Source organism: Pseudomonas sp. G11-1, from assembly GCF_024031555.1.
GTDB classification, from domain to species: Bacteria; Pseudomonadota; Gammaproteobacteria; order Pseudomonadales; family Pseudomonadaceae; genus Halopseudomonas; species Halopseudomonas bauzanensis.
The window spans coordinates 115,344-162,703 of record NZ_QEYQ01000006.1 but is presented as its reverse complement, the minus strand read 5'-3'; the positions used below and the strand labels follow the sequence as shown (position 1 = coordinate 162,703).

The 47,360-nt window shown below is 60.3% G+C and carries 37 protein-coding genes and 2 pseudogenes (1 of these 39 only partly in view); 24 read left to right on the top strand and 15 right to left on the bottom strand.

Going from position 1 to position 47,360, the window contains the following annotated elements; translation table 11 throughout:
• Positions 1–112, top strand: a pseudogene (locus DHB74_RS15495) (electron transfer flavoprotein subunit alpha/FixB family protein); the annotation flags it as partial.
• A gap of 98 nt (positions 113–210) precedes the next feature.
• Here the strand turns inward: DHB74_RS15495 and DHB74_RS15490 are convergent.
• Positions 211–933: a UDP-2,3-diacylglucosamine diphosphatase gene (locus DHB74_RS15490; RefSeq protein ID WP_499161923.1), complete on the bottom strand. Its 723-nt coding sequence runs from the start codon at positions 931–933 to the stop codon at positions 211–213.
• A gap of 9 nt (positions 934–942) precedes the next feature.
• Positions 943–1,437, bottom strand: coding sequence for a peptidylprolyl isomerase (locus DHB74_RS15485; protein ID WP_036989747.1), 495 nt, complete (start codon positions 1,435–1,437; stop codon positions 943–945).
• Between the two features lie 231 nt (positions 1,438–1,668).
• Between DHB74_RS15485 and DHB74_RS15480 the strand changes: the two genes are divergently transcribed.
• Both DHB74_RS15480 and cysS read left to right on the top strand, forming a co-directional pair.
• A complete protein-coding gene (locus DHB74_RS15480) occupies positions 1,669–3,336 on the top strand; it encodes a glutamine--tRNA ligase/YqeY domain fusion protein (protein WP_136869458.1) in 1,668 nt (555 codons plus the stop codon).
• A 3-nt stretch (positions 3,337–3,339) separates the two neighbouring features.
• Positions 3,340–4,725, top strand: coding sequence for a cysteine--tRNA ligase (gene cysS / locus DHB74_RS15475; RefSeq protein WP_499161920.1), 1,386 nt, complete (start codon positions 3,340–3,342; stop codon positions 4,723–4,725).
• A 60-nt stretch (positions 4,726–4,785) separates the two neighbouring features.
• On the opposite strand, the gene DHB74_RS15470 is transcribed toward cysS, so the two are convergent.
• Positions 4,786–6,198, bottom strand: coding sequence for an alanine/glycine:cation symporter family protein (locus DHB74_RS15470; protein WP_036989750.1), 1,413 nt, complete (start codon positions 6,196–6,198; stop codon positions 4,786–4,788).
• A 154-nt stretch (positions 6,199–6,352) separates the two neighbouring features.
• On the opposite strand from DHB74_RS15470, the gene DHB74_RS15465 reads away from it, so the two are divergent.
• The 4 genes from DHB74_RS15465 (at position 6,353) to DHB74_RS15450 (ending at position 10,342) form a co-directional block, all read left to right on the top strand.
• Positions 6,353–7,261 carry an AEC family transporter gene (locus tag DHB74_RS15465; RefSeq protein WP_074781224.1) on the top strand — a complete coding sequence of 303 codons (909 nt, stop codon included), beginning with the start codon at positions 6,353–6,355 and terminating at the stop codon, positions 7,259–7,261.
• A 202-nt stretch (positions 7,262–7,463) separates the two neighbouring features.
• Positions 7,464–8,591 carry an NAD(P) transhydrogenase subunit alpha gene (locus tag DHB74_RS15460; protein WP_036989752.1) on the top strand — a complete coding sequence of 376 codons (1,128 nt, stop codon included), beginning with the start codon at positions 7,464–7,466 and terminating at the stop codon, positions 8,589–8,591.
• Between the two features lie 2 nt (positions 8,592–8,593).
• Positions 8,594–8,917 (top strand): NAD(P) transhydrogenase subunit alpha part 2, encoded by a 324-nt coding sequence (locus DHB74_RS15455; RefSeq protein WP_036990338.1) that lies wholly within the window; start codon positions 8,594–8,596, stop codon positions 8,915–8,917.
• Between the two features lie 6 nt (positions 8,918–8,923).
• Complete coding sequence (locus DHB74_RS15450) at positions 8,924–10,342, top strand: NAD(P)(+) transhydrogenase (Re/Si-specific) subunit beta (RefSeq protein WP_036989754.1); 1,419 nt, start codon at positions 8,924–8,926, stop codon at positions 10,340–10,342.
• A gap of 155 nt (positions 10,343–10,497) precedes the next feature.
• On the opposite strand, the gene DHB74_RS15445 is transcribed toward DHB74_RS15450, so the two are convergent.
• Positions 10,498–13,233: a cation-transporting P-type ATPase gene (locus DHB74_RS15445; protein ID WP_036989755.1), complete on the bottom strand. Its 2,736-nt coding sequence runs from the start codon at positions 13,231–13,233 to the stop codon at positions 10,498–10,500.
• Positions 13,234–13,476: 243 nt separating this feature from the next.
• Here DHB74_RS15445 and DHB74_RS15440 point away from each other — a divergent pair, with 243 nt between their 5' ends.
• Genes DHB74_RS15440 through arcC form a run of 4 tightly spaced genes read left to right on the top strand, consistent with a single transcriptional unit; the run spans position 13,477 to position 18,115 of the window.
• On the top strand, positions 13,477–14,922 hold the full coding sequence (locus DHB74_RS15440) for a YfcC family protein (RefSeq protein WP_499161918.1): 1,446 nt from the start codon (positions 13,477–13,479) through the stop codon (positions 14,920–14,922).
• A 25-nt stretch (positions 14,923–14,947) separates the two neighbouring features.
• Entirely contained in the window at positions 14,948–16,177 is a 1,230-nt protein-coding gene (locus DHB74_RS15435) for an arginine deiminase (protein ID WP_499161916.1), read from the top strand.
• Positions 16,178–16,196: 19 nt separating this feature from the next.
• Positions 16,197–17,198, top strand: coding sequence for an ornithine carbamoyltransferase (locus DHB74_RS15430; RefSeq protein ID WP_499161914.1), 1,002 nt, complete (start codon positions 16,197–16,199; stop codon positions 17,196–17,198).
• Between the two features lie 2 nt (positions 17,199–17,200).
• Positions 17,201–18,115, top strand: a complete 915-nt coding sequence (gene arcC, locus DHB74_RS15425) for a carbamate kinase (protein WP_499161912.1) — start codon at positions 17,201–17,203, stop codon at positions 18,113–18,115.
• A gap of 59 nt (positions 18,116–18,174) precedes the next feature.
• Here arcC and DHB74_RS15420 read toward each other — a convergent pair whose 3' ends face one another.
• The gene (locus DHB74_RS15420; protein ID WP_036989760.1) at positions 18,175–19,272 is read right to left on the bottom strand and encodes an NAD(P)-dependent alcohol dehydrogenase; all 1,098 of its coding nucleotides are present in this window, start codon (positions 19,270–19,272) and stop codon (positions 18,175–18,177) included.
• 295 nt (positions 19,273–19,567) lie between these two features.
• Between DHB74_RS15420 and DHB74_RS15415 the strand changes: the two genes are divergently transcribed.
• The 5 genes from DHB74_RS15415 to DHB74_RS15395 are packed head-to-tail and all read left to right on the top strand — an operon-like array spanning position 19,568 to position 27,059.
• A complete protein-coding gene (locus tag DHB74_RS15415; RefSeq protein ID WP_499161910.1) occupies positions 19,568–20,668 on the top strand; it encodes an HlyD family secretion protein in 1,101 nt (366 codons plus the stop codon).
• On the top strand, positions 20,655–23,390 hold the full coding sequence (gene rbbA / locus DHB74_RS15410; protein WP_499161908.1) for a ribosome-associated ATPase/putative transporter RbbA: 2,736 nt from the start codon (positions 20,655–20,657) through the stop codon (positions 23,388–23,390). Before DHB74_RS15415 ends, rbbA begins: the two co-directional genes overlap by 14 nt.
• 7 nt (positions 23,391–23,397) lie before the next feature.
• Complete coding sequence (locus DHB74_RS15405; RefSeq protein WP_499161927.1) at positions 23,398–24,522, top strand: ABC transporter permease; 1,125 nt, start codon at positions 23,398–23,400, stop codon at positions 24,520–24,522.
• A gap of 39 nt (positions 24,523–24,561) precedes the next feature.
• Positions 24,562–26,898 carry a phosphoketolase family protein gene (locus tag DHB74_RS15400; protein WP_499161906.1) on the top strand — a complete coding sequence of 779 codons (2,337 nt, stop codon included), beginning with the start codon at positions 24,562–24,564 and terminating at the stop codon, positions 26,896–26,898.
• A gap of 2 nt (positions 26,899–26,900) precedes the next feature.
• The gene (locus tag DHB74_RS15395; RefSeq protein ID WP_499161904.1) at positions 26,901–27,059 is read left to right on the top strand and encodes a hypothetical protein; all 159 of its coding nucleotides are present in this window, start codon (positions 26,901–26,903) and stop codon (positions 27,057–27,059) included.
• Between the two features lie 48 nt (positions 27,060–27,107).
• Here DHB74_RS15395 and DHB74_RS15390 read toward each other — a convergent pair whose 3' ends face one another.
• Positions 27,108–29,147 carry an AsmA family protein gene (locus DHB74_RS15390; protein WP_499161902.1) on the bottom strand — a complete coding sequence of 680 codons (2,040 nt, stop codon included), beginning with the start codon at positions 29,145–29,147 and terminating at the stop codon, positions 27,108–27,110.
• 256 nt (positions 29,148–29,403) lie between these two features.
• Positions 29,404–30,837, bottom strand: coding sequence for an aldehyde dehydrogenase family protein (locus DHB74_RS15385; protein WP_036989764.1), 1,434 nt, complete (start codon positions 30,835–30,837; stop codon positions 29,404–29,406).
• A gap of 291 nt (positions 30,838–31,128) precedes the next feature.
• On the opposite strand from DHB74_RS15385, the gene iscR reads away from it, so the two are divergent.
• From iscR to DHB74_RS15345, 8 genes are all read left to right on the top strand, one after another.
• Positions 31,129–31,614, top strand: coding sequence for a Fe-S cluster assembly transcriptional regulator IscR (iscR, locus tag DHB74_RS15380; RefSeq protein WP_036989765.1), 486 nt, complete (start codon positions 31,129–31,131; stop codon positions 31,612–31,614).
• Positions 31,615–31,720: 106 nt separating this feature from the next.
• Positions 31,721–33,157 (top strand): Fe-S cluster assembly protein SufB, encoded by a 1,437-nt coding sequence (gene sufB / locus DHB74_RS15375; protein WP_036989766.1) that lies wholly within the window; start codon positions 31,721–31,723, stop codon positions 33,155–33,157.
• Positions 33,158–33,207: 50 nt separating this feature from the next.
• Positions 33,208–33,957 carry a Fe-S cluster assembly ATPase SufC gene (sufC, locus tag DHB74_RS15370; RefSeq protein ID WP_499161899.1) on the top strand — a complete coding sequence of 250 codons (750 nt, stop codon included), beginning with the start codon at positions 33,208–33,210 and terminating at the stop codon, positions 33,955–33,957.
• A gap of 2 nt (positions 33,958–33,959) precedes the next feature.
• On the top strand, positions 33,960–35,273 hold the full coding sequence (gene sufD / locus DHB74_RS15365) for a Fe-S cluster assembly protein SufD (RefSeq protein WP_074781221.1): 1,314 nt from the start codon (positions 33,960–33,962) through the stop codon (positions 35,271–35,273).
• A complete protein-coding gene (locus DHB74_RS15360) occupies positions 35,266–36,519 on the top strand; it encodes an aminotransferase class V-fold PLP-dependent enzyme (protein ID WP_499161896.1) in 1,254 nt (417 codons plus the stop codon). Before sufD ends, DHB74_RS15360 begins: the two co-directional genes overlap by 8 nt.
• Before the next feature lie 3 nt (positions 36,520–36,522).
• Positions 36,523–36,879 carry a HesB/IscA family protein gene (locus tag DHB74_RS15355; protein WP_036989771.1) on the top strand — a complete coding sequence of 119 codons (357 nt, stop codon included), beginning with the start codon at positions 36,523–36,525 and terminating at the stop codon, positions 36,877–36,879.
• 1 nt (position 36,880) lies between these two features.
• Entirely contained in the window at positions 36,881–37,414 is a 534-nt protein-coding gene (sufT, locus tag DHB74_RS15350; RefSeq protein ID WP_218144734.1) for a putative Fe-S cluster assembly protein SufT, read from the top strand.
• 21 nt (positions 37,415–37,435) lie between these two features.
• Complete coding sequence (locus tag DHB74_RS15345; RefSeq protein ID WP_036989775.1) at positions 37,436–37,855, top strand: SufE family protein; 420 nt, start codon at positions 37,436–37,438, stop codon at positions 37,853–37,855.
• A 79-nt stretch (positions 37,856–37,934) separates the two neighbouring features.
• Here DHB74_RS15345 and DHB74_RS15340 read toward each other — a convergent pair whose 3' ends face one another.
• The 8 genes and pseudogenes from DHB74_RS15340 to ppsR form a co-directional block, all read right to left on the bottom strand.
• On the bottom strand, positions 37,935–38,093 hold the full coding sequence (locus tag DHB74_RS15340) for a YqaE/Pmp3 family membrane protein (protein WP_036989777.1): 159 nt from the start codon (positions 38,091–38,093) through the stop codon (positions 37,935–37,937).
• A 97-nt stretch (positions 38,094–38,190) separates the two neighbouring features.
• Positions 38,191–39,531 carry a sulfite reductase subunit alpha gene (locus DHB74_RS15335; RefSeq protein WP_499161893.1) on the bottom strand — a complete coding sequence of 447 codons (1,341 nt, stop codon included), beginning with the start codon at positions 39,529–39,531 and terminating at the stop codon, positions 38,191–38,193.
• Positions 39,531–40,403, bottom strand: a complete 873-nt coding sequence (locus DHB74_RS15330) for a DUF4198 domain-containing protein (protein WP_499161891.1) — start codon at positions 40,401–40,403, stop codon at positions 39,531–39,533. Before DHB74_RS15330 ends, DHB74_RS15335 begins: the two co-directional genes overlap by 1 nt.
• Before the next feature lie 37 nt (positions 40,404–40,440).
• Positions 40,441–40,947 (bottom strand): DUF2271 domain-containing protein, encoded by a 507-nt coding sequence (locus DHB74_RS15325; protein WP_499161889.1) that lies wholly within the window; start codon positions 40,945–40,947, stop codon positions 40,441–40,443.
• Between the two features lie 23 nt (positions 40,948–40,970).
• Positions 40,971–41,515, bottom strand: a pseudogene (locus tag DHB74_RS15320) (PepSY-associated TM helix domain-containing protein).
• A 50-nt stretch (positions 41,516–41,565) separates the two neighbouring features.
• Entirely contained in the window at positions 41,566–43,920 is a 2,355-nt protein-coding gene (locus DHB74_RS15315) for a TonB-dependent receptor domain-containing protein (RefSeq protein ID WP_036989781.1), read from the bottom strand.
• Positions 43,921–44,176: 256 nt separating this feature from the next.
• Positions 44,177–46,366 (bottom strand): TonB-dependent receptor domain-containing protein, encoded by a 2,190-nt coding sequence (locus DHB74_RS15310; protein ID WP_136869449.1) that lies wholly within the window; start codon positions 46,364–46,366, stop codon positions 44,177–44,179.
• Positions 46,367–46,595: 229 nt separating this feature from the next.
• On the bottom strand, positions 46,596–47,360 hold the 3' portion of the coding sequence (gene ppsR, locus DHB74_RS15305) for a posphoenolpyruvate synthetase regulatory kinase/phosphorylase PpsR (RefSeq protein ID WP_036989783.1). It continues 54 nt past the right edge of the window; only the last 765 of its 819 coding nucleotides appear in the window; its start codon lies off the right edge, out of view — the gene reads right to left on this strand; its stop codon occupies positions 46,596–46,598.

The window sequence follows — 47,360 nt, the reverse complement described above, 5'->3', positions numbered from 1 at the left end:
AGTCATTGTTGCGATCAACAAGGACGAGGAAGCGCCGATCTTCCAGGTCGCGGACTACGGTCTGGTTGCTGACCTGTTTGAAGCGGTGCCGGAGATGGCCAGCAAGGTGTAAACCTGCGGCAAGCTAGGCAGTAGACAACAAGCCCCCGGCTCGGAAGAGTTGGGGGTTTTGTTTTTGGGACGCCTGGCGAGGGTGCGGTGAAGGCCGGATCAGAGCTCAAAGCTCTCCAACCGATAGTCATCCTCATCCACTTCCAGCACCCAGCCGCTGTTATCCCAATCTCCCAGCACAATTCGCTGCGCCGGTTTGCCTTCGATTTCCAGCGGATGCACAGCAGGGCGGTGGGTATGGCCGTGGATCAACGTGGTCACCCGCTGCGAGTGCATCACGCGCAACACTTCGCCCTCGTTGACGTCGGTGATATCCGCTGCCTTATAGCGCGTCCGTTCCCGACTTTCGTTGCGCAGTTTACGCCCGATGCGGTGACGGGTTTTCAGCGGTAGGTGATGCAGGATAAACAGGCTCAATGGATTGCGTAGCCAGCGACGCATGCGCATATAGCCGAGGTCGTCGATGCACAGGCTGTCGCCATGCATCAACAGCACGCGCTCATCGTTGATCTCGATAAGGGTGGGGTCTTTGAGCAGAGTGCAGCCGGAGCGGCGGCAGAAGCTCTTGCCGATGAGAAAATCGCGGTTGCCGTGCATCAGATAGATCGCGGTGCCCTGGCGGGATAGTGCCAGCAGGGCGGCGCTGATCTGATCGGCCAGTGGGTCGGGGTTGTCATCACCCAGCCACACTTCAAAGAAGTCGCCCAGGATATACAGCGCGTCAGCATTGCGCGCGCGCGTGTCCAGGCAATGCAGAAACGCCCGGGTGATATCCGGGCGTTGTGCTTCCAGATGCAGATCCGAAATGAACAGATAACGCATCTGCAGGTATTACTCGATTACTTCGGCGCGTTCGATGATCACATCGTCAGCGGGGACGTCCTGGTGACCGGCACGACTGGTGGTGCTCACGCCTTTGATCTTCTCGACCACGTCCATGCCTTCGCTGACCTTGCCGAATACGGCATAGCCCCAGCCCTGAGAGGTCGGTGCGGTGTGGTTGAGGAAGGTATTGTCAGCCACGTTGATGAAGAACTGGGCGCTGGCGGAATGCGGGTCCATGGTGCGGGCCATGGCAACGGTGCCGATAGCGTTGCCGACGCCATTGTTGGCCTCGTTCTCGATCGGCGCGCGGGTGTCCTTCTGCTTCATGCCCGGCTCGAAACCGCCGCCCTGGATCATGAAGTTGCCGATGACGCGATGGAAGATAGTGTTGTCGTAGTGACCGTCACGCACGTACTGCTTGAAGTTCTCGACAGTTTTCGGCGCCTTGTCAGCGAACAGCTCCAGGGTGATGACACCAAAGTTGGTATGCAGCTTGACCATGCGGTTGATCCTCGGGTTGGTTGCGATAAAGGTGCAATGCTATCAGTTGATGGGGATTGAGGCATCAGCTTGTTCAGCCGGCCGTGGCTTGGTGAAACCACGACAGCTCCTGGGTTATGATAGGCGTCTTTGGCCGGACGGATCAGATTACCCCAATGCAGGGCGCTGTTCTGTCCGCTGATCACTACCGTAATGCCAGCGGCATTGCCCGAGACGAGTCCTGAAATACTTATGAATAAACCGGAATCCACGCCTCCAGCCCACTTTCTGCGTCAGATCGTTCAGGCCGACCTGCAAAGCGGCAAGCACACGAAGATCGTGACGCGCTTTCCGCCGGAGCCCAACGGCTACCTGCACATCGGGCATGCCAAGTCGATCTGCCTGAATTTCGGCCTGGCGCAGGAGTCTGGTGGTGAGTGTCATCTGCGCTTCGATGACACCAACCCGGCCAAGGAAGAGCAGGAGTATATCGACGCCATCAAGCAGGACGTCGAGTGGCTGGGCTTCAAATGGAGCGGTGATATTCGCTACGCCTCGGATTACTTCGATCAGCTGCATGCCTGGGCCATCGAGCTAATCAAGGCTGGCAAGGCGTATGTCTGCGATCTGACGCCGGAACAGGCGCGGGAATACCGTGGCAATCTGACTGAGCCGGGCAAGAACAGTCCTTTCCGCGACCGCAGCGTCGAGGAGAACCTGGATCTGTTCGCCCGCATGACCGCCGGAGAGTTCCCTGACGGCGCCAAGGCGTTGCGGGCCAAGATCGATATGGCAGCGCCGAACATGAACCTGCGCGATCCGATCCTGTATCGCATCCGTCATGCCCATCATCACCAGACCGGTGACAAGTGGTGTATCTATCCGAGCTACGATTTCACCCATGGCCAGTCGGATGCCATCGAGCTGATCACTCACTCCATCTGCACCCTGGAATTCGAGGATCACCGCCCGCTGTACGAATGGTTCCTGGACAATCTGCCGGTACCAGCCAAGCCGCGGCAGTATGAATTCGCCCGGCTGAATCTGAACTACACCGTCACCAGCAAGCGCAAGCTCAAGCAACTGGTCGATGAAGGTCATGTGGATGGTTGGGATGATCCGCGCATGTCGACCCTCAGCGCTTTCCGCCGCCGCGGTTATACCTCGGCATCGATCCGCGAGTTCTGTGAGCGCATCGGCGTTACCCGCTCTGACGCGGTGGTCGATATGGGCATGCTGGAGTTCTGCATCCGTGACGACCTGGACAACAACGCGCCGCGCGCCATGTGCGTATTGCGCCCGCTCAAGGTCACCATTACCAATTACCCGGAAGGCCAGGTAGAGAACCTGACCCTGCCGCGTCATCCCAAGCAGGATATGGGCGAGCGCGTGCTGCCGTTCAGCCGTGAGCTGTACATCGACCAGGATGACTACATGGTCGATCCGCCCAAGGGCTACAAGCGCCTGGTGCCCGGCGGCGAAGTGCGCCTGCGTGGCAGCTACGTGATCCGCGCCGATGAAGCGATCACCGATGCCGAGGGCAATATCGTCGAACTGCTGTGTTCCTACGATCCCGATACCCTGGGCAAGAACCCTGAAGGCCGCAAGGTCAAGGGCGTGATTCACTGGGTACCGGCTGCCGACAGCGTTGAATGCGAAGTACGCCTGTACGATCGGCTGTTCAATGCCGCCAACCCGGACAAGGGCGAGGAGGGCGGTACCTTCCTGGACAATATCAACCCCGACTCACTGGTCGTGCTCAAGGGCTGCCGCGCCGAGCCGTCGCTGGCCACCGCCACGGCCGAGGAGCGTTTCCAGTTCGAGCGCGAAGGCTATTTCTGCGCGGACAGCAAGGACTCGCGCCCGGGCAACCTGGTATTCAACCGTACCGTTACCCTGCGCGACTCCTGGGGGCAATAACCGATGGCATTGCATGTCTACAATACGCTGAGCAAGGCCAAGGAGGCTTTCAAGCCGCTGGAGGACAACCAGGTGCGCATGTATGTCTGCGGCATGACGGTGTATGACTTCTGTCATATCGGTCATGCCCGGGTCATGGTCGCCTTCGACGTGGTCTCTCGCTGGCTGCGCTTTCGCGGCTACGACCTGACCTATGTGCGCAACATTACCGATATCGATGACAAGATCATCCGCCGCGCCAACGAAAATGGTGAAAGTTTTCAGCAACTGACCGAGCGCATGATCGCCGCCATGCATGAGGACGAGGCTCGCCTGAACGTGATGCGCCCGGATCAGGAGCCACGCGCCAGCGAGCATGTCGAAGGCATGCACAGCATGATCCAGACACTGATCGACAAGGGCTACGCCTATGCGCCCGGCAACGGCGATGTCTACTACCGGGTCGGCAAGTTTGCCGGCTACGGCAAGCTGTCGCGCAAGCGCATCGAGGATCTGAAGATCGGCGCGCGCATCGAAGTTGATGAAGCCAAGGAAGACCCGCTGGACTTCGTGCTGTGGAAGGGCGTCAAGCCGGGTGAGCCGAGCTGGCCCTCACCCTGGGGTGATGGCCGCCCCGGCTGGCACATCGAATGTTCGGTGATGTCCACCTGCTGCCTGGGTGACACCTTCGATATCCATGGTGGTGGTCCGGATCTGGTGTTCCCGCATCACGAGAATGAGATTGCCCAGAGCGAGGCAGCAACGGGCAAGCCCTACGCGATGAGCTGGATGCATGCCGGTGCGGTACGGGTGGATGGCGAGAAGATGTCCAAATCCCTGGGTAACTTCTTCACCATCCGTGAAGTGCTGGAGAAATACCACCCGGAGGTGGTGCGCTATCTGCTGGTGGCCAGCCACTACCGCAGCCCGATCAATTATTCGGAAGATAACCTCAAGGAAGCCAAGAGCGCCCTGGAGCGTTTCTATCGTGCCCTGAAAGGCTTGCCCAAGGCCGCAGCTGCCGGTGGCGATGCCTTTGCCGAGCGCTTTGCCGCGGCGATGGATGATGACTTCAACACACCTGAAGCCTGCGCCGTACTGTTCGACATGGTGCGTGAAATCAACCGTTTGAAGGACGGCGACCCGCAGGCCGCCGCTGCACTGGCCGCGCGCCTGCGCGAGCTGGCTGGTGTGGTCGGTATTCTGCAACTGGAGGCGGACGCTTTCCTGCAAGCTGATGCAGCCAGTCGGGTGGACGCCGCCGAGGTCGAAGCACTGATCCAGGCGCGCCTGCAAGCCCGGACGGAGAAGAACTGGGCCGAGTCCGATCGCATTCGTGACCAGCTGGCCGGGATGGGAGTGGTATTGGAAGACGCCAAGGGCACAACCACCTGGCGTCTGCAGGACTGATCTGCTCTGCCCTGATCCTGCTCCGCGTAACGCGGAGCAGGATCAGGATCAGGGTGTTATTTACTTCCAGATATCGTCGTCGAGCTGCCGGTCTAGCTCGGGATAGTCTGCCGACTTGAAGGTCGGTATCAACCCCTGTTTGCGCTGCTCGAAATAATCCTTGGTCAATTTCGTTACCGTGCCGGACAGCAGTACGATGGCTATCAGGTTGATGGTTGCCATCAGTCCCATCGAGGCATCTGCGGCATTGAACACCGTCAACACCGCTTCCTTCGCACCCCAGACCACCATCGCCAGTGCAACCAGCCGCAACAAGGTAATGCCAAGCGTATTGCCACCGCCGAGATAGATCAGCGCATTTTCCGCATAGGTGTAGTTCGCCACGATCGAGGTAAAGGCAAAGAACAGGATGGCGATGGCGATGAAGTAGTTGCCGGCGCTGCCGATATGCATCTCAAGGGCCTGCTGGGTGAGCTGAATACCGGTGACACCGTTACCGGGTTCCAGCATGCCGGACAGCAGAATCATGATCGCGGTAGCGGTACAGATGACAATGGTGTCGATAAACACCCCCGCTGCCTGAACCAGCCCCTGGGAAGAAGGGTGGTGGGGCGCCGGTGTTGCCGTGGCTGCAATATTGGGCGCCGAGCCCATACCTGCCTCGTTCGAGAACAACCCGCGCTTGATACCGTTGAGCATTGCTGCGGTAATCGACCCGGCAACCCCGCCGGCGGCTTCCTCCAGGCCGAAGGCGCCGCGGATGATAGACATGAAGGCTGCCGGCACGTCTGTGATGTTTATCGCCAGCACGTACAGCGCTACCAGCACATAGGCGCTAGCCATGAAGGGCACCACGAATTCGGCGAACCGGACAATCGAGCGGAGCCCGCCGAAAATGACGATGCCAGCGAACACGGCGATGCCCAGGCCGACCGAGACCTTCGGTAAACCGAAGGCGCTCTCCATGGCATCGGCAATCGAGTTGGCCTGCACGGCATTGAAGACCAGGCCAAAGGAAAGGATCAGGCTGACTGCAAAAATGGCACCGGCCCAGGGCGCTTTCAGGCCCTTGGCTATATAAAAAGCAGGACCGCCCCGGTATTGGCCCTTGCGGTCACGCACTTTGTACAGCTGAGCCAGGGTGCTTTCGGCATAACCGGTAGCCATCCCCACCAGTGCCACCACCCACATCCAGAAGATAGCTCCCGCGCCACCAAGGTAGAGGGCAACGGCAACGCCGGCGATATTGCCGGTGCCGACCCGTGAAGCAAGACTGGTACACAGTGCCTGAAAAGGCGAGATGCCGTGCTTGTCGCTTTGCCGGGCACCGAGTATGGCGCGGACCATTTCACCGAAGTGCCGGAACTGAATAAACCCGAGCCTGATGGTGAAAAATACACCCACGGCCAGCAAGCCATAGATGAGAACATAGCCCCATAGAATGTTGTTCAGGAAATCGACGATGGCGTTCATTGGCGTTCCTTCTTCGCTGGTGAGATTAGAAGGTAGCCGTTGCGTGGGCATCCGTCATGCCGAATGGGTGTATCTGCGCCACATTTCCGAATCATCCTGTTACACTTGCGCGCCTTGATCGGAAGTTGTTTTCCGAGCTGTCCGGGAGATCTCGATGGTTGTGCTCAATGCCCTGGTACCTGTTTTCGGTCTGATATTTCTGGGGTGGTTTCTCGGTGCCCGACGCATCATCCCTGCCGAGGGGCACGCAACCCTGGGCATCATCACTTTCAAGCTGTTCATGCCGGTGTTGCTGTTCTCCGGCCTGGCCAAGGCAGATCTGGCCGAAGCTCTCTCACCCTTGCTCCTGATGCGCTATTACCTGCCAGCCTTCGTGGTGTTCATCGTGGTGAATCTGCTGGTGCATCGGCGGCTGGGACGGCCTTCGTCCATGGGGTTGGCTGCCAGCTATTCCAATAACGTGCTGGTGGGCATTCCACTGATCACCGTGATGCTGGGCGCTGAGAGCCTGGTCTATCTGTTTGCCGTCCTGGCATTCCACAGCTTGCTGCTGTTTACCCTGCAAAGCATCTATAACGCTTTTTGGGGTGGCAAGGGTGAGGAAAGAATCGACTGGCGAGGGCTGCTCGCCAGTCTGGCCAATCCGCTGATCATCGGGCTGTTCCTTGGTGGGTTGGTCAACCTGGCCGGTATTCCCATTCCCGGCCCACTGTGGCATATCGTCGAGATGCTGGCCGCAGCGGCGCTGCCTACTGCACTGCTGATGCTGGGGTTGAGTCTGGCGAGCTACCGACTTTACCTGAGCGGCACCATGGCTTTGCTGACCGCGGCCAAGCTGGTGGTCTTTCCGTTGCTCGTGCTGGGGATGGGCTGGCTGATGCCGGGCCTGACCACCGAGGCGCGTACTGTCCTGGTATTGATGGCGGCCTGTCCGACCGGGATCAACGTACTGGCCTTTGCCATGGGGCGCGAGGACATGCGCATACTGGGTTCGGTGATCTTTCTATCAACGGTCATGGCCGCTATCACCTTGCCGGTCTGGTTGCTGGTTCTCGCCAGGTGATGTGCTCAAGTGGAAACAGGGGAAGCGCCTGAATTTCCCGTTATTTCACGGAATTCCCCTGTTTTTTTCATCTAACGGACAAATTAATTGTAATTTACGCCGCTTCTTTTCAAATTGAATACAAAAGTCTAGTTGCACTTGGTGTATCCTTGCCCCCGCTTTTTGGATTGAATAAAACAAACAAGTAGGAAAAGGAGACCCCATGCCGGTCAGTCTGTTTGTCCCCGGGGAAACACGCGAACACGAAAAACGTGTAGCTCTGGTCCCCTCCGTCGCCACCAAGTTGGCAAAGCTGGGCATTGAATGCTCCTTGCAACCGGGTGCAGGCCTGGCAGCACGAATTCCCGACAATGCCTTTGAGAAGGAGGGGGTGCAGATTACTGCTTCTCCGACCAATGCTCAGCTGATTTTCCGGGTACAACCGCCGGAGCTGTCAGACATCGAGCAGATGGCACCGGGCACCGTTCTGTGCTGCTTCGTTTATGCGCACCGGGAACCAGAGATCGTCAAGGCGCTGCGTGATCGCCAGATCACCTGCTTCGCCATGGAACTGGTACCGCGCATCACCCGCGCCCAGGCGATGGACGCACTGTCTTCCCAGGCCGCACTGACCGGCTATGCCGCTGGCCTCATGGCCGCCACCAGCCTCAATCGTATTCTGCCGATGATGACCACCGCGGTCGGCTCTCTGCGTCCGGCCAAAGTGCTGGTCATGGGTGCCGGTGTCGCCGGTTTGCAGGCATTGGCCACGGCCAAGCGCCTGGGCGCCATGATCGAGGGCTACGACGTGCGTGCCGAGGTCAAGGAGCAGGTTGAATCGGTCGGTGGCAAGTTCGTCGATACCGGTGTCTCCGCCAGCGGCGAGGGCGGTTATGCCCGTGAGCTGACTGATGAGGAGAAGGCCCAGGTCGAGAAGGTCGTCACCCGCCATATCCAGCAGGCCGACGCCGTGATTACCACCGCAGCGATTCCCGGCCGCCCGAGCCCGAAGATCATCAGCGAAGCGCAGATCATGGGCATGAAGCCCGGTTCTGTGATCATCGATCTGGCGGCAGAAGGCGGCGGCAACACGCCGTTGACCGTGCCTGGCGAAACCGTTGAAGTCGGACCGGCGACCATCGTTGCCCCGCTCAACGTACCCAGCCGTCTGGCCGAGCATGCGTCCGAACTGTATGCACGCAACCTGCAGAACCTGGTCGGCCTGATGATCAAGGATGGCGAACTGGCCATCGATTGGGAAGACGAGATTCTGGCCGGCGCGGTACTGACCCATGCCGGTGAAATCCGCAACGAGGCCGCTCGCAAGGCCATCGAATCTGCTGAGGGATGATCATGGATCCAGTAACTACCATTACCGGCTTTGTAGCCCTGTATATCTTCATGCTGGCCGCGTTCACCGGCTACGAAATCATCGGTCGCGTACCGGCCATTCTTCACACGCCGCTGATGTCCGGCTCCAACTTCGTCCACGGTATCGTCGTGGTCGGCGCCATGTGGGCACTGCTGAATGCAGGCTCCACTCTGGAGCAGGTCATCGGGTTCTTCGGTGTGCTGCTGGGCGCAGGCAACGCCGCCGGCGGCTATGTGGTGACTGAGCGCATGCTGGAGATGTTCAAGCCCAGCGACAAGCGCCAAGGTACAGCGGACAAGGAATAACATCCAATGAGTCAATTTATAATCGAAGCCGTTTATTTTCTCACGGCACTATTGTTCATCTACGGCCTCAAGCGCATGGCCAGCCCGGTTACCGCGCGCTCGGGCATCCTGATTGCCGGCATCGGCATGGTACTGGCGGTATTGGCTGCCTTCCTGTACGGCTTTGACGTACGTGAAGCGGCCCAGGAACACCTGACCATGAACGTGGCGCTGGTGCTGATCGCGCTGGGTCTGGGTCTGGGCTGGGCCTGGTACAGCGGCAAGAAGGTCGCCATGACCGACATGCCGCAGATGGTCGCCCTGTACAACGGTATGGGTGGCGGTGCTGCCGCAGCCATTGCGGCCACCGAGCTGTTTTCCGGCAACGCCCAGTCCCATGGCGTGGTGGTCTCCATTCTGGCGGTACTCGGTGGTCTGATCGGTGCGGTGGCGCTGTCCGGCTCGCTGATCGCCTGGGCCAAGCTTGATGGCCGCATGAATGGCGTCATCCGCCTGCCGGCCCAGCAGCTGATCAACCTGGTGCTGTTCCTCGGCTCCCTGGCACTGGGCGCATACATCGTGGCCAGTGGCATTGAGGGTGGCATTTCCTTCCCGCTGATCGCGCTGTTCTTCATTCTTGCGCTGATACTGGGTGTGCTGCTGACCACCCCGATCGGTGGCGCGGACATGCCGGTGGTGATCTCTCTGTATAACGCCTTTACCGGTCTGGCCGTTGCCTTCGAGGGCTTCGTGTTGCAGAACCCGGCGATGATCATTGCCGGTACCGTGGTTGGCTCGGCGGGTACTCTGCTGACGCTGATGATGGCCAAGGCGATGAACCGTCCGGTCAGCAATGTTATCTTCAGCCAGTTTGGCGGTGATGACGGCAGTGAAGACGGGGATATCGAAGGCACCATGAAGCCAGCGGATGCTTCCGATGCCGCCATCGCCATGTACTATGCTAGCAAGGTGATCATTGTTCCGGGCTACGGTCTGGCGGTCGCCCAGGCCCAGCACAAGCTGTACGAGTTCGTGAAGCTGCTGCAGAAGCAGGGCGTGGACGTGGCGTTTGCCATCCACCCGGTTGCCGGTCGTATGCCTGGCCACATGAACGTACTGCTGGCCGAGGCCGGTGTCCCCTACGACATCATCCATGACCTGGAAGATATCAATGAGGACTTCCCGCAGGCTGACGTGGCTATCGTTCTGGGTGCCAACGACGTGGTCAACCCGGCCGCCCGCCACCGCAAGTCCAGCCCGATCTACGGCATGCCGATCCTCAACGTCGACATGGCGCGTCAGGCTTACGTGGTCAAACGTGGCCAGGGCAAGGGTTACTCCGGCGTGGAGAACGAACTGTTCTATGCCGATAATACGTCCATGGTTTACGGGGACGCGCAGAAGGTCATGGTGCAGATGATTGACGCGGTGAAATCACTGGGTTGATGCTGGCCTGAACAGAGAAGGGGCTCCGTTAACGCGAAGCCCCTTTTTTGTGTCTGGTTCCCGGCTCCGCTACTTGCTCGGAATCCTGAAGGGCCGGGTTCCATCCCAGCCAGCAATGTGCGCTCCTACACCAATGGCACACGTGTATAAGAGAATTAACGAAGCGCCGCAGGCGCAAAGCACGTGTTGCGGATCAGGCGTTTCTCCAGTTCCGCACCAACAAATACCAATAGACCTGCGCCGAGCACCTTGAGCCACTGTCCCGGCGCCAGGCCGACCGAGCCGAAGATACCTTGCATTACCGGCAGATAGGTATAGATCAGTTGCAGGGATGCGCAGGCGGCAATGGCCAGCAGCACATAACGATTACCCAGTAGCCCTTCGCGATTGAGCACTGAGGCCAGGATATAGCGGCTGTTGATCAGATAGAACATCTCCGCAGCCACGACCGCATTGACCGCCATGGTGCGGGCGGTTTCCAGGCTGGCGCCGTGCTCCAGTTCCCAGAGAAACAGGCCCAGTGCGCCCGTCGCCATCAGTACCGAGATCAGGCATACCCGCCAGACGAAAAATCCGGATAACAGCGCTTCGCCCGGCGGTCGCGGCCGCCGTTGCATTATGCCTCGCTCCGCCGGCTCGAAGGCCAGTGCCAGACCCAGTGCCCCTGCGGTCACCATATTGATCCACAGGAGTTGCGCCGGGGTAAGCGGCAGGGTCAGACCGAACAGGATCGCTGTTAGCACGATGAGGGATTCACCCCCGTTGGTTGGCAGCATGAACAGGATGAATTTCTTCAGGTTATCGTAGACTGCACGACCCTCGCGCACGGCGCTGGCAATGGTGGCAAAGTTGTCATCGGCCAGGACCATATCCGATGCCTCCTTGGCCACCTCGGTGCCTTTCAGTCCCATGGCCACGCCAACATCCGCGCGTTTCAGCGCGGGCGCATCGTTGACGCCATCCCCGGTCATGGCGACGACCTGGCCATCATCCTGCAATGCCCGCACCAGACGTAGCTTCTGCTCGGGGCTGGCACGGGCAAAGATGTCCACCTCCATCACTACCCGGCGCAGGGCGGCGTCATCCATCAACGCCAACTCGGCCCCGGTGATCGCAGGCTTGCCTACGCCGATACCCAGCAGGGCGCCGATGGCCCTGGCTGTCTCGGCATGATCACCGGTGATCATCTTCACCTGAATGCCGGCGCGGCGACAGTCGGCGACGGCGTGAATTGCCTCCTCCCGCGGCGGATCGATAATGCCGACCAGTGCCAGCATGCTGTAGCCGCTCTCCACGTCGGCAAGAGCCAGACCCATGCCGCCCGGCGCCTCCCGTTTGCAGGCAAAGGCCAGCAGGCGCAGGCCCTGGGCCGCAATATCGGTTGCCATACGCCGCCAGTAATCGGCATCCAGTGGTTGATCACCGTCGCGGCTTGTTTGCTGCGAGCACATATCCAGAATCCGCTCCGGCGCGCCCTTGACGAAGATCCACGGCTGGGCTTCGGTGTCCTGATGCAGGGTGGCCATGAACCGGTGTTCCGACTCGAAGGGGATTGAATCCTGACGCGGCCAGGCAGCGCTGCTTTCATCCTGGGTGAGCCCCAACTTGCCGCCCAGTGCCAGCAGCGCGCCTTCGGTGGGATCACCTTCGATATGCCACTGGTCGCCGGTCTGTCGCAAACGCCCGTCATTGCATAGCACACCGGCTCGCACCGCGAGGTGGAGTGCCGGGTACTGCGCCGGGTCAACAACCTTTCCGGCAATGCTGACATCTCCCCGCGGGGCGTAACCGACGCCGTCCACATCGAATATCTGGTCCGCACACACCACCCGCTGCACCGTCATCTCGTTACGGGTCAGCGTACCGGTCTTGTCGGAGCAGATGACAGTGACCGAACCCAGCGTCTCGACCGCCGGCAGGCGGCGGATAATCGCATTGCGCCGCGCCATACGCTGCACGCCAAGGGCCAGGGTTACGGTCATGATTGCTGGTAGCCCTTCGGGAATGGCGGAGGCTGCCAGCGCCACTACCATCATGAACATATCCGATGCGGGAAGGCCGCGCAGCCCAGTGCCGAGCAGGAAGGTAAGCGCACAGAACCCCAGGATGACCAATGCCAGCACGCGGCCAAAGCGGTCAACCTGACGTAGCAGAGGCGTCGACAGGTTGCGGATGCTGGTCAGCATCTGATTGATTCGGCCCAGCTCGGTGGCGCCGGCGGTGGCCACAACAATGCCACGAGCCTGGCCGTAGACGACGAGGGTGCCGGAGTAGGCCATACCATGACGGTCACCGAGCGACGCATCCATGTCCACCGCATCGGTGGACTTGCTCGCCGGCATGGACTCACCGGTGAGCGTTGCCTCCTCCACCTTGAGGTCCTTGACCTCGATCAGCCGCAGATCGGCCGGGACGCGGTCACCCGAAGCCAGCAGTACCACATCACCGGGCACCAGTTCAGCGGCATCGATTTCGCGGCGTACGCCGTCACGCAGTACGGTTGCGTGGGCAGACAAAAGGGAACGAATGGAGTCGAGAGCGGCCTCGGCCTTGCCCTCCTGGATGAAACCGATGACAGCATTGATCAGCACCGCTCCAAACAATACTGCGGTGTCGATCCAGTGGCCAAGCAGCGCCGTGATCAGCGCAGCGCCGAGCATCACGTACAGCAGAATGTTGTGAAACTGCAGCACAAAGCGCAGCAGCGGTCCTTGATGCCTGGGTGGCGCGAGGCGGTTGAATCCGTGTTCAGTAAGCCGCCGCGCAGCTTCAGCTTCCGACAGTCCGGCGGAGCCAGTGTTTAACCGGTGCTCCAGATCTTCATGGTTTACCGTGTGCCAATCCTGTTTCCGGGCTGCCTGTGCGGCACCCTTGTTCCCCTGATGAGTCATAGAGATCGGACCTTTTATGTCATGGCTGGAGAGATGCTCAGCCTCCTTCAATTTGTCGCATAGCCTTCGGCCGAAGGCTATAAGTACATTGGTTTTTATTGATTCATGTCATCTCTTTTAATGTAAGCGCGGCCTATGCTCCGGCTGTAGGTGTCCAGCGCCAGCTTCTGGCTGACCGATATTTTCCACGGCTTTGCAGTCGCAGGCGGTCTTCGGTAAAGCCCATGGGCAGGAGAAATGACAATGCTTGAAGAAAATACACAAGAACAGAATCCGGACGAGGTTCTGGCAAGCCGATTCCCGACCGCTTATACGGTTCTGTTCCTTCTGATTGCTCTGATTGCTGCACTTACGTGGATCATCCCCGCTGGGCAGTATGAGCGTGTGATGAGTGAAGAAATCGACCGCGAGGTGGCCGTACCCGGCACGTACCAGATTGTCGAACCCAATCCGCAAGGTTTTGTGGATGTCATGCTGGCACCTACCGCCGGTTTCTATGACCCCGACAGTTATGCCGCCAATGCGATTGATGTAGCGCTGTTTGTGCTGTTTCTCGGTGGTTTCCTCGGGGTGGTGAATGCCACGGGTGCGATTGATACCGGTATTCGGAGCGTCATGCAGCGGCTTGAAGGCCGAGAGATCTGGATGATCCCGATCCTCATGGTGTTATTCGCTATCGGTGGCACAACCTATGGTATGGCGGAAGAAACCCTCGCGTTTTATATCATTCTCATTCCGATCATCATCGCCGCCGGTTATGACGCAGTAACCGGCGTGGCAATCATTCTGATCGGTTCAGGCATAGGCGTGTTGGGCTCCACCATCAACCCCTTCGCTACGGTGATTGCGTCCAACGCAGCGAACATTCCTTTTACCGATGGCCTGATGCTGCGCATGGTGTTGTTGATCGGCGGACTGGTTATCTGCATTGCCTATGTCATGCGTTACGCCGCACGGGTCAAGGCCGATCCGTCACGTTCGGTGGTAGCCAGGCAACTTGACGCGCACCGTCAGGTTTTTCTGAGCGGACAGGACAATCTGGCAGAAGCGACCTTGAGCGTTACCCAGAAGATTGTTCTGATCATTTTTGCGCTTACCTTTGTGGTCATGATCTGGGGCGTATCCTCCCAGGATTGGTGGATGGCCAATATGGGGGCGCTGTTCCTTGGTGCAGCCATTGTCATCGGTCTGGTTGGACGTCTGGGTGAAAAGCGGCTGACCGGCAGCTTTGTCGATGGCGCCCGAGACCTGCTTGGGGTCGCGCTGGTGGTGGGTCTGGCTCGCGGGATTGTGGTGATCATGGAACAAGGGATGATCGCCGACACCATATTGCACAGCGCTGAAAACAGTCTGGGCGGGTTATCGGAGCTTGCCTTTATTAACCTGATGTTCTGGATTGAGGTGGGCATGAGCTTTTTCGTGCCGTCTTCATCCGGGCTTGCCGTACTGTCGATGCCCATTCTTGCGCCGCTGGCGGACTTCGCCTACGTGAACCGGGACCTGGTGGTTACCGCCTTTCAATCAGCCAACGGACTGGTCAACCTCATTAACCCAACCTTTGCGGTGGTAATTGGTGGACTTGCCATTGCGCGCGTTTCCTTTGACCGCTGGCTGGTTTTCATCTGGCCGTTGCTGCTGACTCTTATCCTGTTTATTACGCTGGTGATCAGTGTCGGTACCTTACTGTAATCCGCCAACTGACGAGGATTTTCGCATGACTGACTACAAACTGGGTGTCCATTCTGAGACCGGTATTCTTCGGCAGGTTATTGTTTGCAGGCCGGGACTGGCTCACCGCCGACTGACGCCCAGCAACTGCGATGCACTATTGTTCGACGATGTATTCTGGGTCAAGCAGGCGCAGAAGGATCACGATGTGTTCGTCGAGCTGATGCGCGCCCGCGGGGTAGACGTGCTCGACGTCAACGAGTTGCTGGCTGAAACCCTGGATATCGACGAAGCGCGTGCCTGGATTCTGGACCACCGGATCAGCTGGAATCATGTTGGTGTGGGTATGGTTTCCGAGCTGCGTGCCTGGATGGATGGGTTGCCGGGCACACAGCTGGCTGAATTTCTTATCGGTGGTCTGCAGGTAAATGACCTGCCATTCAACCCGAGTGGATTGTTCGGTAACCACCTGGGCCCCTTCGGCTTTATTCTCCCACCCTTGCCGAACTTCCTGTTTACCCGCGACAACAGCGCGTGGATTTATGACGGCGTTACCCTGAACCCTATGTACTGGGCTGCGCGCAAGCCGGAAACTCTGCTGATGACCGCTGTCTACCGCTTTCACCCCAAATTTGCTGGCAAGGTCGAGGAAATATGGGGCGACCCGCTCAAGGATCACGCGCTGGCCACCCTGGAGGGCGGCGACATCATGCCGGTCGGTAACGGCGCCGTGCTGATCGGCATGGGCGAGCGGACATCACCCCAGGCTATCGGTCAGTTGGCCAATGCGCTATTCGAGCGCGGCACGGTCAATCGTGTGGTGGCCTGCCAGATGCCCAGCAGCCGTGCGGCGATGCACTTGGATACGGTGTTCACTTTCTGTGGCGGCAATGTGGTCACCGCCTTCAAGGAAGTGTCCGACCAGATGGTGTGTTACGACATTCGTCCTGGCCAGGGCGGCAAGCATCTCTCGTTCACCCAGGACCCGCGCCCGATGTTCGATGTGGTTGCGGATCTGCTCGGGTATGAATCTCTGGTCGTGGTGCCCACCGGTGGGGACACGCCTGCAGAGCGCGAGCGCGAGCAATGGAATGATGGCAACAACGTATTGGCGCTTAGCCCCGGCGTAGTCGTCGGCTATGACCGCAATGACGACACCAATGCTGCGTTGGAAGCGGCCGGAATCGAGGTGCTGCAGGTGCCTGGCGCGGAATTGGGCCGTGGCCGCGGCGGCGGACGCTGCATGAGCTGCCCAACCATACGTGATGCTCTCTGACCGACAAGGGTATTGAACCATGGCTTTCAATCTGAACAACAGGCACTTTCTTACCTTGAGGGACTTTACTCCCCGTGAAATCGCCTTCCTGCTGAGGCTGGCAGCCGACCTCAAGGCGGCCAAATATGCGGGTACCGAAGTAGCGCAGTTGCGCGGCAAGGAGATTGCCCTGATCTTCGAGAAGGATTCCACCCGTACCCGCGTGGGATTCGAGGTGGCGGCCTTTGATCAGGGTGCGCATGTCACCTACCTTGGGCCGAGCGGCAGCCACATCGGGCACAAGGAGTCGGTCAAGGATACCGCCCGCGTGCTCGGTCGTGTGTACGACGCCATAGAGTACAGGGGCTACGGGCAGGCCGTGGTCGAAGAACTGGCCCAGTATGCCGGGGTACCGGTGTACAACGGCTTAACCGATGAATTTCATCCCACCCAGGTGCTTGCCGACTTCCTGACCATGCAGGAGCATGCGGAAAAGCCACTGCGGGACATCGCCTATGTGTTCATTGGCGATGCGGCCAACAACATGGGCGACAGCCTGTTGATTGGCGGCGCCAAGATGGGCATGGATGTGCGTTTGTGTGCGCCACAGAGTTGCTGGCCGTCTGCCGATATCCGCCAACAGGCCGAGCAGATTGCCAGCACCACCGGCGCGCGAATCATGATTACCGACGACATTGACAGCGCGGTAGCGGGGGTGGATTTCGTTTATACCGACGTCTGGGTGTCCATGGGCGAGCCAGAGGAAAAATGGGCCGAACGGATCAAACTGCTGCTGCCGTATCAGGTCAACGCCGCACTCATGGCCAGAACAGGCAATCCCCGTGTACGTTTCATGCACTGCCTGCCGGCCTTCCATAACACCGAAACGGTCATGGGCAGGGAAATCGAGCAGAAGTTCGGCATCGCTGCCATGGAGGTTACTGATGAGGTGTTCGAAAGCCCCGCCTCGATCGTGTTTGATCAGGCGGAAAATCGCATGCACACCATCAAGGCTGTGCTGGTCGCTACATTGGGAGGTTGAGAATGCTGGTAGTTGCAGCTCTGGGCGGTAACGCCCTGTTGAAGCGCGGCGAACCTTTGACCGCCCGTACCCAGCGCGCCAATGTGCGCATCGCCGCCGAGGGCCTGGCAGCCATCATCCGCGCTGGCCATGACTTGGTAATAACCCATGGTAACGGCCCGCAGGTGGGGTTGCTGGCACTGCGAACGGCGGCCTACAAACCTGACGAACCCTATCCACTGGATATGCTGGGCGCGGAAACCGAAGGGATGATCGGCTACGTGATCGAGCAGGAGCTGGAGAATGCGCTGAACCATGAGCGCGCAGTGGCAACACTGCTGACGCAAGTGGTGGTCGATCAGCACGACCCTGCATTCGATCATCCGACCAAGTTCATCGGCCCGGTATACGAGCGAGCCGAAGCCGAATCCCGGGCGGACACACTTGGCTGGCACATCGGCCAGGACGGCGACAAATGGCGCCGCGTCGTGCCTTCACCCAGACCGTTGGAAATCCCTGACATCAGAGTAATCCAGTTGTTGCTGGAGCAGGGGGTAGTGGTGATCTGCGCCGGGGGCGGTGGTATCCCCATCGTCCGTCGCGACGATGGCAGTACGCTGGGTATCGAGGCGGTGATTGACAAGGACGCTGCCAGTGCCCTGCTGGCGCAGCAGCTCAAGGCTGATGTGCTGTTGCTACTGACCGACGTTGATGCAATTTACCGGGACTTCGGTACAGACAGCGCGGAGGCAATTACCTCGCTGACGATAGAGCAGGCCCGGGCGCTGGACTTACCAGCCGGCTCAATGGGGCCGAAACTCACCGCAGCCGCTGACTTTGCAGAACATGGGGCAATCAGTGGAATTGGGCGGCTGGAAGATGCTCTGGGTATTCTGCAGGGGACAGCTGGAACCCGAGTATGGCGTAAACCTGAGTAAGCCGGGTAGCGACGCCATGAAGCAGCCGGCTCTTTCCATGCCGGCCACTTCACCGCTGATCAGGGTCTGATAGCGATTTTCAGTACGCCGTCCCGTTGATTGGCAAACAGGTCGTAGGCTTCGACAATCCTGTCCAGCCCATACTCGTGGGTAACCAGCACACCCAGATCCAAGCGGCTGGAAGCAACCACGTTCATCAGGCGGCGCATGCGCTCCTTGCCGCCGGGGCATAGCGCGGTGTTGATCCGGTGATCCCCCAGGCCCGCAGCAAAGGCGCCGAGCGGAATGCTCAGGTCTTCGGAATACACGCCCAGACTGGACAGAGTACCGCCGGGTTTGAGCACCTGCAGCGATTGGCTGAAGGTCAATTGGGTACCCAACGCCTCGATGGACGAGTCAGCCCCACGACCGCCGGTAATCTTCATTACCTCGTCAACCACGTCGCAGTTGTTGAAGTTGAGCGTGATATCCGCGCCCATCTGCCGGGCAATGCCCAGACGGTGCTCATTGCCGTCCACGGCGATGATGGTGGTGGCACCGAGTAACCGCGCTCCCGCGGTAGCGCACAGTCCGATCGGGCCCTGGGCGAAGATGACCACGGTGTCCCCGATGCGGATATTGGCGTTCTCAGCCCCCTTGAAACCGGTTGACATGATGTCCGGGCACATCAGCACCTGCTCGTCGGTCAGCCCGTCAGGGATCGGTGCCAGGTTTGCCTGCGCGTCCGGCACCAGCACGTATTCCGCTTGGGTACCGTCGATCAGATTGCCAAACCGCCAGCCTGCCGTTGCCTTGTAACCATGGCAGCCGCAACGGCCATCGGCGGTCAGATAGCTCCCATCCTGCGAAGCGACTCCATCCTGGGCGGCATAGGAGTTGAAATTGGGACAGATTGCTCCAGCAATAACGCGCTGGCCTTCCTGATAGCCTTGCACCGCGCTACCCAGCTTCTCGATCACACCCACCGGCTCGTGACCGACAGTCAGGCCTCTGGCGACAGGGTACTCACCTTTGAGAATGTGGATGTCGGTACCGCAAATAGTGGTGGTGGTAATACGCACCAGTGCGTCATTGGGACCTACATCGGGGATGGGCTTATCGGTCAGCTCGATACGTCCAGGCTCGATAAATATCGCCGCTTTCATCATCTTGGTCACGGGGGTTCTCCTGATAATCGATGGAATCAGCTCTGCGTGTTGAACAGGAAACCACCCCAGCCTAGCTCAGCTGCTATCAGCCAGCCTGACGCAGATCAAGTAACCGGCTATCGAACGCCATCGCCCTGTCCAGGGCCACCATAAGCAACATTCGACAGAACCTGCTCTGGGCTTTGCCTACAACACGGCACTGACCCAATTAAACCCCATTGTTTGACCTGGCTCATCCCCGGGTCATGCCGCTTGGCTTAGACTGGCAGTAGTAATCACCCATCTCGTTACAAGGACACTGCATATGGCCTCTTCCGTTCTATCCAATAAGCGCGTGTTGATTCCTGCAGTCATTGGCATCCTCGTGCTGCTGGGCTGGTACGGTTGGTCCGAGCATGCGAATCAGGGGCCCGGTGAGGGCTTTGTCGTTGGCAACGGCCGCATCGAGGCCACGGAGATTGATGTCGCCACCAAGCTGCCGGGGCGGGTCGAGGAGGTACTGGTAAGCGAAGGGGATTTCGTTTCCAGAGGCCAGGTGCTGGCGCGCATGCAGGTAGATACGCTTACCGCGCAGCATGAGGAGGCGTTGGCCGGCTACCGCGAGGCGGAGTTTGCCGTAGCCGCTGCCCGGGCGCAGATTGCCCTGCGCGAAAGCGATGTGGCAGCGATGGAAGCCGTAGTACTGCAGCGCGAGGCCGAATTGTACTCCGCCCAGCGGCGCATGCAGCGCACCGAAAAACTCTCCATCGACGGGGCGGTGTCCCGTCAGGAGCGGGATGATGACCGCGCCCGCGCGCGCAGCGCAGAGGCCGGGGTGGCAGCAGCCAGGGCTCAGGTGCTGGCCGCCCGGGCTGCCGTGGAAGCGGCCAAGGCCCAGCAGACCGGCGCAGAGTCCCGGGTCGGCGCGGTGCAGGCCAGCATAAACCGTATCAATGCCGACCTGGCTGACAGCGAGCTCAAGGCTCCGCGGGACGGGCGCGTGCAGGTGCGTGTGGCACAGCCGGGCGAGGTGCTGGGCGCCGGAGGCCGGGTGCTGAACTTGCTGGATCTGTCGGATGTATACATGACCTTCTTCGTGCCGGAAGCCGCCGCCGGGCGTGTAGGCCTGGGCAGCGAAGTCCGCCTGATACTGGATGCAGCGCCGGATTACGTGGTGCCGGCGCGGGTTTCCTTTATCGCCAGCCAGGCCCAGTTCACCCCCAAGACCGTGGAGACCGCCAGCGAGCGGGAAAAACTGATGTTCCGGGTGCGCGCACAACTGCCACCGGCATTGCTGCAGCGCTACCTGGATCAGGTCAAGACCGGTGTACCGGGTGTGGCCTGGCTCAAGCTGGATGCGGACGCGGAGTGGCCCGAATCCCTCGCGGTGCATCCCGACCTGATGGCCGCGCATGACAGTGAATAAGGATCCGGTCGCCCGCCTGCAGGGCATCAGCCTCAGCTACGGCAAGACCCGCGCACTGGCGCACATCGACCTGGCGCTGCCCGCCGGCTGCATGGTCGGACTGATCGGCCCGGACGGCGTCGGCAAGTCCAGTCTGCTGGCGCTGCTGTCCGGCTCACGCCGCCTGCAGGCAGGCCAGCTCCAGGTGCTGGGGGGCGACATGGCCCAGCGCGAGCATCGCAATCAGGTCTGTCCGCGCATCGCCTATATGCCCCAGGGGCTGGGCCGCAACCTCTACCCGACGTTGTCGGTGGAAGAGAATCTGCAATTTTTTGCTCGGCTGTTTGGCCACGACGCAGCGGAGCGGCGTCGGCGTATCGATGAGCTGACCCGGGCTACCGGGCTGCACAGCTTCCTGTCCCGGCCGGCCGGCAAGCTGTCCGGTGGCATGAAACAGAAGCTCGGGCTGTGCTGCTCGCTGATCCACGATCCGGACCTGCTGATCCTTGACGAGCCGACCACCGGGGTCGACCCGCTGGCGCGGGCTCAGTTCTGGGAGCTGATTGACAGCATTCGCCAGCAGCGCCCCGGCATGAGCGTGGTGGTCGCCACAGCCTATATGGACGAAGCCCAGGGCTTTGACTGGCTGGTGGCCATGGACGCCGGCCAGGTACTGGCCACCGGCACCCCGGCCGAACTCATGGAGCAGACCGCCAGTGCGTCGCTGGAGGACGCCTTCGTGGCGTTGCTGCCACAGGAGCGCAAGCGTGGTCACGCGCCGGTGACCATCCCGCCGCTGGATGTCGATGAGAACGACATCGCCATCGAAGCGAAGAATCTGGTGCTGCGCTTCGGCGACTTTGTCGCCGTGAAAAATGTCAGTTTCCGCATCCGCCGAGGCGAGATCTTCGGCTTCCTCGGCTCCAACGGCTGCGGCAAGACCACCACCATGAAGATGCTCACCGGCCTGCTGCCGGCCAGTGAAGGCCAGGCCTGGCTGTTCGGCCAGGAGGTCAGTCCGAAGGATATCGAGACCCGCCGTCGGGTCGGTTATATGACCCAGGCTTTCTCCTTGTACAGCGAGCTGACCGTCCAGCAGAACCTGGTACTGCATGCCCGACTCTTTGCCGTGCCAGAGGACGAAATCCCCGGGCGGGTGAAGGAAATGATCCAGCGCTTCGATCTGGCTGATGCCGCCGACAGCCTGCCGCCGGATATGCCGCTGGGCATGCGCCAGCGCCTGTCGCTGGCGGTGGCCATGGTGCACAAGCCGGAACTGCTGATCCTTGATGAGCCCACCTCCGGCGTCGACCCGGTGGCCCGGGATGCCTTCTGGCGACTGCTGGTGGAGCTGTCGCGCAAGGATCGCGTCACCATCTTCCTGTCTACCCACTTCATGAACGAGGCCGAACGCTGTGACCGCATGTCGATGATGCATGCGGGCGAGGTGCTGGATAGCGACGTGCCCGCCAGACTGGTGGAAAAGCGCGGCGCGGCCAATCTCGAAGAGGCCTTCATCGGCTATCTGCTCGAGGCGGGCGCCGGTACCCAGGACGCGCCCCAGGCCGAGTCCGGTGCCGGGCTGTCGCAGCAGGCACAGGCCGCGCTGCCCCGGCGCAAGGCATTCAGCATGCAGCGCATGTTCAGCTATCTGTGGCGCGAAGTGCTGGAGCTGCAGCGCGACCCGATCCGCGCCACCCTGGCGCTGGCCGGCTCCCTCGTGCTGATGTTCGTCATCGGCTTCGGCATCAGCATGGATGTGGAGGACCTGCGTTACGCCGTGCTCGACCGGGACCAGACCACCCTGAGTCGCGACTACGCTCTGCAGCTGTCCGGCTCGCGCTACTTCATCGAGCAACCGCCAATCAGCGATTACGACGAACTGGACAGGCGCATGCGCAGCGGCGAGGTCTCGCTGGCCATCGAAATCCCGTCCGGCTTTACCCGGGATCTGCTGGCCGGACGTCAGGCGCAGATCGGTGCCTGGGTCGACGGGGCCATGCCACAACGGGCCGAGACCCTGCAGGGTTATGTGCAGGGTATGCACCAGCACTGGGTCAGCGAACAGATCAGTCAGCGGCTGGGCAGACTGCCGGTGACGGCGGAGATCCAGACGCGCTTTCGCTACAACCCCGACGTGCGCAGCCTGCCGGCCATGGTTCCGGCGATCATTCCCTTGTTGCTGCTGATGATCCCGGCCATGCTCACCGCGCTGGCGGTGGTGCGGGAGAAGGAAACCGGTTCGATCACCAACTTCCATGTCACCCCGGTGACCCGCAGCGAGTTCCTGCTCGGCAAGCAGTTGCCCTATGTCGCGCTGTCGATGCTCAACTACCTGTTGATGATGTTGCTGGCGGTCACGGTATTCGGGGTGCCGGTCACCGGCAGCTTCTTCGCCCTGACCCTCGCCGCGCTGATCTTCAGCTTTGCCTCCACCGGCATGGGATTGCTGGCCTCATCGGTCACCCGCAGTCAGATCGCTGCGATGTTCTTTGCCATGATCGGCACCATGGTACCGGCCACCACGTTCTCCGGACTGATTGATCCTGTCTCATCGCTGGAGGGCTTCGGTCGGGTGATCGGTGAGCTGTACCCGGCCACCTACATGGTCAATATCAGTCGCGGCGTGTTCAACAAGGCGCTGGGGCTGGGAGAGCTGTCGGGGGCCTACTGGGCCATGCTGGCGTCGGTTCCGGTGATCATGGGGCTGGCCGTGCTGATGCTGAAGAAACAGGAGCGCTGACATGAAATTGCGCAGTCTGGCCAATGTCTACCGGCTCGGGATCAAGGAACTCTGGAGTCTGGGGCGCGACCCCATGATGCTGGTGCTGATCGCCTACGTCTTCACCGTCGGCGTGTTTTCCGGCGCGAACGCGATGCCGGAAACCCTCAATCACGCGCCCATCGCCATCGTTGACGAGGACGACTCGGCACTGTCCCGGCAGATCACATCGGCCTTCTATCCGCCGAATTTCACCACGCCGCAGATGATCAGCATGGGGCAGATGGACTCCGGCATGGACTCGGGCCAGCATACCTTTGCCCTGTACATACCCCAGGGTTTTCAGCGCGATGTGCTGGCCGGGCGCAGCCCGGATCTGCAACTGAACGTGGACGCCACCCGGATGAGCCAGGCGTTCACCGGCAGCGGGGCGGTGCAGCAGATCGTCATGGGCGAGATCAACACCTTCGTCCAGCGTCACCAGGGCCTGGCCCAGGCTCCGGTCGAGCTGGTGTTGCGTGCGCGCTTCAACCCGGCGCTGGAACGGGCCTGGTTTGGCAGCCTGATGCAGGTGATCAACTACATCACCATGCTCTCCATCGTGTTGGCCGGGGCAGCGCTGATCCGTGAACGGGAACATGGCACTATCGAGCATCTGCTGGTTATGCCGGTAACCCCCGGTGAAATCATGCTGGCCAAGATCTGGTCCACCGGGCTGGTGGTGTTGGTGGCGGGGGCCATCTCACTCAACCTGGTGGTGCGCGGCTTGCTCGGCGTGCCCATAGAGGGCTCCCTGCCGCTGTTTTTTCTGGGTGTGCTGCTTTGCCTGTTTACCACCACCTCGATGGGCATCTTCCTCGCTACCCTTGCCCGCAACATGCCCCAGTTCGGCATGCTGATGATGCTCACCATCATGCCGTTGCAGATGCTCTCCGGCGGCAGCACACCGCGTGAAAGCATGCCCGAGCTGGTGCAGAACATCATGCTGGCAGCCCCCACCACCCACTTCGTCGAACTCGGCCAGGCGATCCTCTATCGGGGCGCCGGGCTGGAAACCGTATGGCCCAACTTTCTGGCGCTGATGGTGATAGGCAGTGCGCTGTTCGGCGCTTCCTTGCTGCGCTTCAGAAAGACCATCCACAGCATGGCCTGAGTTCATCTGGCCCCAGTTGAACTTACAAGGAGTAAGAGAATGGACACTATCAAGAACGCACAGAGTCACTGGCTGGCAGGCTACGGACCGATCACGCACCGCGAGGACACCCGCGAGCGAATCGCCGCTCTGTGCGAAAAACTGACCGGTGACGGTCGGGTGGCGAATGCCGAGCAGTTCCACGCCATGCTCGCCGCCGCCGATCGGCTGACCTGCGCCGGCATGAATGTGGTCGCCCACATGACCTACGCCCAGCGCATCGACCTGGACGGCAAGCCGCTGGCCGCTGAGGACTTCAAGCCTGTTCCCGAAGGGCATACCGGCGGTGCGCTGAATATGGTGCCGGCCTTTGTCGGTTATCTGCTGGCCAACGCCCTGACCGGCAAGACTCGGGCCTGGCTGATGGGGCAGGGGCATTGCGTAGCGGCCATCGAGGCAGTCAACGCCCTGACCGGCGATGTATCCTCCGCCCAGCAGGGCCGCTATGACCGCAGCGCGGCCGGGCTGGCGCAGTTGTGCCAGGACTTCTACTCCTACGCAACCGACGACACCGGCCTGCCCGCCGCGCCGCTGGGCAGCCACGCCGGCCCGAACACCGCAGGCGCCATCTCCGAGGGCGGCTATCTGGGCTTTGCCGAGCTGCAGTACATTCATATGCCGTTGCCCGGCGAAAGTCTGGTGGCCTTTTTAAGTGATGGCGCCTTCGAGGAGCAGCGTGGCTCGGACTGGGCGCCGCGCTGGTGGCGTGCCGAGGACAGCGGGATGGCGATTCCGGTGATGATCCTCAACGGTCGGCGCATCGAGCAGCGCACCCAGATAGTGCAGGAAGGCGGCGCCCAATGGCTGGCCGAAGATCAGCGGCACAATGGCTTCGACCCGGTGATCATCGACGGTCGCGATCCCGCCGCCTTTGCCTGGGCCATCATCATGGCCGAAGACAAGCTGCAGACCTTTGCCGATGACCCACAGCGTCGTTATCCGGCGGCCTTGCCCTACATCATCGCCGAGACCGAGAAGGGTTTCGGTTTCCCCGGCGCCGGGACCAACGCTGCACATAACCTGCCGCTGGTGACCAATCCCTTCAAGGACGTGATTGCCCGGGAGCTGTTCAATACCAGCGCCCAGGCGCTGTATGTGCCCCGTGTCGAACTGGAGCAGTCACTGGCTACACTGACCAATCACCAGCAGCAGGGCAGGTCGCTGGAAAGCCAGAACCCGCTGGTGCATCGCCAGCCGCCCGCGCCCAGTCTGCCAGAGCCGAAGTGGCAGCCCGTGGGCACTGAAAACAGCGCCATGAGTGCACTGGATAACTGGTTCGTCGAGCTGGTCAAGGCCAACCCCGCGTTGCGCGTTCGCGTCGGCAACCCGGACGAGCTGGCCAGTAACAAGATGGGCGAGACCCTGACTCTGCTCAAGCACCGGGTCAACGAGCCGGAACCGGGCGTTCATGAAGATCTGCACGGCGCTGTCATTACCGCCCTCAATGAAGAGGCCATAGCGGCCGCAGCGCTGGCCAACAAGGCCGGGCTCAACCTGATCGTCAGTTATGAAGCCTTTGCCGTGAAGATGCTCGGCCTGATGCGTCAGGAAGCCATCTTTGTACGCCGCCAGAAGGAACTGGGCCAGCAGCCGGCCTGGCTGCCGGTACCCCTTATCGTCACCTCTCATACCTGGGAGAACTCCAAGAACGAGCAGTCCCATCAGGACCCGACCATGGGTGAGGCGCTGCTGGGAGAGATGTCCGACACCGTGCGCGTGCTGTTCCCGGTGGGCGGCAATACCACAGTGGCGGCCATGCGCTCGGTGTATGCCGGTCGCGGACAACTGGCCTGCGTGGTGGTGTCCAAGCGCGATGTGCAGCAGTATCTGGACGGGCCGCAGGCCGAGGCGCTGGTCGAGCAGGGCGCGGCCCATGTGCTGGGCGATCCGGCCAGTGCCGACCTGCAGTTGATTGCCATCGGCGCCTACCAGCTGGAGGAGGCGCTCAAGGCCCAGGCTGCACTTGAGCGCGCCGGACATGCCGTCTGTGTCACCGTGATCATCGAGCCGGGCCGGCTGCGCATCCCGCGGGACGAGCTGGAAAGCGCCTTCGTAGTGGATGATACGACCCTGAATCGCCTGTTCCCGCCCGGCATGCCGCGGGTCATCCTTACTCACACCCGCCCCGAGCCCATGCTCGGCATATTGCGTCGCATCGACAGCGGTCTGGCGAAAACCCGCGCGCTGGGCTATATCAGCCGTGGCGGCACCCTGGATGTACCGGGCATGCTGCGCGCCAACCGCTGTACCTGGGTCGATGCCATCCGCGCCGCCGCCGCGGTGACCGGCTGGGAGCTGGCGGACCTGAGTGACTATGCCAACCTTGGGGGTGAGTGACGATGCTGACTCTGACCTGTCTTGGCGGCGCCGGTACCGTTACCGGCTCCAAAAACCTGCTGACCCACGGCGGCACGCGCATCATCTCCGGCTCCGGCGGCCGCGAGCTGGGCTGGTCGGTCTCGGTGCCGCTGCAGGATCAGGTGCATCCGTTAGGTTGATCAAATGTCAGTTGTCCAGCACGCTGGGCACTGGGTCACTATCATCATTCAATCCCCTCCTGCGCGCATCTGCTGCAGGAACTCTCCACACTGGCTGGCCTGTTCGCCGCTGGGTGCGATCAATGCCAGCAGGGCCGCCGGTGGTGCCAGTGCACCCAGCGCCAGCGCGCCCACCCCACGCAGCGCCAGCGGCCCGGCGTGAACCCCGGGGCGCGGCTCGCTGAAGGTGCCCTGCACGTAGAGCGGGGAGCGCAGGGAGATGATACGCATGCCCTTGGAACTGGGGGCGATGTCCAGATCCAGTTCTTCGCTGGCGAAGTTCACTGTGCCGTCAATCTCGATCAACGCGTTCTCGGTATCCAGGACAAACAATGGAGTGCTCATCAGACCGTTATCGAGGGCGAGGTCGGCGACCGCGCAGTTGATCTGTACGTCCTCATCACCGAACAGCCTGCCCATCACATAGTTGCCCACGTTGAGCCCGGCGATTTCCATCAGGCCGCGGCTCACCGTGCCGTCATTGATCACCATACGTACCGTCCCATCGGCGCTGCCCAGCAGGGCGGCCACCGAGTTGCCGCTCCCGCGCAGCTCGGCATCGCCATTGAGTTCGCCTAGGCTGGTCTGCATGGGTGCGAAGCTTGGCGCGAGCTCCTTGAGCTTGAAACCCCGTGCTTTCAGATCCGCCCGGCCTTGCAGCGGAGTGTTGGTACCGTTGAGCTCGATATCGGCGTTGAGCACGCCACCGGCTATGCCGAACTTCAGTGGCGACAGGTGCAGCCGGCCGTCATCCAGCACCACGTGGGCGTCCAGATCCGTGATGGGCAGCTTCTCGCTGTGCACGATGCGCTGGCCGCGCACGCGCACGTCGGCATCCATCGCCCGCCAGCGCTCGGTGCGGAACTCCTCGACCGGCAGCACCTTGTCCGCAGGTTGTCGGGCGTCGCTGCCCCGCGCCTCTTTCTCTGCGTTGGAATCGGCCCCGATCAGCGGCGCAAGGTCGGTGAACAACAACTGCCGGGAGACCACTTCGCCGGACAGCTTGGGCCGGGGAGTTCCGGCCACGTAGGTCAGGTCGCCGTGTATATCGCTGTCGCCGATGCGCCCGTTGAAATCCTGGTAGCGGTAAGTTGCCCCTTCAGGAGCCTGCAGCTCGGCACGCAGCCGGCCGTCGGTAGAGTAGGGTGGACTGTCCGGCAGGGTGACGCCGGTCAGGGGATACAGATTGCCCAGGCTGGTACCTGACAACTGCAGGTTCAGATCCAGGGCGCCAAAATTCAGTGGATCGGTCAGGGTTCCAGCGAGACGGATGCGGGTGGAGCCAGCTCGGACATCCGCCTGCAGTGGGAATGGCAGCGTGGCATCCTGCAGTGCCAACAGGCCGCCAATCTTGCCTTCGCCTTGCACCGCCTGCCCTTGATAGCGACCCTCGGCGCGCCAGGCGAAGACATAATCCTGCGGCGCAGCCGCATCTGATTGCTCCTGCTCGCCAATGATTTCACTGAAGGCGATGGGTTCACCCAGCGGGTCGACCTGCAAATCGAGTTGAAGCCTGCTGATCGCATCGTCGATCCTTATCTGGCCCTGATCGAAACCAATGGTGCCGATATCCAGGACCCAGGATGCGGGTTCGGATGGATCGCTTTCGTCGTTGCCCAGATCGAAGGTCCAGTTGTTGCGCCCGTCGGCCAGGCGCTGCAGGTCTGCATTCGGGGCTTGCACATCGATGCGGGGGATGCTGACGATCTTGCGCAATAGCGGCAAGGGCGCCAGTCGCAACTCCACCCGCTCCAGACTGACGAAGGTGTCGCCTTCGGCCCATTCCGGATTGCCCAGCACCATGTGTTCGGCGGCGATGTGCGGCCACGGCACCCAGGCCCGCCAGCCGTTCGTTTCCGGCTCTCGGCGCCAGGCCACTGCCAGGTCACCCTCGATGGCGAAAGGCCGATCCAGCGCCTCGGAAACCCGATCATTAATGGTTGGTTTGAGCAGGTTCCAGTCGAACAGCACCAGAAACAAGGTCAGCGCCGCCGCCAGTAGTATCAGGCCGGTCAACATCCAGACGAAGAACCCACGAACGTGCGCCATACCAATCCGCCCCTTGATCATGCATCCGATAACGATGCCTCAGGTTCAGACTAGCAAATCCTGGAAATGTCGAGCTCGCCGATCCAATAGCGATGCCGGCAAGCACCAGCTTCAGGCTTTCAAGCGGTTAACTGGGGGGATGGGTTTGCGGGAGCAGGCTCGGTGGGAGCGGCCTTGGCCGCGAATGGGCTGCTGCAACCCTTCGCGGGCGAGCCCGCCCCCACCGGTACCTTCAAGGGGGAAGGTCCCCTGGAGATCACTTCTCGGCGTAATAACCGAAGATGGATTTCACTTCGAGGAAGTCTTCGAAGCCATAGTGGCCCCACTCGCGGCCGTTGCCGGATTCCTTGTAACCACCGAAGGGGGCATTGTTATCCAGCGGGGCGCCGTTCAAATGAACCATGCCGGTACGGATCTGGCGGGCGACGTTGCGGGCGCGATCCAGTTCCGCTGAAGAAACGTAACCGGACAAACCGTAGCGGGTATCGTTGGCGATGCGAATGGCGTCTTCTTCGTTCTCGTAACCAATGATCGACAGTACCGGCCCGAAGATTTCCTCCCGGGCAATGGTCATATCGGTGGTTACATGGCTGAAGATGGTCGGTTGTACGTAGTAGCCCTTGTCCAGACCTTCAGGACGACCGGTGCCGCCGACAACCAGGTTGGCACCTTCTTCGATGCCCTTGGCGATCAGATCCTGGATCTTGCTCCACTGGGCCTTGGATACCACCGGACCGATGGTGGTGTCCGGTGCATCGGGGGCTCCTGCCTTGACCTTGGCGGCAACAGCCTTGGCAATGGCAGCTACTTCATCCATGCGGCTGTTGGGGACCAGCAGGCGGGTAGGCGCATTGCAGGACTGTCCACTGTTGTTCATGCAGGACATGACACCATGGGCAACGGTTTTTTCGAAGTTGGCATCATCCAACAGGATGTTGGCCGATTTTCCGCCCAACTCCAGCGCGACGCGCTTGATGGTCTCGGCACCGTTCTTCATGACCTGGCGACCAGCACCGGTGGAACCGGTGAAGGACATCATGTCGATATCCGGGTGCGCAGACATGGTCGAACCTACGGTCGGACCGTCACCATTGACCAGGTTGAACACCCCCGCCGGCACCCCGGCTTCGTCCAGCACTTCGGCCAGCAGCAAGGCGGATAGGGGGGCGACTTCGGAGGGCTTCAATACCATGGTGCAGCCAGTGGCCAGGGCAGGAGCGATCTTGCAGGCCAACTGATTGATCGGCCAGTTCCAGGGGGTGATCAGGCCGCAGACACCGACTGGCTCCTTGACCACGAGGGTGTTACCGATGCGCTCTTCGAACTCGAACTCCTTGAGCGCCTTCAGTGCGGCAGCAAAATGGCCGGTGCCGGAAGGAGCCTGGGCGTATTTCGACAGCTTGGCCGGTGCGCCCATCTCAAGGGAGATCGCCTGGGCGAATTCCTCGGAGCGACGCTGATAGATCTCGAGAATGCGCTCCAATAGGGCGATGCGCTCTTCACGACTGGTCTGTGAGTAGGTGTCGAATGCCTTGCGCGCCGCAGCCACAGCAATGTTGACATCTTCTTCATTACCCAGAGCGATGGTGGCAACGACCTCTTCCGTGGCGGGGTTGATCACATCAACCGTACGGTCACCCTTGGGCTCTACCCATTGGCCGTTGATATAGAATTGTTTTTCATGGCTCATTTGATCAGGACTCCTGCTGGGACATAATCTTGAAAGTGTCGAAACAATACACGTAATTCGCATTTGTATCAGCTGTTTGAGCGAATTTACCAAGCAAAACATGCGTCTGCTTTCACTTCAAGCGTTCAGGCAATAACTCTATACTATGCCCCGGAAAATCAGCCGCGCCCGGTCTGGCAACGTGGCTCAGGCGTGGTGCCAGCATTTCTGTCCCCGGAAGGGGTAATACTTGACTAAAACAGTGGGATATTGCATAGTTCTGCCCATGTGCAAACCTGACACGGGTGCTCTATGCGTCTGACCACCAAAGGCCGCTACGCGGTTACAGCCATGCTGGATCTGGCCCTTCACGAGGACCAAGGACCCATTACGCTGGCAGATATTTCTCTGCGCCAGGGTGTGTCGGTGTCCTATCTGGAGCAACTCTTCGCCAAGCTGCGGCGCAGCAAGTTGGTAGAGAGCGTGCGCGGACCCGGTGGGGGGTATCGTCTGGCGGGAGGCGCCGCGTCCATCAATGTGGCACAGATCGTCGAGGCCGTGAACGATTCCATGGACGCGACCCGGTGTCTGGGCAAGGGGGATTGCCAACATGGGGACGTCTGCCTGACCCATTACCTGTGGACGGACCTGAGCGAGCGTCTGCGCCAGTTCCTCGGCGATATAACCCTTGCCGACCTGGTTTCACGTGAAGATATTCAGCGCGTACGCACCCGGCAGGATAAGGGAGCCTGCGCCAACGCCAACCAGGACGCTATCAACCTGGAACGCATCATCTGACGGCCGCTGGCCGTACGAACTAGAGAGCAGTGCCCGAAGAGGCATTGCAGCCTGACATACAATGCAGCCACCGCCATGACGTTGACTGCGGGATTGAGGTGATACCGTGACTCAAGAAGTCGAGAACCTTATCAAGACGGATTACGCCGCCGGCTTTTATACCGATATCGAATCCGACACGCTGCCGCCTGGCCTTGATGAAAATGTCATACGCTTTATCTCGGCCCGCAAGGAAGAGCCTGAGTGGATGCTCGAGTGGCGGCTGAAAGCGTATCGCGCCTGGCTGGAAATGGAAGAGCCGACCTGGGCCCACGTACATTATCCGGAAATCGACTTCCAGAGCGTTTCCTTTTACTCGGCTCCCAAAAGCATGGCTGATCGGCCCAAGAGTCTGGATGAGGTCGATCCGGAGCTGTTGGCGACCTATGAAAAGCTGGGCATTCCGCTGCATGAGCAGGAAGCACTGGCTGGCGTTGCAATGGATGTGGTCTTCGACTCGGTATCGGTCGTCACCACCTTCCGCGAGAAACTGGAAGAGGCGGGCGTCATTTTCTGTCCGATCAGCGAGGCCATTCGCCGTTTCCCGGATCTGGTAAAACAGTATCTGGGGACCGTAGTGCCGCAAAAGGACAACTACTACGCTGCCCTGAACTCCGCGGTTTTCTCCGATGGCTCCTTTGTCTACATTCCCAAGGGCGTACGCTGCCCCATGGAGTTGTCCACTTATTTCCGGATCAATGAACTGAATACCGGGCAGTTCGAGCGCACCTTGATCGTTGCTGATGAGGGCTCCCACGTCAGTTATCTGGAAGGCTGCACCGCCCCCATGCGTGATGAAAACCAGTTGCACGCTGCGGTGGTCGAGCTGGTAGCGCTGGATGGTGCCCAGATCAAATATTCCACGGTACAGAACTGGTACCCCGGCGATGCAGAAGGCAAGGGCGGTATCTACAACTTCGTGACCAAGCGTGGCGTTGCCCATACCAATGCCAAGATTTCCTGGACCCAGGTGGAGACCGGCTCGGCGGTAACCTGGAAGTACCCCAGCTGCATTCTCAAGGGTGACAACAGTGTCGGCGAGTTCTACTCGGTCGCGCTGACCAATAATTTCCAGCAGGCTGACACGGGCACCAAGATGATCCATCTTGGCAAGAACACGCGCTCAACCATTGTTGCCAAAGGGATTTCCGCCGGTCAGAGCAACAGCTCTTACCGCGGACTGGTGCGCATCAACCCCGGCGCTGAAGGCGCGCGTAATTTTACCCAGTGCGACTCGTTGCTGATCGGCGACCGCTGCGGTGCGCATACCTTCCCGTATATCGAGAGCAAGAATCCCAGCGCAGTCGTCGAACATGAGGCGACCACGTCAAAGGTCAGTGATGACCAGATGTTCCTCTGCCAGCAACGCGGTCTGGACGCTGAGAAGGCGGTCTCGATGATCGTCAACGGCTTCTGCCGCGAGGTCTTCAAGGAGCTGCCGATGGAGTTTGCCGTGGAAGCAGGCAAGTTGCTGGAGGTCAGCCTGGAAGGTTCGGTGGGTTGATCCACCGCAGGCTGTCGAGACCATTTCATATAGATTATCAGGCGTAAAATATGTTATCGATCAAAGGGTTGCACGCTAAAGTTGAAGAAAAAGATATCCTCAAGGGGCTGGATATCGAGATCAATCCGGGTGAGGTGCACGCGATCATGGGGCCGAACGGCTCCGGCAAAAGCACCCTCGGCAACGTGCTGTCCGGCCGCCCTGGCTATGAAGCAACCGGCGGCAGCGTGCTGTTCAAGGGCCAGGACCTGCTGGAACTGGATACCGAAGAGCGGGCCCGTGAGGGTATTTTCCTGGCGTTCCAGTACCCCGTTGAAATCCCCGGCGTCAGTAACATGGAATTCCTCAAGGTCGCGGTTGATGCCAAACGCAAGCATGCCGGACTGCCGGAGCTGTCCGCCGTCGAGTTCATGAAACTGGCGCGCGAAACCAGCAAGCGGGTTGACCTTGATGCCAGCTTCCTCAAGCGCGGCGTCAACGAAGGTTTTTCCGGTGGTGAGAAGAAGCGGAACGAGATCATGCAGATGATGCTGCTCGAGCCCGACCTGTGCATCCTCGATGAAACCGACTCCGGTCTGGATATCGACGCCCTGCAGGTGGTTGCCGATGGTGTGAACTCCATGCGCGACGGCAAACGCAGCTTCATTGTCGTCACCCACTATCAGCGTCTGCTGGATTACATCGTGCCGGACTACGTGCATGTGCTGGCCGGCGGCCGCATCGTCAAATCCGGCACCAAGGATCTGGCGCTGGAACTGGAAGCCAAAGGCTACGGCTGGCTGGAAAATGGAGAAGGCTGACTATGTCCGACTTTCAACAACAGGCCCTGACGCTGGCCGCAGAGCAGCAAAGCCCCGAGTGGCTGACTGCGCTGCGCGCGCGGGGTACTGACGTCTGGTCGACCGCCAAATGGCCGACCCGCAAGACCGAGGCATGGAAATACACCTCTCTGAACCCGTTGCAGACTGACACCCCGGCCCAGTGGGCCAGCGTCGACGACTGCGCCTGGCAGCAGGCGATCGATCCGATTGCCCTGGACGCCACCCGCCTGGTCTTCATCAACGGGCATTTTTCCCGTGAGCATTCCAGTGAACTGCCCGCCGGGGTAGTCCGCTTCAGCGAGGCGGATGCCAGCCAGCAGGCGCTGATCCGCCAGCACCTGGGTACGGTTGCCAATACCGGCGAGCACCTGTTTGTCGCCCTGAGCGACGCCTGGGCCACTGACGGCATCTTGCTGCACGTGCCCCGCGGCGCCCGGCTGGAGAAGCCGGTGTACATCCTCAACGTCGCCACGCCAGAAGCGCAGCCGGCGGTCAGCAGCCAGCGGGTGCTGGTGGTGCTGGAGGACAACAGCGAGGCCGAGCTGATCGAACATTACGTGTCCGGCAGCGAAAAGCAGAACCTGTTCGTCAACAGTCACACCGAAGTGGTGGTAGGCAACAACGCGCAGATTCAGCATTACCGGATCAACCTGGAACAGGAAGATCTGCTGCACGTCGGTGGCGTGCACATCGACCTGCACCGCGACGCCCGCTTTCTCGGCTTTACCCTGGCACAGGGCAGCCGGCTCAAGCGTATCGACTACCACGTCAATCATCGTGGCGAAGGTGCGCACCTGGGGCTCAACGGCGTTTACCTGCCGCGCAACAAACAGTTGATCGACTATCACACCAACGTCGAGCACCGCGTGCCCAATTGCACCACCGACGAAGTGTTCCGCGGCATCATCGGTGACTCGGCCAAGGCCGTGTTCAATGGGCGCATCCATATTCATCAGGATGCCCAGAAGACCCTGGCCGAGCTCAGCAACAAGAACCTGCTGACTTCGCCGACGGCCGAGATCAATACCAAGCCGGAGCTGGAGATCTACGCCGACGATGTTCGCTGCGCCCATGGTGCAACCATTGCCCAATTGGACGAGACCTCGGTGTTCTATCTGCAGAGTCGTGGCGTTACCCGCGCCGATGCGGTGCGCATGCTCAGCTTTGGCTTCATCAATGAGTTGCTCAATGAAGTGCCTGAGCAGGCAATTCAGGACTACCTGCGGCCGCGCCTGACCACCCTGTTTGGTGAAAGCCCTCAGGGCGACGAGCTGGGACAGATGCGTTATGAATGATTTGGCCATCGACCGGCGCAGCACGTTCAATGCCGAACTGGTGCGGCAGGATTTTCCGATCCTGCAGCAGGATGTTCATGGCAAACCGCTGGTGTACCTGGATAACGCTGCCACCACGCAGAAGCCTGAGGCGGTGATCCAGGCGATCGTCGATTACTACCGCAAGGACAACAGCAACGTCCACCGCGGTGCCCATGCCCTGGCTGAGCGCGCTACCGACAAGTTCGAGCAGGCGCGGGTCAAGGTAGCCGGCCTGATCAATGCCGCCGAGCCGCGGCAGATCATCTGGACCCGTGGCACCTCGGAAGGCATCAATCTGGTAGCGGCCAGCTGGGGACGCAGCCAGCTGCGCGAAGGCGACCGCATTCTGGTGTCGGCCATGGAGCACCACTCCAACATCGTGCCTTGGCAGATGATCGCCGCGCAGATGGGCGCCACGGTTGAGCCGATTCCGGTAAGCAACGACGGCACGCTGGATCTGGATGCCTTGCAGGGCATGCTGGATGCGCGGGTACGCATGGTCGCCTGCGGGCACGTGTCCAACGCCCTGGGTAGCGTCAACCCGGTGGAACAGATTGTGCGTATGGCCCACTCGGTGGGCGCGTTGTGCCTGATCGATGGCGCTCAGGCCATGAGCCATCTGCAGGTGGACGTGCAGGCGCTGGACTGCGATTTCTATGTGTTTTCCGCGCACAAGATGTTCGGCCCGACCGGCGTCGGCGTGCTTTACGGCAAGGCCGAGCTGCTGGAAGCCATGCCGCCATACCAGGGCGGTGGTGAAATGATCGAAACGGTCAGCTTTGCCGGTACCACCTACAACCAGTTGCCTTACAAATTTGAAGCCGGCACCCCGGATATCGCTGGCGTGATCGCCTTGGGCGCTGCGGTGGATTATCTGCAGAGCCTCGATCGCGAAGGGGCCGAACGGCATGAGCAGGAACTGCTGGAATACGCCGAAGCCAAGGCTCGGGCCATGCCCGGAATTACCCTGGTGGGCACGTCAGCCAAGCGCACCGGCGTGCTGAGCTTTCTCATGGACGGCACCCACCCCCACGATGTGGGCATGCTGCTGGATCAGCAGGGCGTCGCGGTGCGTACCGGCAACCATTGCGCCCAGCCGATCATGGACCAGTTGGGTATCCCTGGCACAGTGCGCGCCAGTTTCTGTTTCTACAACACCAGAGCCGATATCGATCGTCTGTTCGAGGCGCTGACCAAGGCGAAACAGTTCCTTGTCGAGGAGTAGAGTATGAGTGTCGAATCTTTTGATCCAACCAGCCAGGCGGTTTCCGTCAGCCCGGCTGCGCTCGAACACTTCCGTCGTCAGTTGACCAGCCAGCCGGGCAAGGCGGTACGTGTCAGCATCAAGAAAAGCGGCTGCACCGGTTTCATGTATGTCATCGACATGGTGGAGCAGGGCGCCGAGGATGATCTGCATTACCAGCTGGACGACCAGGTCGAACTGCTGGTGGAACGCGAGAGTCTGGCAATTCTCTCCGGCACCGAGATCGATATGGTGAAGGAAGGCATCAACCGCCAGATCCGCTTCATTAACCCCAACGTCAAAGACCAATGTGGTTGTGGCGAAAGCTTCAGTGTGAGTTGACATGGAAAGACGCATGGTTGTCGCCCGGGCAGACTGCCCGGCGCGGCGGGTTCCCGATGGCACACCGCTGACGATCCCGAAAGATACTTTTGTAACCATTACCCAGGCGCTGGGCGGTAACTATACCGTTACCTACAACGGCCAGATGGTGCGTGTGGATGGCACCGATGCGGAGAACCTCGGCCTCGAGCCCGAGCTGCTGTCATTCCCCGCGCCGAGCGACGACCAGATCCGTGAAGAGGATGTCTGGACCGCATTGAAGACCGTTTTCGACCCGGAAATTCCGGTGGATCTGGTTAATCTGGGGCTGATCTATTCGGTCGTAGTCGACCAGCAGGCCAAACGGGTGGATATCAGCATGACCCTGACTGCTCCCGGTTGCGGCATGGGCCCGGTGCTGGTGGGCGATGTTGAGTACCGGGTTCGCCTGGTACCCAATGTCGAGAGCGTGCACGTGGACCTGGTCTTCGACCCGCCGTGGAACCGCGACATGATGAGCGAAGAAGCGCAACTCGAAACCGGTATGTTTTTCTAAGAGCGACCTCAAGGACTTTGCATGAGCCAGTTCGGCACAGACATCAGTAGCGACGATATCATCGAGACGCTGTCATTCTTTGACAGCTGGGAAGATCGCTACAAGTACATCATCGATCTCGGTCGCGAGTTGCCACCGCTGGATGACAGCGAGCGTACCGAGGGCAATATCGTGCGCGGTTGTCAGAGCCAGGTCTGGCTGACCAGCCGGGCGGAGGGTGGCCGCCTGTATTTCGATGCTGACAGCGATGCCTTTATCGTCAAGGGGCTGCTGGCTGTGGTGCTGGCCGCTTACAACGGCAAGACGCCGGAGGCTATTCTGGCCTTCGATATCGAGGATTACTTCACGCAATTGAATCTGCTCAAGCACCTGAGCGTGACCCGCGGCAATGGTCTGCGCGCGATGGTCAAACGGATCAAGGATACGGCTGCAGCGCAGTAACGCTCATTGCCGATGCGCTCTCTGCTGGAAAACCGAGGGATAGGACAGGAGCCGGGTGGCTCCTGTCCCAGGCGAATATTCAGCGGCGGGCGATAATCCAAACAGCGTGAATGATGCCCGGCAGGTAGCCGAACAGTGTCAGCAGGATGTTCAGCCAGAAAGCGCCGCCAAAGCCGACCTGAAGAAACACCCCCAGCGGTGGCAGCAGAATGGCAATGATAATTCTGATGATGTCCATGTATTCACTCCTGATTGATAAGCAACCGCCGGTGCGGTCATAGGGCGGTCAGGTTCTGTGACTGTCGGCGCAGCCTTATGGTTCCGATTCTCCGAACTCAGTATAGATCGCGCCGATAGCGCTGCTGCTCCTGTAGTTCCTGCCATTGTTGAGGCGACAAGACTGCTTGCAGCAGGCTGTGGATCTCGTTACCCATGCCGGCCAGGCTGCCACAAACGTGAATACTGGCCCCACGGTCCACCCATTGCCGAAGCTGATCTGCCTTGGCAGCCAGGCGGTGCTGCACGTACTCCGGCTGATCGCCGGCGCGGGAGAAGCAGCGATCCAGCAGTAGCGTGCCTTCGGTCGTCCAGGCATCCAGCTCCTCTGCGAGCCAGCGGTCATGCTGCTGGCAGCGTTCGCCAAAGAGCAGCCAGTTATCCGAACACCCCAGACGTTGGCGCTGCCGCAGCAGGCCGCGCAGGCCGGCCAGCCCGGTACCGGCGCCGATGAAGATGCCCGGGCGGTTATCCTCAGGCAGATGGAAACGGGGGTTCGACCGCAACTGTATTTCCACCATCGCACCAGGTTCTGCATGACAGCACAGCCAGCCGGAACCTTGTCCTGCGGAGCCGTCGTCATTGACGACCTGACGAACGATCAGCTCCAGAGCGCCGTCCTCCGGCAGGCTGGCGATGGAATAGGTGCGCAGGATCGACCCGATGCGTATCTCAGCCAGATCGCCGGCCCGCCAGCCAGGTAGCTCGCCCACCGGCAGCAAACGTATCAACCAGGCAGGGGAGCCCGGACTATCAGGATTGAGTTGAGTGCGCCCGCACAACGTCCAGTGGCTGAACGGAGCAGAAGAGGACGCCTGGAGTTTCAGGCCAGTCCATTGCGATACTTGCCGATGCCAGGCATGCAGCACGTCGGTATCCAGCCGGTCCGCCTCATGGCGAGGCAGCGCAACCTTAGCCCCAGCGGCATCCAGCCAGTCACCCAGCTGTCGACCAAACCCACAGAAATCGGCATAGCGGCGGTCACCTAGAGCCAGCAGGCTGTAGTTCAGGCTCGCCAGATCAGACCGGGCCTTGCTGGCCCGCTGCCAGAAAGAGGCGCCGTTGTCCGGCGCTTCCCCCTCGCCATAGGTGCTGACAATGAACAGGGCCCGCGAATAACCTGAGAGAGCGTCAGGGTGCAGTGCATTCAACGGCAGCAGCGCTGGCTGCAGATTGTACTGGTGGAACGCCGGTAACAGCCTTTCGGCGATGTCTTGAGCCGCGCCGGACTGGCTGGCATAGGCAATCAGCCAATCCGAAGCTGTTACTGACGACATCGCTTTGGGCCGTGGCGCTCGCACCAGACACATCCAGCACAATAACAGCCAACTGCCGAAGGCCAGAGCGGCCCACAGCAATCGCTGATCGGCTAGCCAACCCACCGGGGACAGCTCGGTCATCAGGGCGCCATGACTTCCAGCGTGGCGCTGTAGGTAGCGCGGCGCTGGGTCAGCGGTGCCTGCATGCCATCTTCCTGCACCACCTTGGCTTCCAACCACCAGAAGCCGGCGCTTGGCCAGGTGAAGGCGACTTTGCCGTCGGCATCCGTGGTCTGACGGATATCATTGAGCCCGTCGCGGTGGCGGATACCGCCGGGGATAACATTGACCTCGACACCCGCCGCCGGCTTGCCGTCCAGCAGGAAGACGAACTCCGCCGTTTCCTTGGCGAACAGGTCATTTGGGTGGGTGATCGGCTGCAGCTCAAGCCCTTGGCCAGTGGGCGCAAAGACGCTGTCGGTCGGCTCGCCGGAGGTCACGAAGACCTCCATGCGTGATTCCATCTGGCTGACCTGCACATCCTGCGCATTAGCCGGCAGGGCATCACCGACATCGGCGAGCTCTCCCATCCAGCGGCGCTCCTCCCCATTCTCCTTGTAGCGCGCGAAGTACCGCGGTGCACCGGCGACAGCCAGTTTGTAGGTCCCTTTCTGGGTGATCTCAACATCGAATACGCTGCGGTACTTGCCGACATGGCCGTTCTGCGCGGCGACTTCCTCGCCGTCGGGCGCGGTGATGACAAGGCGGTTGGCAGCGCGTGGTCTTGCATTGCCATCGGCACGCTGCGGCGGCTGGCCGATACCCTCCAGCACCAACGGATGGTGCTCGAAGTAGAACAGGTCGTTGGCGACGGCCGCATCGACACTGATCCAGGCGTTATCGCCCGAAACAACGGTGGTCGAGGGCAGCATCCAGGCCCGGTGGGCATTGGCTGACAGGGGCAGGGTGACGGCAATGGCGAGGGCGGTCCAGCGGGTAAGTTGTTTAAGCATGGTGTTGTATTGTTCCTGTTCTGGTCTTGAGTGTGGTTCAGGGCTGTATGTTCAGGCTGATGTTGCCCAGTTCGGTTTTACCGCTCACTTGATGCTCGGTCTGGTCGGTTACCGGCCAGCTGAATGGCAGGCGCACCAGCTCCCGGCCGCCTACTTCACGGGCCGCTTCCACCACCAACTGGTAATCCCCGGGTTTCAGGGCGGCGAGCGCCGAGTGGTCTGCCGGGAAGGTGAGGCTATGCTCGCCGACTGGCCGTGTGGCACCGGACAGACCATCCACCGGCAATGCCAGCGAACGACCGCTGCGCCGCCACCATTGGCGCATGTCCTTCAGCCATTTTTCTCCTTCGTTGTCTTGCAGCTTGAGGTCATACCAGACCGATAGATCAGCCACATGCCCCTCGCCATTCTCGATCCAGATGGCGACGTAGGGCCGGTGATATTCCGCTACTGCCAGCCGCGGTACTTCGACCGAAACGGTCATCTCGGCTGCGCTGGCGTGGGCCGCGAAAGCAGCCAGCGGCAGCAAGAACCATGTGCGCATGGGGTTATCCTCTTTCAGTGGATTCAATGAATGAACAGCAAGGCAATGAGTACCGGAATCAGCAGACCCAACCCGGTGACCGGCCAGGTGGAAGGGTGATTGCGCGCCTGCCGCCGGAGCAGCAGCAGACCGGTCAGGCTGAAGATCACGCAGACCCCGGCGAAGATATCGATAAACCAGCTCCAGGCTGCACCGCTGTGCCGTCCCTTGTGCAGATCGTTGGCATAGGCGATCCAGCCCCGATCGGTATCCTCGAAAAACACTTCTCCAGCCTGCAGATCCAGTGTCAGCCAGGCATCGCCGCCTGGCCGGGGCATCCCCACATAGATCTCATCAGCCAATCATGTAACGGCGCGGGGAAGACCTCCTGCTCGGCTGCCATCGGTAGCAATGGCCTCAGCTCATCCGGCAGCTGCAGCTCCAGGGTGCGCACCTGCGGCTGCGACTCGATTCCCGCCGCATGGTTGAGGGTGATGCCGGTAACGGCGAACAGCAGCATGCCCGCCAGACACAGAGCGGAACTGATCCAGTGCCATTGCCGCAGGGTGCCGATAACCAGGTGTTTCATTGCCTGTTGCTCATCTCGCAAGGCCCACGGCGACCGTGGGCCGGGGTTGGTCAGAAGCGGTAGTTGGCGGCTAGCCAGAAGCTGCGTGCCTTCTCCGTCACGTTGTAGTCATTCGAGCAGGACCAGGTGTCGTGATTGCCCAGATCATCGAAGGTCGGCTCGCAATTGCGACCGGCCATATCCTTGTCCAGCAGGTTGTTGACGCGACCATGCAGGGTCAGATCGTTACTGGCCTGAAAGCGCATCCCCAGGTGATAGATGTCGTAGGACTGGTAATAGAGCTTGCGGGTAACCGGCGTCGGCCCGCTGCTGACAGCGGTGCCGCGATAGCGTTCGTCACGCAGCTCGGCGATCAGCGATAGATTCAGGCGGGGCAAGGCATCCCAGCTGAGGGTGCTGTTGAGCATGTGCTCCGGTGTGTTGACCAGGGGCAGGCCTTGCTGGGCGCCGCTCTTCTGCTCGCTGTCCGTGTAGGTGTAGTTGCCGCTGAGGCTGAGCGTGGGAATGATTTCCCAGCGTGCGGCCAACTCGATGCCCTTGGTCTCTGCCTTGTCCACGTTGGTGCTCTGGCTGAAACTGTCGTATCCCAATTCGGCCCAGCCGGGGCCGACATCCACGCAGCCCGAGCTGAGATACTTCACGCCGTTGGCGTTGTAACAGTTGGGGACGGCATCGGCGCGGGCGATCTTGTCCTTGAACTCATTGAAGAACAGCGTGACGTTGGCATTGAAATTGGTCAGGTTGTCGTAGTACGCCGCGACTTCATAATTGGTGCTGGTTTCCGGCTGCAGATCCGGTGACCCGGCCATGGGGCTGACGCCCTGGCCGCCGAAGCCAACGATACCCGGGAACAGCTGGTTCGGCTTGGGCGTCTTGTAGCCAGTACTGACCCCACCCTTGAGGGTCCAGTTGTCCGTGGTACGCCAGGTGAGATAGGCGCGCGGGCTGATCTCGGAGCCGAAGATGTTGTGGTCGTCGTAGCGGGCGCCATAGGTGAAAGTCAGCTTGTCGGTGAGGTCCCAGTTGTCCTCGGCGAACAGCGCCCATTGCTTGTGATCCTGCGTCGCGCCGGATTGATAGCTTGCTCCGTCCATACCGAATACACCGTCTTCCATCTCGGCAAGGAAATACTGACCGCCGACGGTGAAGTGGTGATCGCCGATGTTATTGCTGAGCTTGGTGTCGAAGATGGTGTTGCGAATTTCCAGCTCGCGGCGGTTGCGGGGCAGGAAGGTATTTTCCAGTTCCGCACGCAGCTCATCGGTCAGCTCCGGCGTGCCGACACCCTGATCGGCGGCGGCCTGATCCCAGATGGCCTGTAGGGCGCCTCGCTCCTGCACCGTCAGCGGCAGGGAACGACCCAGGTTACTGCTGGTGCTGCGGGTCAGGCTGGTGTCACTGGTGCCAAACGTCCAGCGTCCGGTATGCGCCAGGACGAATTGCTCGCGCTCGACCCGCTGGTATTCCGCATAACCGACACGGGGCTGAATGGTCCCTGCTCGGGCGCGCCACAGGCTGTCGACCGAGTCCAAGGTCCCCGTCTGGCCTTCGGTGTTGTCGTAGCGCTGCTTGGCGATATCGTATTCGAACTGGAAGTCATGATCTTCCAGTGGTGTGAGATTGAGGGTGAAGCCGGCGTTCCAGTTCTTTGCCGCCACGATCTTCTTGTCGCCGAAACTGCCGTTATCCTCGAACAGGCTGCCATCGCCATTGACCAGGGTGCCCACGCTGTACCCCGGATCGCTCTGTTCGCGATCATACAGACTGGCGCGCAATCCCAGACCGAGTAGCCCCTCGATCAGCGGGCCACTGGCGAACAGGTCGGTCTTGCGATCGTCACCAAACTGGGAATCCTCCTGGATAGAGATGCCGTGGCTGATGGAGCCACCCCAGCTGTCCTGCACCTTGCGTGTGATGATGTTGATCACCCCACCCATCGCATCGGCGCCATAGAGGGTAGACATTGGCCCGCGGATGACTTCGATGCGCTCGATGGCATCCATCGATGGCATGTACATGAACTGGCTGTTGCCGAAGTTGTTCGGCCCGATGTCGCCGATATCACTCTGCCGGCGCCCGTCGATCAGCACCAGGGTGTAGTCCTTTGGCAGTCCCCGCATGGTGATGCTGATATTGCCGTTCTTGTCGAGATCGGCGCCGACATCTACGCCTTCTACGTCGCGTAGCGCATCGGCCAGCCCGGCGTAGGGTTTACTCTGGAGTTGTTCGCGGCTGATCACACTGATACTGGCGGGTGCGTCGGCAATCTTCTGCTCGAAACCCGTGGCTGACACGACGGTGACATCGGGTAACTGAATCGAGTCCTGATTGGCCAGCGCAACACTGGCCGCCAGCAGCGCAACGCCACCAGCGAGGTGGGCGGGGAGGGTAATTCTGATCGACATCCGTTAGTGCTCCTTATTATGCCCTGGCAGGGCTTCCGGTGTGATCATCATGCTAATCAGAATCGTTATCATTATTGATTGTGCGCGAGAGTATAGAGAGCCTTTAGCGAAAGGGCTACCGTCTTTTATATTTAAACGGGAATATTTCTCGTTTCGGAGAGAAAAGCGGGAGGAGGTTTACTTTGGGGACAATGTGGAAGCCCGGAAATGAAAACGCCCGCCGAAGCGGGCGTCTGCCGAGGCAGCTCAGAGCCGATCAGAAATCGACGGTAGCGGAGAGCCAGAGGCGGCGACCTTCCTGGATGGTACCGCTGGTGGAGCGAGTGATATGGGCATAGTTCGAGGTCCACTGAGTATCGCCTTCACTATCGATATAGTAAGAGCCCTCCAGGAAGTCCTTATCGAACAGGTTGTAGATGGTAGCCGTCAGGGTGACATTATCGGAAGCCCGGTAAGAACCGCCCAGGTGGAAGAGTTCATAGGCATCCATGTCGCCAACTTGCCGTTCTATCGCCTGATCATCGGCGTTCAGGTTTTCATAGCGCTGAGTGAAGCGCGTACGCTCGCCCCGATACTCACCGCGCACCCAGAGCGACAGCCGCTCTGTGGCAGCCCAGTTGAGCTTGGCGTTAAGCAGGTGTTCCGGGGTGTTGTTGATACGCTCACCCTTGTCCGGCCCGCTTTTCTGTTCGCTGTCGCTGTAGGTGTAGTTACCGCTCAGGGTCCAGCGGGGGGCGAACATCCAGCTCGCCGCTAGCTCAAGCCCTTGGGTTTCAGCCTCACCGATATTGGTCAGTTGCGAATAGGTGCCGTCGGGGATTGTCGGATGCCCGGAGACAACAATGTCATTGCCATCGGAAATCTTGTCCTTGAACTCGTTATGGAACACGGTGGCGTTGGCGTTGAAGCCGGCCAGGTTGTCGTAGTAAACCCCGAATTCCATGTTGGTGCTTTCTTCCGGGCTCAGGTCAGGGCTACCGATAGTGATAGTGTCGCCCTGACCGGTAACGCCATTGATACCGTCATGCAGGTCGTTCAGGTCCGGTGTCCGATATCCTTTGCTTACACCGCCTTTCAACGTCCAGTTATCATTGGTATTCCATACCAGATAAGCGCGCGGCGTGAAGTGACCACCAAATGCATCGTGGTCTTCATAGCGCCCGCCCAGCGTCAGGGCCAGATCCTCACGCATACGCCACTCGTTTTCCGCGAACAATGCCCATGATTTCTGTTCGAAATCTTCATTGGCAATGCCGTCGGTCATCTCGGAGTCACGGTATTGGCCGCCCACGGTGAACAGGTTGGCATCGCCGATGGGGGCAACCAGTTTGCTATCGAGAACCAGATCGGTGGATTCAAGCTGGCGGTCATTACCGCCGATGATCGAAGGAAAACCGGCGTAGGGCGCGCCGATCTCGCCAGGAATCGTGCGGCCGAGGGTTTCGGTAGTGCTGTGAGTAATACTGCTGTCCAGGTTACCAAAGCCCAGGCGGGCGCTGTGCCCAAAAGCGTACTGCTCGCGTTCAAAGCGCAGCTGGTCAGCGTACCCGTTTGCCTCAGGATTCGCGGGAACCTCACAGTTTCTATTTCTGCCATCCAGTGTACCCAGCTGGCATTCATCGTTCTCATACACCTGGCGACCACGCTCGAAGTCCAGGTAGAAGTCATGATTATCAACAGGCGTGAGGTTGAGGCGACCACCGATGGTGTAGTTACGCCCTTCAACCGGCGAGGCCCCACGCTTGCTGACTTCCGAGTTGTTGTCGAACATCAGGTCGGACTCTTCCCGGTTGTACAGACTGCCGCGCACGGCCATGCCAAGCAGGCCTTCCACCAGCGGCCCGCTGGAATAAAAGCTGGTCTTGCTGGCGTCACCGTAATCACGGTTTTCCTGGAAGGTATGATCCAGGCTGATGGAGCCGGTCCACTCGTCAGCCACTTTCTTGGTGATGATGTTCACCACGCCGCCCAGAGCATCAGAGCCGTACAGAGTGGACATTGGGCCTCGGATGACTTCGATGCGCTCAATGGCGGACATGGGAGGAATAAAGCTGGTGGAGGTTTCGCCGAAGCCATTGGGAGAAACATTACCCGGAGCATTCTGCCGGCGGCCGTCAATGAGAATCAGCGTGTGCTGACTTTCCATGCCGCGAATGCTGATATTGAGCCCACCGGTTTTGCCAGTGCCCTGATTGACGTCGATACCTTCCACATTCTCCAGAACCTGCGCCAGGTTACTGAACCGATTCTGCTGCAGATCCTCCTGACTGATCACACTGATGCTGGCCGGCGCTTCGGTGATTTTCTGCTCGAAGCCCGAGGCGGTGACGACGGTGTCGGACAGGCGGATGGCCTCCTGGTTGGCCAGCGCAACGCCGCTTGCCAATAGAGTCAAACTGCCGACGAGGGCGCAATGTGCTGCAAGGGCAGGGCGGTTCGGCAACATCAGAAACTCCTTTCGGATGAGCTGTAGACGAGAATAGGGTGCGTCTAGCAGGAAGATTGATAATGATTATCAGGCGCCGGCAATATTACATCTCACTTTGTAAATTTCAACCGGCAAATGTAAATTTCTGAGCGGAGCGGGAGGACGGAGGAGGAGCAGAGAAAAACCCAGCGTGCCGGGAGCCCGGCACGTGAGCGTCAATAGAAAAACTGCAGGCAGTGAAGAGAGGTTACTTCAGGCGGCGCTCGATCCCCATGTGTACCAGGATCTTGGCGGAGATCTCCTCCACCGAAAAATGCGTAGAGTTGATGTGCGGGATGTTTTCCCGGCGGAACAGGTTTTCCACCTCGCGGATTTCGAACTCGCACTGGGCGAAGCTGGCGTACCGGCTATTGGGGCGGCGTTCATTGCGGATGCTGGCCAGGCGATCAGCATCGATGGTCAGGCCGAACAGCTTCTGTTTGTAGGGCTTCAGCGCGGCCGGCAGTTGCAGGCGCTCCATGTCGTCATCGGTGAGCGGATAATTAGCCGCACGAATGCCATACTGCAGAGCCATATAGAGGCAGGAGGGCGTTTTGCCGCAGCGGGAAACGCCAACCAGGATGATGTCCGCTTCTTTATAATGATGAGTGCGCGCACCATCGTCGTTGTCCATGGCAAAATGCACGGCGTCGATGCGATCCTGGTAGTTGCCGTTGTGCTGGATCGAGTGGGATTTGCCCACCGAATAGGACGAGCCGGCGCCCAGTTCCTGCTCGAGCGGCGCCAGGAACGTGGAAAAGATATCGATGATGTAGCCTTTGGACAGAGTCAGCTCTTGATGAATGTCACGATTGACCACGGTTTCGAAAATGATCGGAGGCTGACCATCTGCCTCGGCAGCGGCATTGATTTGTTGTACCATGTCCCGCGCTTTTTCCACGGTGTCCACATAGGGCCGCAGCAGCTTGCTGAATTGGATGTTCTCGAATTGAGAGAGCAGGCTCTGGCCAAG

Excerpts from the sequence above, each read along its gene's own strand:
- DHB74_RS15490 (WP_499161923.1), bottom strand. The coding sequence starts at position 933 with ATGCGTTATCTGTTCATTTCGGATCTGCATCTGGAAGCACAACGCCCG.
- DHB74_RS15485 (WP_036989747.1), bottom strand. The coding sequence starts at position 1,437 with ATGGTCAAGCTGCATACCAACTTTGGTGTCATCACCCTGGAGCTGTTC.
- DHB74_RS15480 (WP_136869458.1), top strand. The coding sequence starts at position 1,669 with ATGAATAAACCGGAATCCACGCCTCCAGCCCACTTTCTGCGTCAGATC.
- cysS (WP_499161920.1), top strand. The coding sequence starts at position 3,340 with ATGGCATTGCATGTCTACAATACGCTGAGCAAGGCCAAGGAGGCTTTC.
- DHB74_RS15470 (WP_036989750.1), bottom strand. The coding sequence starts at position 6,198 with ATGAACGCCATCGTCGATTTCCTGAACAACATTCTATGGGGCTATGTT.
- DHB74_RS15465 (WP_074781224.1), top strand. The coding sequence starts at position 6,353 with ATGGTTGTGCTCAATGCCCTGGTACCTGTTTTCGGTCTGATATTTCTG.
- DHB74_RS15460 (WP_036989752.1), top strand. The coding sequence starts at position 7,464 with ATGCCGGTCAGTCTGTTTGTCCCCGGGGAAACACGCGAACACGAAAAA.
- DHB74_RS15455 (WP_036990338.1), top strand. The coding sequence starts at position 8,594 with ATGGATCCAGTAACTACCATTACCGGCTTTGTAGCCCTGTATATCTTC.
- DHB74_RS15450 (WP_036989754.1), top strand. The coding sequence starts at position 8,924 with ATGAGTCAATTTATAATCGAAGCCGTTTATTTTCTCACGGCACTATTG.
- DHB74_RS15445 (WP_036989755.1), bottom strand. The coding sequence starts at position 13,233 with ATGACTCATCAGGGGAACAAGGGTGCCGCACAGGCAGCCCGGAAACAG.
- DHB74_RS15440 (WP_499161918.1), top strand. The coding sequence starts at position 13,477 with ATGCTTGAAGAAAATACACAAGAACAGAATCCGGACGAGGTTCTGGCA.
- DHB74_RS15435 (WP_499161916.1), top strand. The coding sequence starts at position 14,948 with ATGACTGACTACAAACTGGGTGTCCATTCTGAGACCGGTATTCTTCGG.
- DHB74_RS15430 (WP_499161914.1), top strand. The coding sequence starts at position 16,197 with ATGGCTTTCAATCTGAACAACAGGCACTTTCTTACCTTGAGGGACTTT.
- arcC (WP_499161912.1), top strand. The coding sequence starts at position 17,201 with ATGCTGGTAGTTGCAGCTCTGGGCGGTAACGCCCTGTTGAAGCGCGGC.
- DHB74_RS15415 (WP_499161910.1), top strand. The coding sequence starts at position 19,568 with ATGGCCTCTTCCGTTCTATCCAATAAGCGCGTGTTGATTCCTGCAGTC.
- rbbA (WP_499161908.1), top strand. The coding sequence starts at position 20,655 with ATGACAGTGAATAAGGATCCGGTCGCCCGCCTGCAGGGCATCAGCCTC.
- DHB74_RS15400 (WP_499161906.1), top strand. The coding sequence starts at position 24,562 with ATGGACACTATCAAGAACGCACAGAGTCACTGGCTGGCAGGCTACGGA.
- DHB74_RS15395 (WP_499161904.1), top strand. The coding sequence starts at position 26,901 with ATGCTGACTCTGACCTGTCTTGGCGGCGCCGGTACCGTTACCGGCTCC.
- DHB74_RS15390 (WP_499161902.1), bottom strand. The coding sequence starts at position 29,147 with ATGGCGCACGTTCGTGGGTTCTTCGTCTGGATGTTGACCGGCCTGATA.
- DHB74_RS15385 (WP_036989764.1), bottom strand. The coding sequence starts at position 30,837 with ATGAGCCATGAAAAACAATTCTATATCAACGGCCAATGGGTAGAGCCC.
- iscR (WP_036989765.1), top strand. The coding sequence starts at position 31,129 with ATGCGTCTGACCACCAAAGGCCGCTACGCGGTTACAGCCATGCTGGAT.
- sufC (WP_499161899.1), top strand. The coding sequence starts at position 33,208 with ATGTTATCGATCAAAGGGTTGCACGCTAAAGTTGAAGAAAAAGATATC.
- sufD (WP_074781221.1), top strand. The coding sequence starts at position 33,960 with ATGTCCGACTTTCAACAACAGGCCCTGACGCTGGCCGCAGAGCAGCAA.
- DHB74_RS15360 (WP_499161896.1), top strand. The coding sequence starts at position 35,266 with ATGAATGATTTGGCCATCGACCGGCGCAGCACGTTCAATGCCGAACTG.
- DHB74_RS15355 (WP_036989771.1), top strand. The coding sequence starts at position 36,523 with ATGAGTGTCGAATCTTTTGATCCAACCAGCCAGGCGGTTTCCGTCAGC.
- sufT (WP_218144734.1), top strand. The coding sequence starts at position 36,881 with ATGGAAAGACGCATGGTTGTCGCCCGGGCAGACTGCCCGGCGCGGCGG.
- DHB74_RS15345 (WP_036989775.1), top strand. The coding sequence starts at position 37,436 with ATGAGCCAGTTCGGCACAGACATCAGTAGCGACGATATCATCGAGACG.
- DHB74_RS15340 (WP_036989777.1), bottom strand. The coding sequence starts at position 38,093 with ATGGACATCATCAGAATTATCATTGCCATTCTGCTGCCACCGCTGGGG.
- DHB74_RS15335 (WP_499161893.1), bottom strand. The coding sequence starts at position 39,531 with ATGACCGAGCTGTCCCCGGTGGGTTGGCTAGCCGATCAGCGATTGCTG.
- DHB74_RS15330 (WP_499161891.1), bottom strand. The coding sequence starts at position 40,403 with ATGCTTAAACAACTTACCCGCTGGACCGCCCTCGCCATTGCCGTCACC.
- DHB74_RS15325 (WP_499161889.1), bottom strand. The coding sequence starts at position 40,947 with ATGCGCACATGGTTCTTGCTGCCGCTGGCTGCTTTCGCGGCCCACGCC.
- DHB74_RS15315 (WP_036989781.1), bottom strand. The coding sequence starts at position 43,920 with ATGTCGATCAGAATTACCCTCCCCGCCCACCTCGCTGGTGGCGTTGCG.
- DHB74_RS15310 (WP_136869449.1), bottom strand. The coding sequence starts at position 46,366 with ATGTTGCCGAACCGCCCTGCCCTTGCAGCACATTGCGCCCTCGTCGGC.